We start from the raw sequence: 57,671 nt of genomic DNA, 5'->3' as shown, positions 1-57,671 counted from the left end.
AACCGAGGCGGGCAAAATTCTTTATGCTCATGCTCGTACTATTCTGCGCCAGTGCGAACAGGCGCAAACGGCCGTCATCAACGCGGGTCAGGCGTTAAATGGCCAGGTATCAATTGGTCTGGCACCGGGCACCGCCGCTTCTTCGCTGACAATGCCGCTGTTGCAAACGGTGCGTGAACAATTCCCGGATGTACTGGTGTATCTGCATGAGAACAGCGGCACCTCTTTAAATGAAAAAGTGATGAACGGCCAGTTAGATATGGCGGTGCTGTATGACCGTGCTCCGACAGCCGGCATTAACAGCATTCCATTAATGAAAGAAGAGTTGTATCTGGTCGGTGCGACCGCATGCCCGGGCGCTACCGTTGATCTCGCCGACGTGGCGCAGATGAATTTGTTCCTGCCGCGTGACTACAGCGCGGTGCGCAAACGTGTTGATGAAGCTTTCTCTCTGCGTCGTCTGAGCGCAAAAATCATCGGTGAAATCGAGTCAATCTCAACCCTGACCGCCGCAGTTTCCAGCGGCATGGGGGTGACCGTTCTGCCGGAATCAGCGGCTCGCGCCCTGGTGAGTTCAACTCACGCGTGGATGGCACGTATTAATAGCCCATCGCTGAATCTGCCGCTCTCACTGAATATCTCTGCGCGCCTGCCACTGTCACCTTCCGCGCAGGCAGTGAAAAACATCCTGCTGTCACTGCTGAATAAGCCGATGATGGAAGAACGCGAGTTGATGTTGGTCGGTTAATCCCTTCTTCTTTACCCCAGCTATCTACGGCTGGGGTAAACCCTTCACGGTTAAACATCCGCAAACGCGTCGGGATATCACACCCTCCTTATTACTATTCCGCATAACACACCGTTTTTTATTATTTCCTGCAATGACACCAACTTCATAACATGGACGAAACAGGGCAGGGTACAGGAGAAAAGGGTGTGAATTTCCAGCAACTTAAAATTATACGTGAAGCAGCACGTTGCGAATTCAACCTGACAGAAGTGGCGAACACGCTGTTTACCTCACAATCTGGGGTCAGCCGCCATATTCGCGATCTGGAAGATGAACTCGGCGTCGAGATCTTCATTCGTCGCGGCAAGCGATTGCTGGGCATGACTGAACCGGGCAAGGCGCTGTTAACCATTGCTGAACGCATTCTTGATGAAGCAGGCAAAGTACGTCGCCTGGCGGATGTGTTTACCAATGAAACCAGCGGCGTGCTGACGATTGCCACCACACATACGCAGGCCCGCTATAGTCTGCCGCGTGTGATCAAAGCATTCCGACAGCTCTATCCTAATGTTCGTCTTGAACTCAATCAGGGTTCGCCGCAGGAAATTGTGGCCATGCTGCTGGCGGGTGAAGCTGATATTGGTATTGCCTCCGAGCAACTGGTGAACAACAGCAGCCTCGCGGCATTCCCGTGGTTTAGCTGGCACCACTCGTTATTGGTGCCACACGACCATGAACTGTTACAGCATCAGCCGATCACGCTGGCTAGCCTGAGCCGCCATCCATTGATCACCTATCGTCAGGGGATCACGGGTCGCTCGCGTGTTGACCGCGCGTTCCAGGCGGCGGGCCTTAAGCCGGACATTGTGCTCAGTGCGCAGGATTCTGATGTCGTGAAAACCTATGTTGAGCTGGGTCTCGGCGTCGGCATTCTGGCTGATCAGGCATGTGACATCTATGAGGGTGAAGATTTGGTCAAAATTGACACTCACCATCTGTTTGATGCCAACACCGTATGGCTGGGATTGAAGCGCGGCCAGCTGCAACGCAATTACGTCTGGCAGTTTCTGGAACTGTGTAATGCCAATCTGTCGCTGGAAGAGATTAAGCGTCAGGCGCTCTCTTATGAAACGGAGTCTGAACCCGCTATCGATTTCCAGATTTAAGCCACAGGTCGCCATGAAGGGTGACCCAACATTCCCCGTAGGGTGCGCATTCATGCGCACCTGGCCACAAACCTCACCGTAAACGACGACGCATTCATGCGCACCTGGCCACAAACCGCACCGTAATTGATGACGCATTCGGTGCAGCATAAAATTTCTTTTGTCGCCCTAAAACGCATCCCAGCCCAGTTTCCACCCCGTAGAAAAACATCCTGCACTGCTGCGCCACGTTACAGTGAAATGAACAGGATAAAGGGGATGAAAATGTCGCGGATTCAATTAAAAGATGCAGAACTGTTGCGCCAACAGGCGCTGTTTGGTGGACGCTGGCAGGACGCCCATGCGGGCGCCACGCTGCCGGTCATCGATCCCTCCACTCAACAGCAGATTGCCACTATTCCTGCACTGGGTGCAGCCGAAACCGAGCAGGCGATAGATTATGCTGAGTCGGTGCGTGTCAGCTGGGGCAAAACCCCGAATGCATCGCGCGCCGCGCTGTTGGATAAGTGGCATCAGCTGATTCTTGATAATGCGGACGATCTGGCGATCATCATGACCGCCGAGCAGGGCAAGCCGCTGGCAGAAGCGAAAGGCGAGGTGTTATACGGCGCCAGCTTTGTGAAGTGGTTCGCTGAAGAGGCGCGCCGCATTTATGGCGATACCATTCCGGCGCCCAGCGAAGACCGCCGCGTTCTGGTTCTGAAACAGCCCGTTGGCGTGGCCGCCGCGATCACACCGTGGAATTTCCCGATTGCGATGATTACCCGCAAAGTGGCACCTGCACTGGCCGCCGGTTGCCCGATCATCGTGAAACCTTCTGAACTGACGCCCCTGTCGGCTCTGGCTCTGGCGGTACTCGCGGAACGTGCAGGGTTTCCCTCTGGCGTGCTCCAGGTGCTCACCGGATTGCCGACCGAGATCGGCAGCACACTGACCGCCAGCCGCACGGTACGAAAAATCTCCTTTACCGGATCCACACGTGTTGGCCAGTTGCTGATGCAACAAAGTGCCGACAGCATCAAGCGTCTGAGCCTTGAGCTGGGCGGCAATGCCCCTTTGATCGTGTTTGATGATGCCGATCTCGATGTCACCATTCCCGGTGTGATGGCGAGTAAATTCCGTAATGCCGGGCAGACTTGCGTCTGCGCCAACCGCATTTTGGTGCAACGCGGCATCTATGAGCGTTTTAGCGAGAAACTGCTTGAGGCAGTGGCAACCCTTAAAGTGGGGGATGGATTTGAACCCAGTAGCACGATTGGGCCACTGATTAACGATCGCGCTGTTGAGAAGGTGAACAGCCATATTGATGATGCGCTTAGCCAGGGCGCCACCTTACTGCGTGGCGGGATAAGTGCAGCGAATGGCACCTTTGTTGAGCCGACCGTGTTGGGTAATGTCACCAGCAGTATGCGTATTGCGCATGAAGAAACCTTCGGCCCGGTCGCACCGCTTTTTGTCTTCGATACGGAAGAGGAAGCGATACGCATGGCGAATGACACACCTTATGGATTGGGCGCTTATTTCTTTACGGAGAATATACGCCGAGCCTGGCGCGTGGCGGAATCATTAGAATTTGGCATGGTCGGTTTTAATACCGGTGCGATTTCATTAGATGCGGCCCCCTTTGGCGGAATTAAATTATCCGGATTAGGACGTGAAGGTTCTCGCTATGGAATTGAAGAGTATCTGGAGCAGAAAACGTTTCATATGGGCAGTATATAAATGCAGCAATGCGCGTTAAATCGTGCCGCTACAAATAGGTAGCCGTGCAATTTATTGCGAATAATGACTTTCATCATCAATTTCATAATCAGCGCCGGCGGCCTCAGGTTCCCGGCGCTGTTTTATTTTGTGCGTGCCGTCATACTTTTCCGGCTCATCACCGTTTTAGTGCAAATTTCGTGCGAGCTGCACCGTAGGGATGCACGAATTTTGTGAAGTAAATCATCTGTTTATTCCTTCGGCAATTCCGCAAATTTTCCCTCTTCAATACGGCAGAAAATTTTTCTGGGCTGTTTTTTACGCATTTTTATTTTTTACTGGGCTGGCATACTTTCTGCATTAGCTTATTAACGTGACAGATAAATGTAGTGCAAATCGTTAATTGGCGCACATGTGATGGGTGTAACAAATAAGGAATTTTCCATGTTAAGTTTCGACCCTGAAAAAGTTTCTCTCCCCATTGGCCATTATATTGGTGGCCAGCATGTCACCACCCAGGGCGCACGTTTCGCTGTAAAACGGCCGTCTGATGGCAAAGTCTATGCCGAGCTGAGCGAAGCCCAGGCCAGTGATGTTGATCGGGCTGTCACCCTGGCTCATGAAGCGCTAAAAACCAGTGGCTGGCGCAGCTGCCCACCACGGCAACGTGGCAAAGTGTTACGCCGCTGGGCGGATCTGATTGAAAGCGATCCGTTACTGGCTCAGCTCGAAGCGTTGGGGTCGACGCGGCCGATCAGCGATGTGGTACAGCATGAAATTCCGTTCACTGCAGAAGCTATCCGTTTCTATGCCGAGTGTGCAGACAAATACAGTGGCGATCTGTTCCCGACGCAAGAAAGCAGCCTCGGCATGCTGATTTCGGAGCCGTACGGCGTGATTGGCGCGATTACCCCGTGGAATTTCCCGCTATCGATGGCGTCGTGGAAATGCGGTCCAGCACTGGCAGCAGGTAATGCGGTGGTGCTGAAACCTTCGGAGCTGACACCTTTCTCTACGGTGCGCATGGCAGAACTGGCGGTACAGGCCGGTTTACCGGCGGGCATTCTGAATATTGTGCAGGGCAGTGGCGCAGTAACCGGCAGCGCCCTTGTCACCCATCCGCTGGTGCGCAAAGTCTCGTTTACCGGTTCCACTGTGACGGGCGCTCGCATCATGAGTGACGCAGCACAGCATGGCATGAAGCCTGTCACGCTGGAGTTAGGGGGTAAAAGCCCACAGTTGGTGTTCGATGATGCGGGCGATATCGATGTGCTGGCACAGCGCATCCTGCGCGGTTTCACCGCCAACGGAGGACAGGCATGCGTCGCGGGTACTCGCCTAATTGTACAACGTGGCATCGCTCAACCGCTGCTGGATCGCCTGGTGGCGCTGTGTCAGCAGCCGCAGCCAGGTGTCACCTGGCAAGACAGCAGCCGTTATGCGCCGCTGATCGATGAGCGCCAGGGCAACAAGGTGGCATCAGTGATTGCTGAAGCCAAAGCGCAGGGCGCGGAAGTGTTAGTGGGCGGTGAGCGTTTTGCCGACACCGATGGCGGGTGGTTCTGGCAACCGACCTTGCTGTGTGGTGTGGCGGCAGACAACCCAGCCGTGCAGCAAGAGATTTTTGGCCCGGTGCTGACCGTGCAGGAGTTCGACAGCGAAGAGGAAGGTCTGGCGCTGGCCGCGCATGAGACTTACGGATTGTGTGCGGGCGTACATACGCTGAGCCTGCCGCGTGCCATGCGAGCGATGCGTGCCATCGAATCTGGCACCGTATGGATCAACCGTTATGGCCGCTCCGGTGATTTTATTATTCCTACTGGAGGCTTCCTTGGCTCTGGTATTGGCAAGGATCTGGGACGTCAGGCATTTCAGGCCTGTCAGCGCCAGAAGAGTGTATTAATCGATTTTTAAATTCACGTATCAGACAACGACGAGGTCGCGTCATGGCACTGTTTAAACCGAAATTCATCACCTTTGATTGCTACGGCACCCTGATTAACTTTGACATGGCGGGAGCGGCTGAACGCTGCTTTAAGGATCGTGTATCCCCGCAGGAGATGCTCGCATTCACCACCGATTTCGCCATCTATCGCCGCGATGAGGTGCTGGGAGCGTGGAAGCCTTACTACGATGTGGTGAGTGATGCATTGCAGCGCACCTGCAAAAAATGGGGCGTGCAGTGGAGCCAGGCAGACAGTGATTTTATCTACACCGATTGCGCCACCTGGGGACCGCACCCCGATGTGCCGGCTGGGCTGGCAAAAGTGGCGAAAGAGTTTCCGCTGGTGCTGCTCACCAACTCTATGAACGATTTGATTCCGCACCATGTGCCGCGTCTCGGTGCACCGATCCACATGACCATCACCGCGGAAGAAGTGGGTGCGTATAAGCCACAGATGAAAGGCTTCGAGTACATGCTGGACAAGCTGAATTGTGGTCCGGAAGAGATCCTGCACGTTTCGTCGAGCCTGCGCTATGACCTGATGACCTGCTATGACATGGGCATCAAAAACAAAGTGTGGGTCAATCGCGGTCACGATCCGGCCAACCCAGCGTATGAATACACCGAGATTAAAGACATCGGCGGTCTGCCCGCTGTGGTTGGACTCTAAGCCCGGAGGCGGCGATGAAACTCGAATCATTCTGGCAAGCCACCGCACCGGAATTTACCGGCGCAGCGAGCGGCGCACTGCCGACGGTTGCGGATGTGGTGGTGATTGGCGGCGGATTTACCGGCATCTCAACCGCGCTGAATCTCGCACGACAGGGTATCAACGTAGTGGTGCTGGAAAGTGGCAACGTGATGAGTCAGGCCTCCGCGCGTAACGGTGGGCACTGCAATACCGGCGTGTCGCAAAACTTTGCTTCGTTGGTGGCCAGCCAGGGGATCGAACAAGCCAGTCGCTTCTACCGTGCTTTTGACGACGCCGTGAGTTATGTCCAGCAACTGGTGCGGGAAGAGCAGATTGATTGTGATTTTCGCCTGTGCGGCAAGCTCAAGCTCGCCAGCAAAGCGTCGCATTTCCCCGGGCTGCGCAGCGCATGGCAACTGATGCGTGACACCGTTGACCCGGAAATCGAGTTGATCAGTAAAGATGAGATTCGCCGTGAAGTGGGCAGCGATGCCTTTCACGGTGGCTTACTGCAAAAACGCGGTGGCCAGATGCATATGGGCAAGTTCGGCATGGGTCTCGCCAATGCGGCGGCCCGCGCGGGAGCGAAGATCTTTCCGCATCACGCGGTGACCGGCTTGACGCGTCTGGATGGCTACCGTCATCGCGTCACCACGGCCCAGGGCGAGATCATCGCGGAAAAAGTCATGATGGCCACCGGCGTATCGAATGAAGGGCCATTCCCATGGTTCCAGCGCCGCATCGTGCCGGTAGGCAGCTTTATCGTGGTGACTGAACCGCTGGGTGATGCGTTGATTGAACAAGTGCTGCCCAAAGATCGCACCTACGTCACCTCTCTGAACATCGGCAACTACTTCCGTACCACTGCCGATCGTCGCCTGGTGTTTGGGGGGCGTGCACGTTTTGCCGTCAGCAATCCGACCTCGGATACGCGCAGCGGCGAAGTGTTGCGCGCCGCGATGACCGCGCTGTTCCCGCAGCTGGGCAAATCGCGCATCGATTACTGCTGGGGCGGCATGGTGGATATGACGTCCGATCGCCTGCCGCATGCGGGTGAGCACGATGGCGTGTTCTATTCACTGGGTTACAGCGGCCATGGCACACAGATGTCGGTGTGGATGGGGCGGGTGATGGCGGATTTACTGGCAGAAAAACGTAACGAAAACCCCTGGCAGCGCGATGCATGGCCTGCGCTGCCAGGTTACCACGGGAAACCCTGGTTTTTGCCTCTCGCGGGGCTGTATTACAAGGCTAAGGATCGGCTCTCCTGATAGTGAGTCTGGTGCGCATCAATGTGCACTCTACGATGGGATTCTTCAGGTCGCTACTGATGCGCGCCGGGGGGACTCTCTCGAGGGGGCGCATAAATGCACATCCTAAGGTGTCATTGATTTGGCATTAATGCGGGCGCTATCCGGTTTGGTCGGGGGCCACATTAATGGCGATGTGATTGACGCTCGATTATCAAAACAAACAACTTTTCATATTGAGGGTGTGCAGATGAGTAAATTCGATAAAGAGTCTGACGCTGTAAATCCGGCCCTGACACGTATGCTGACTGAGGGATCTCTGTCACGTCGTGGCCTGATGAAGTTGTTGTCTGCTGGTGCAGTCATGAGCAGTGGCTTGATAGGTTTTCCGCAGATGAGCTTTGCGGCTGAAACCCCGGTGAAAGGCGGCAAGATGCGTGCAGCCATGTCCAACGCCTCCGCTACCGATACACTCGATCCTGCCAAAGGCAATAACAGCGGTGACTACACCCGCCAGTTTATGGTTTACAGCGGCCTGACCGAACTCGACCAAAAGTTGGCGATTCAACCGGGGCTGGCGGAATCCGTGGAGTCTTCGGATGGTGTCACCTGGCACATTAAATTGCGCAAAGGGGTCACGTTCCACGACGGTAAACCCTTCACCGCGAAAGACGTCATTTTCTCACTCAGCCGCCACAAAGATCCCGCCGTGGCTTCCAATGCTTTTAAGCTGGCCGATCAGTTCAAAACCTTCACGGCGGTGAACGATAACGAAGTCACACTGGAGCTGAGCAGCGCCAACTTTGATGTGCCTTATATGCTCGCCAGTGCCCCGTTCCTGATTGTGCAGGATGGCACCAAAGACTTCAGCAAAGGTATTGGCACGGGTCCGTTCAAATTGAAAGAGTTCACGCCGGGCGTACGCTCTGTTGGCGTGAAGAACCCGAACTACTACAAGCCCGGCCTGCCACATCTCGACGAAATCGAACTGCTGGGCGTCACCGACCAGGCGGCACGCGTCAATGCGTTAATGTCGGGTGACTTGCATATCGTATCGACCCTGAGCGCAGCCGACAGTAATCGTTTGAAAGCCACGCAAGACTTCGCGGTGCTGGAAAGTAAGGCGGGCATGTACACCAACCTGATCATCCGCACCGACATGAAGCCGGGTAGCAGTGAAGATTTCGTGCTGGCGATGAAGTATCTGCAGCCGCGTGAAATTGTGCTGAAAACCGTGTTACAGGGTTATGGCGATATCAGTAACGATACACCCGTGCCGCCGTGGCATCCGCTGTTTAACGCCGATCTCAAACCGCGTCCACTGGATGCCGAAAAAGCCAAATTCCACATCGAAAAAGCCGGCATGAAAGGGGCAACGGTGGAGATCATCACCACACCCAACATAGAAGGTGCGGTGGAAGGGGGCCAGTTAATCCAGCAAGTGGCACGTAACACCGGGCTGAACGTTAAGGTACGTCGCGTGCCGTATGACGGCTACTGGTCAACGCACTGGACCAAAGATCCGGTGGGCTATGGCTCGATCAACCCGCGTCCAACGCTGGATATGCTGTTCTCTCAGTTCTATATGTCGAGCGCGGCCAACAATGAATCTGGCTGGAAGAACGATCAGTTTGACCAGTTGGTCGTTGCCGCACGCGGTGAGCGCGATCAGGGCAAGCGCAAACAGATGTATGGCGATATGCAGAAGCTGATCTACGACCACTGCGGCACCATCATCCCCACCTTTATCAGTACCCTCGACGGGTACAGTAAAAAAGTGGGCGGCGTCGAAGCCTGGCCAAGCGGCATGATGATGGGTTACCGCTTCCATGAGTTCGCCTGGCTGAAAGCCTAATTCGTCATCCGTCAGAGGAGAACGCCGATGAATCGATACATGTTGTTTCTGATTGCCCGGCGCGCAGGTGCGGGCATCCTGACCTTGCTTATCGTCTCGGCGGTGGTGTTTTTTATCACCAGCCTGCTGCCTGGCGACGCCGCGCAGATGATCCTGGGGCAAAACGCCACGCCGGAAACGGTGGCGGCGTTACGCCAGCAGCTGGGTCTGGATCAGCCGTTGTTGATGCGTTACTTCAGCTGGCTTGGCGGAATGCTGCACGGTGATTTTGGTACCTCGTTTGCCAGCCATCTGCCGGTGACGCAACTGGTAGGACAGCGTATTCCTGCCACGCTGGAGCTGGCGGGCATCACCACGGTAATCTGCGTCCCGCTGGCGCTGGTGATCGGCATTCTGGCCGCCATGAATCGCGGTTCAGCACTGGATCGCTTTCTGGTGATCGCCACCATGGCGACGGTGGCGGTACCGGAGTTTCTGGTGGCCACCGTGGCAGTGTTGATCTTCGCGGTCAAACTGCATTGGGTCTCGGCGATGTCGTTTGGCAGCCCCGATATGGATCTCGTCAGTTATCTGAAAGCTTACGCACTGCCGGTGCTGACGTTGTGCTGCGTATTAGTGGCGCAGATGGCACGGATGACGCGTTCGGCGATCATTAATCAGCTCGACAGCCCGTATCTGGAGATGGCGTTGCTGAAAGGGGTCTCGCCGCTGCGTGCCGTGTTGCGTCATGCGCTGCCGAATGCGGTGGGACCGATTGCCAACGCCATTTCGCTCAGCCTGTCTTACCTGTTTGGTGGGGTGATCATTATTGAGTCGATCTTCAGCTACCCCGGTCTCGCCAGTGCGCTGGTGGATGCCGTGAGTAACCGCGATCTGCCGGTGGTGCAGCTGTGCGTGATGATGTTCGCCGCCTGTTATCTGGTGCTGCTGCTGATTGCTGACATCCTGACTATCGCCTTTAACCCAAAATGGAGGAGCTGATGAATAGCTTGCTGCTTCCTGTACGAATTTTTCAGTCGCTGTCGATCTCCGGTCGCATTGGCCTGGCGATCTCTCTGTTTTGGGTACTGATGGCGCTGTTCGGCAATCAACTGGCGCCGCATAGCGTAGAGGATATCGGTGGTGGCCCGATGCTAGGAGGGATGACCGCTGACAACCTGCTGGGCACCGATTATCTCGGTCGCGACATCCTCAGCCGCATCTTATACGGTGCGAAATTCTCCATCGGTCTGGCGTTGACCGCTGCGCTGGGTGCTAGCCTGATCGGCACCTTGCTGGCGCTGTTGGCCGCTGTGGCCGGACGCTGGCTCGAGGAGTTGCTGGGCCGCATTAACGATGCCATGTTGGTGCTGCCAGGCAAAGTGCTGTCGCTGATGATTGTCGCCGTGTTTGGTTCGTCGCTACCGATGCTGATTCTGACTGCCGTCTTCACCTACTGGCCCGGTGCGTTCCGTATCGCGTTCGCCATGGCCAGCAGTTTGCGCAATATGGATTACGTCCGTGCTTCACGACTGCGTGGCGAAAGCCGCTGGTATGTGGCCATCCATGACATTCTGCCGAATATGGTGCATCCGATGCTCACCGATTTTGGCCTGCGTTTTGTCTATATCGTGCTGTTACTCAGCGGCTTGAGCTTCCTGGGCTTAGGCGTGCAACCACCTTATGCTGATTGGGGCACGCTGGTACGTGAAAATCTGCAGGGCCTGTTTAACGGCTCACCTGCGGTATTGATGCCGGCAATGGCGATTGCCAGCTTAACCATCGGCGCCAACCTGTTTATTGACAGCCTGCAGCAGATGCGTCCGCTGACGCTGGCGAAGGAGGGAGCATGAACGTGACACCCCATACAGCCATGCCCGTGATCTCCGTTGAAAACCTGCGTGTCACCGCCGAGACGGATAAGGGCGAAGAGATCGATCTGGTTTCAGATATCCGTTTTACCGTACAAAAAGGCGAAGTGCTGGCGCTGATCGGCGAATCCGGTTCGGGTAAAACCACCATCGCCATGGCGCTGATGGGCTATGCGCGCCACGGCTGCCGCATCGCCGAGGGCAACATTCATCTGGCGGGCACCGACGTGCGTAGTCTGTCGCCCGGCCAGCTGCGCGAATTTCGCGGCAACAAAGTGGCCTACATCGCCCAAAGTGCGGCAGCTTCCTTCAACCCGGGGATGCGTATTCTCGACCAGGTTATCGAGCCGGTGGTGATCCACGGCACCATGAAACGCAAAGCCGCCAAAGAGAAGGCGATCACGCTGTTTCGTGAGCTGGCATTGCCGAATCCTGACACCATTGGCGACCGTTTCCCACATCAGGTCTCTGGCGGACAGCTGCAGCGTCTGATGACGGCCATGGCACTGATTGGCGATCCGGATGTGGTGATCCTCGATGAGCCGACCACGGCACTGGATGTCACCACTCAGGTTGAAGTACTGAAAGCGTTTCGCCGTGTGGTGGCACAGCGCGGTGTCACCGCAATTTACGTCAGTCACGATCTGGCGGTGGTGGCGCAGATGGCGGATCGCATTCTGGTGCTGCTGCGTGGAAAAATGGCCGAGTACGGCTCCACTGAGCGTTTGATTGGCGCACCGCAGGCTGAATATACCCAACTGTTAATGGATGCTGCACGCCAGAAAGAGCGAGAAAGCAGCTGGACCTGCGCAGAGGCTGATGCGCAGCCGCTGATGGAAGTGCGCGATCTCAGTGCCGGTTATGGCCCACGTGATAGTGAGGGCAAACCGAAAACGCTGATTCTGGAAGATATCAATCTCAAGCTGTGGAAAGGGCAAGCGATTGGCATTATCGGCGAGTCGGGTTCGGGTAAAACCACGTTGGCACATGCGATTGCCGGCCTTAATGCCCCGAGTCACGGTCATATTCTGTTTAATGGTCACTACATCAATGGCGACATGCATAAACGCCCGGATAACGAACTGCGGCGGATCCAGTATGTGTTCCAGATGGCGGATACCGCGCTGAACCCGGCACACAGCGTGGAACGTATTCTGACTCGCCCGCTCGTGCTGTTCCACGGTCTGAAAGGGGCCGATCTTGAGCGTCGTATGCATCAGTTACTGGACCTGGTCAAACTACCGCGCTCAGTCTTGTGGCGTCGCCCATGGGCGCTCTCCGGTGGGCAGAAGCAGCGTGTGAATCTGGCCCGTGCCCTTGCGGCGGAGCCGGATCTGATTCTGTGCGATGAAGTGACATCGGCATTAGATACGGTGGTCGCCGCTGCCGTACTGGATCTGATCAGCGAACTGCGTCGTGAGTTGGGGCTGTCGGTGCTGTTTATCAGTCATGATATGCATGCGGTCCGCGCCGTTTGCGATGATATCGTGGTGATGAAATCAGGCCGCATCGTCACGCAAATTTCCCGCGCTGATTATGATAAGCCGACCAGTGAGCTGTACTTCGAGCGTCTTAAACGGGCGGTGCCGGAGCTGCGCCAGGGTTGGCTGGATGAGCACGAAGAAGTGCTTAAAGCAGAATAAACATCACGGCATTCGTAGCGATGCGATAAATCGCACATCTCAATGGCGAAACCGCTCGCGCAGCAGATTGCGCCGCTACGTCGCGGGGGCGTTTTACAAGAAAGGAGCAGCAGATGATCACATTACGCGCCATGACGCAGGACGATATTGAACACGGCTATGCCATCACCCAACAGCTCAAGTGGCCGCATCGTCGTGAAGACTGGCAGCAGGCGTTGGCATTGGGTGAAGGCGTGGTCGCTGAAGAACAGGGCAAATTTGTCGGCAGCGCTTTTGGCTGGCGTTGGGGTGAACACGCCGCCACCATTGGTCTGGTGGTGGTGAATCCGACCTGCCAGGGGCGCGGCATTGGTAAGCAGCTGATGCTGGCCGTGATGGAAAAATTCCCGGACGCCGTGATTCGTTTACATGCGACGGAAATGGGGCAGGGGTTGTATGAGAAGCTCGGCTTCAAGGTGACGGGCAGCATCCAGCAGCACCAGACACGAGAGCTGGCAGCCGTGCCTGCGGTGAGTATCCCCACCGGTCTGACGCTGCGTAATGTTGAGGCGAATGACGTCGATCTACTTACCGAATTAGATCATCAGGCTCACGGTATGTGGCGTCCACAGTTGATGCAAACGCTGATCGCTGACCATCAAACGGTATTGCTGCAGGACGCGCATCAGCGGGTGCAAGGTTTTGCCAGCCTGCGCCGCTTTGGTCACGGCTGGGCAATTGGCCCGGTGATTGCGCGCGATATCGAGACGGCACAGGCGTTAATTGCCGCGCTGATGCAGGGTTTGCGCGGCGAGTTTGTGCGCATCGACACCGATGCGGCTTTGCCGCTGGCGAGCTGGCTGGAAACTCTGGGATTGGTCAAGGTTGATGCGCCCACCACCATGTATCTGGGAACGCCGTGGTCACCGCAAGCCGGTGAGATGCAGGCGTTTGGGTTGATGACCCAGGCGATGGCCTGATGCATATCGTTTATAAATCGGAGGCCACGCGCGGAGCCCACTGGCAGCGCTGGCTGGCTGAGCATGCACCGGATGTGCAGATGCATATCTGGCCGGATGTGGGTGACGCAGAACAGGTTGAACTGCTGGTGGCCTGGCAACCGCCGGAAGATGTCATGGCGACGTTCCCTAATCTCAAGGCGCTACTGTCGGTGGGCGCGGGGGCCGATCAGTTCGATCTAAGCCAACTGCCGCCCCATTTGCCAGTGGTGCGCATGATCGAACCCGGCCTGACGCAAGGCATGGTGGAGTACGTCACCTTTGCCGTGCTGGGGTTGCATCGTGATATGCCGCGCTATTTCCAACAGCAGCGCGCAGCAACGTGGCAAACGCACCCGATTCGTACCGCCCATCAGCGGCGGGTGGGGGTCATGGGCTTAGGCGAACTCGGCCAGGCATCTTTGCAGCAGCTGGTGTCATTAGGGTTTGACTGTGCGGGCTGGAGCCGAACACCGCGTGAACTCGAGGGCGTGCGCTGCTGGCATGGCGCCGAGCAACTGGCTGAGTTTCTGGCACACAGCGACATTCTGGTGTGTTTGCTGCCGTTGACTGATAGCACACGCGGTTTGCTCAACGCTGAACTGTTTGCGCAGTTACCTGCCGGAGCCGCACTGGTACTGGTGGGGCGTGGCCCGCAGTTGAATCATGACGATCTGCTCACGGCACTGGCCAGCGGACAAGTGAGCGCAGCCGTGCTCGATGTGACCGATCCCGAACCTTTACCGCCGGAACACCCTTTCTGGCAGCATCCTGCCATCTGGCTCACGCCGCATATTGCCAGCCAGACGCAAACCGATAGCGCAGTGGCGGCGCTGCTCGACAACCTGCGCCGCTACCAACGCGGCGAACCGATGGTCGGTCTTATCGATCGCAAACGGGGATACTGAGATGGAACTGGAACAATTAGTCGCTCTGCGACGGGATCTGCACGCCCATCCCGAGCTGGGGTATCAGGAAACACGCACCAGCGACATTGTGGCGCAGGTGCTGCAAGAACATGGAATTGAAGTGCACCGTGGCATGGGAAAAACCGGTGTTGTAGGCGTGCTGAAGCGTGGCAACGGCACGCGCATCATTGGCCTGCGCGCTGATATGGATGCGCTGCCGATGCAGGATAACGGCACCCAGGCGTGGAAAAGTGTGCATGCCAATGTCTGCCATGCCTGCGGTCACGATGGCCATACGGTGATGCTATTAGGTGCGGCTATCCAACTGGCGCAACAAAGTGATTTTGACGGCACGCTGGTATTTATCTTTCAGCCGGCAGAAGAGGGACTCGCCGGCGCGAAAGCGATGATCGATGACGGCCTGTTCCAGCGATTTCCTTGCGATGCAGTATTTGCCCTGCATAACTGGCCCGAACTGCCGCTGGGCGACGTGCAGACGCGACCGGGCGCCATCATGGCGGCGGCGGATCGCTTTGATATCACGGTAAAAGGTGGCGGCGGTCATGCCGCACAGCCGCACCTGACGCGCGACACGCTGCTGGCGACCAGCGAGCTGGTGGTGCAACTCAATACGCTGGTGGCGCGTGCACTTGATCCCTGCGAGCCGGGATTGCTCACGGTGACGCGCATGCAGGGCGGTTTCTCCCACAACATGATTCCAGCGGAAGCCAGTATCACCGGCACAGTGCGTACATTCAGCCCAGCGGCGCAGGACATCATTGAAAGTCGTTTGCGTGAAATGGCGCAACATGTCACGGCGGCGCACGGCCTGCAGGCAGAGGTGAGCTATCTGCGCTATTACCCGGCCACGGTCAATCATGTGGGGGCTGCACAAGTGGCGCTTGAGGCATTGCGCGAGGCGGGCATCCCTGCTGAACAAGCCAGGCAACCGGCACTGACGTCAGAAGATTTTGCCTTTATGTTGCAGGCAAAACCGGGCGCCTATCTGTGGATCGGGTCGGCACCCAGCCAGCCCTTGCACCATTCCTCTTACGACTTTAACGACGCACTGATCCCGCACGGTATTCAGACTTTGACGGCCATCGCCCGCCACGCGCTGCGTGCAGAATTTCCCTGCTGATTGGCAGAAGATTTTGAAACGAAATGCCGCTGCTTTGCTGATTACGGCAGCGTGAGAAACCAACGGGTTGCGATACTTGAGCCAACCGAACGTTACGTGGATGAGGATTTTGAAAATGCAGAATGTCATGGCGGAGCAGCAAGCGTATAGCGATAACGGCCTGTTACTGGATGCACGTGAGCAGAATGTGCCACGTGGTGTGGTCACCGCGCATCCGTTGGTGATTGAACGGGCAAAGGGCAGTGAAGTGTGGGATGTTGAGGGCAATCGCTATCTCGATTTTGTCGGCGGGATTGGGGTACTCAACGTGGGTCATAACCATCCGGCAGTGGTGAATGCGGTGACAAAACAGCTTGGGCTGGTGTCACACGCCTGTTTCCAGGTTGTTGCCTATCCGGGCTATATCGAACTGGCGCAGCGCCTGAATGCGCTGGTGGGTAAAGGTGAAGATTTCAAAAGCGTGTTCTTCACCAGCGGCGCGGAGGCGGTAGAAAATGCGGTGAAAATTGCCCGTGCGCACACCAATCGCAGCGGCATCATCGCGTTTGACGGTGCCTTCCATGGCCGTACCTTACTGGGCTGTACCCTGACGGGGATGAGCCAGCCGTATAAACAGAACTTCGGCCCGTTCGCCTCAGAAGTGTATCGCCTGCCTTATCCTAATGCCTTCCATGGCGTCAGTGATGATGACTGCCTGCAAGCACTGGAACAGTTGTTCGCCGTGCAGATCCTGCCGGAGCGAGTGGCGGCAATCATCATCGAGCCTGTTCAGGGTGACGGTGGCTTCCTGCCAGCGGGTGCGAACTTTATGCAAGCGCTGCGTCGCATTACCGAAAAACACGGCATCGTGCTGATTCTCGATGAAGTGCAGACCGGATTTGGTCGTACCGGTACGCTGTTTGCCTTCGAGCAACTGGGTATTACGCCGGATCTGGTGACAGTGGCGAAGAGTCTGGGTGGCGGTCTGCCGATTTCCGGCGTAGTCGGCAAAGCGGCCATCATGGATGCGCCATTACCTGGCGGTCTCGGCGGCACCTATGGCGGTAACGCTCTGGGCTGTGCGGCGGCGCTGGCGGTGCTGGACCTGCTGGAAAACGACAATCTGCTGGCGCGCAGCAATCAGCTGGGTGAACAGCTTAACGCGCGTCTGCAACAGCTGGCGGAGAAGTATGCCTGTATTGGCGAAGTGCGCGGTGTGGGCTTTATGCAGGCGGTGGAGATTATCGACTTCGAAACCAAACGCCCTGACGCAGCGATGACGCAGAAAATCCTCGACTGCGCCTGCCAGGAAGGTCTGTTGCTGATCAAATGCGGCCTGCATCGCAACGTGGTGCGCTTCCTCGCGCCACTGGTGACCACAGATTCTCAGTTGGAAGAAGCGTTACATATCTTTGATATTGCGCTGGCCCGCGCCAGTGGTCGCCTGGGATAAATCCGGCTTCCTCATTGATATCTCAGGAATTATTGACTCGACCAATGAATGACGTGACGTGCGGAAGTCGCTAGCGCCGTCACGTCAAAGCGTGATATACCATCGTATCAGCCTGCGCGATTGGTCAACAATGAGGGGTGCTATGAACGGCTTAATGAAACTCGACCGCATCGACATCAACATCCTGGTGCAACTACAAAAAGATGGCCGTATCAGCAACGTCAATCTCGCCGATGCCGTTGGACTTTCGCCCAGCCCTTGTTTGCAACGGGTGAAGCGCCTGGAGCAGGCTGGATTTATTACCGGATATGAAGCCCACATCAATCTGACCAAAATTACCGATTCCGTCACCGTGTTTACCGAAGTGACGCTCTCGGGCCATCGCCGCGAAGATTTTATGAAATTTGAAAATGCGGTACGCGATGTGGATGAGCTGATGGAGTGCCACTTGATTACCGGCGGCTACGACTATTTGCTGCGCTTTATTACCCGCAGCATTGAGCACTACCAGGAAGTGATTGAGAAGATGCTGGATGCGCAAATTGGCATCGATAAGTACTTCAGCTATATCGTGATCAAATCGCCGATTATGAAAAGTACTGTTCCACTGCGATCGCTGATTGCTAAGCATAACTCAGTTGATTTTAGTGTCTGATTTTCCCTCATGAGACCTTCTCCCGTTTTGGGAGGAGGGATCCACTAAGCCCCTGCATTGATGATACGGGAACATGATTCTCCCCTCCCTCAGATCTCATTTTTCGTTTCTGCTAACCCAGCCATTGTCATGTTGCCCGCCGGATCGATTGGCGCGGTTGCTCGCGGGTGGGAGAGAACGGTAACACGCGCGTTGACCCCGCAGCATAAAATTTCTTCTCTGCCGTAAATTCCCTTTATCTTTACTGTTCAGGTCGTGGCTTCACGCGCGCCCGGTGCCTGCATATTCGTACACTCAATTTATCGCTTTACAAGGAGTTGCCATGACCGCTCTAACCCTTGCCGATCATCAATGGCAGCGCGACGACTTCACCATCTCTACAGAACGTCAGCGCCTTGATATGGATTACATCCACCAGCAATTAACTGAGAAGTCTTACTGGGCCAGCGCGCAACCACGCGCGAAAACCGAGCGCGCGTTTGCCGGCTCGTTACCGTTCGGTGTTTACCATCTTCAGCAGCAGATTGGCTTCGCGCGGTTGGTCACGGATTACACCCGATTTGGCTGGCTGTGCGATGTGATGATTGATGAAAACTGGCGGGGTCATGGCCTGGGCAGCTGGCTGGCAACCTGTGTGCGTGCGCACCCGGAACTGGCCACGGTGCACCGCTGGATGCTTTCAACCAATGATGCCCATCAGCTGTATCAGCGCCTTGGCTGGCGCGTGGTGCAGGACCCACAAAAACTGATGGAATTTCCTCTCTCCTGATAACGGAGCTTGCTCACCATGGGTTACCGCGTTGGCGTTGATATTGGCGGATCCTTTACGGATTTTGCCGTGCTGAATGAACAAACTCATCAGATTCATACCTTGAAAGTTCTGTCGCGGCCGGATCAGCCCGGCAGCGAAATTCTCACCGGGCTGTCGCAGTTGCAGCAGCGTGACGGTATTGAACCCCAGCATATTGACTACTTTACCCACGGCACCACCGTGGGCATCAACGCGGTGATCCAGCGACGTGGCGTGCGGCTGGCGCTGTTTGCCACCGAGGGATTTTGCGATGTGCTGGAGCTGGCGCGTCTTAAAATCCCCCATATCCACGATCTCTTCTCGCGACGTCCGGCGCCGTTGATTACCCGCGACCGGGTATATGCCATCAAAGAACGCACTGACCGCCACGGAGAGGTGTTGCAGCCAGTCGACCGGCAAAGTGTGCTGGAGGCGATTGAACAGGCGCGTGCGGCGGGTTGTCAGGGCATTGTGGTGTCGCTATTGCACAGCTATCGCAATCGCCAGAACGAAGCGGCGGTCAAAGCGATCATCGAGGACGTGGCGCCTGAACTGCTTACCTCTTGCTCTGCCGACATCTGGCCGATTATTCGTGAATATGAACGGACCATCACCGCCACTATCAATGCTTACGTGCAGCCGATGGTGATTCATTACCTCGAATCGTTTGAACAGGCGTTACACACCATGGGCGTTAAGCCACCACCGCGTATCACTAAGTCCAACGGCGGCGTGATGGGTGTGGAGCAGGCAAAAAGTGAATGCGTGCAGATGGTGTTGTCAGGTACGGCTTCGGGAGTGATCGGTGCCAGCTTCCTCGCCAGCGCCTGCGGTTTCGACAAAATTCTCAGTCTGGATATCGGGGGTACCAGCGCGGACGTGGCGGTGATCGTCAATGGGCAAGTCGCGCAGGGCAACGGTGAAATCATCGGTGATTTCCCCATTTATATTCCGTCGGTGGCCGTTACGTCGGTGGGACAGGGGGGCGGATCGCTGGCGTGGATCGATAACCAGGGGGTACTGCAAATGGGTCCAGACAGCGCCGGATCGCTGCCGGGACCGGTGTGTTTCCAGCGCGGAGGGACGCAGCCAACAGCGACCGATGCTTTTGCAGCCTGTGGGATGATCGGTCATGGCGATCTGGGCTACAACGCGGTGAAAGTCGATGTCGCCGCCGCGCGTGCCGCCTGGCAGCCGCTGGCGGAGCAACTGGGCATTACGGTGGAAGAGACGGCGGAAACGGCTATCGAACTGGCGATCTCCAGTATGTACGGTGACACCAGCGGATTGCTGTCGCGTTTTGGGCTGGATCCGCGTGAATTCTGGTTCCTCGCCTTTGGTGGCGCGGGCCCGATGATGGGGTGTTTCCTCGCCCGCGAACTCAACATGAAAGGGGTGATCGTGCCACCTACGCCGGGGGTGCTGTCTGCGCTGGGAGGGCTGGTGGCGGACATCCGCAATGATTTTATCCGCACGCTCTACAGCGATCTGGACGCCAGCCTGGCGGATAAGCTGGCAACGGAAGCGGAAGCCCTGAGCCAACGTGCGCGTGGCTGGCTGCGCGAGCAACACGGCGCGGATATGCCGTTCACTTTGCATTACAGCGCCGATATGCGCTATCGCGGCCAATCGTTTGAGATAGAAGTCGCATTACAGCCGGAGTGGCTGGTGCAGGCCAACGTGGCGGCCTTACATGAGGCCTTTGACCGCCAGCATCAGCAACTGTTTGGTCACTGTGATGCCGATGCGCCGGTGCAGATTATCAATCTGCGGTTGGTGATTGCGTCTCCCACACCGAAACCCACGCTCAATCTGTTGCCTGCGGCCACTGATGCCGTCGAGGTCGCAAAACAGGTGCATGCCTGGATTGACGGTGCGTCGCATCCGGTCGATGTGGTGTTGCGTGCCACTCTGCGTGCCGGACACCATCTCAACGGACCTGTGATCATCGCACAGGATGACTGCACCACCTGCGTTCCACCGTTCATGCAGGTGGATGTCGATAGTTTTGGCAACTTGCTGATTACGCCTCTGGAGGCAAACTAACATGGCCATAAACGGACGTAACCTGCAAATTCTGGCGAACTATTGCGCGGCGGCGGCCGATGCGATGGCGTTTACGCTGATGCGCACCGCGCACTCCACTTTCGTCAAAGAGACCGAAGATTTTTCCTGTCAGATTGTCAGTCGTGACGGCATGGCGTTCGCCTCACCGCGCAGCTTTGGCGCGCCCTGGTATAGCGGCATCGATTACGGCCCGGTGCTGGCGTTAATCGACAGCTATCAGGAGGGCGATATCTGCATCACCAATGATTCGTATGCGGGCAATGTGGCAACGCACTCGCCGGATATCCATATCTGGAAGCCGGTGTTTCACAACGGTGCGATTGTCTGTTTTGTGGTAGGCCATATTCATAACACCGATGTGGGCGGCGCGGTGCCGGCTTCGTTGTCGCGATCGCTGACCGACATCGTGCAGGAGGGCATCCGCATTCCGCCACTCAAGATTGTGCGCAACGGTGAGTTGAATGTAGAAGTCGCCAGCATCATGCGCCTCAACGTGCGTGTACCAGAGCAAAACTGGGGGGATTTCAAGGCGCAGATTGCCTCGGTGAACGTGGGCGAGCGTAAGATCCATGACATCATCGCGCGTTTTGGTGTTGAGGATTTCCTGCAGGGTATCGAGGGTATTCTGGACTACGCCGAAGCGCAGGCGCGCAGCATTATTGCCACTATCCCGGACGGGGAGTACTTCTATGCTGACTTTGCCGATGAAGATGGTGAAGGCGGCTATCCGTGCCGCGTAGCCATCACGCTGCGCATTAGCGGCGACACGCTGGAACTGGATTACACCGGCAGCGATCCGCAGTTGGCCTCGTCGCTGAATATGCCTACGGGCGGCCGTGAACGCCACCCGCTGGCGCTGGTGGGTGTCACTTATGTGCTTTCCACGCTGGATCGCCATCTGCTGCTCAATGCGGGCACCTTACGCCCGACGCGCGCTATCCTGCCGCCCGGTACGGTGATGAACTGTGAAGCGCCTGCCGCGGTGGGCATGCGATCGCTGACCTGCGCGTTGTCGCAGATCGCCACCATTGGCGTCTTTTCCCAGGCGTTGCCCGATCGCTTACCGGCCAACTCACCCGGCGGCAACTCGATCATGAATATCCGTACCAGCGATAGCCAGAACCGCAGCGTGGTGGCTTCGCTAGGACCCGTCGGCGGTGGCGCGGGCGGTACACCACGTCATGATGGCCCGGATGGTTCTGGCGGGTTATCGGCGTTTCTGAAGAACACGCCTATTGAGATCAACGAGGCAGAAGTACCCATCCATTTCCATCGCTATGGGCTGGCAGCGGACAGTGCCGGTGCCGGGCGCTATCGTGGCGGCCTGGCCACGGAGATGGCGTTTGAAATTACCGCGCCCAACACCACGGTAACGGCGCGCAATCGCAACCGGTCAGTGTTCGCCTCGGCTGGCGTGCTGGGCGGTGAGTCAGGGGCATTGTCGCACTTCCGCACGTTGCGCAACGGCAAGGCCATTGAACACGGCAACACCGATGTCATTCGTTGCCAGCCGGGCGATATCGTTGAGGTGCGCGGTCCGGGCGCGGGAGGGTATGGCCTGCCAGTGGAACGTGACACGGCGGCAGTGCTGCAGGATGTGCGCTGCGGATTCGTCTCCCGCCAGATGGCGCGTGAGCGCTACGGCGTGGCGATCATCGATGATGAGGTGGATGCGATCACCACTGCGCGTTTACGCGCTGAGATGCAACACGAAGCCCGGCAGCATTTTGATCACGGCCCAGCCCGCACCGCATTTGAACAGCAGTGGACACCGGCGCGCTATGCGTTGCTCACCGCGTTTCTGGCACAAGCGCCGGTCAGCTGGCGCCACTTTCTCAAGCAGCAGGTGTTTGACGCCGTGGCAGTGGAGGCACAACCGGCAACACGTGAGGCGGTTGCAGCAGATCCACAACCGACAACGCTTGAGGCGCAGATGCAGGCCATCTTCCAGAATCTGCAACAACGCTATCCGGCGATGATGAACAGGTCGCACTAAGCGCTAATATTCAGCTTCAGGCTTTGCCATAGTCTTTTGTTGCCCGATGACGGTTCATCAGGCGCATTTAAGAGGATGTCACTATGGCTTCAGCAAACACGCCCGTTTGGTTTATTTCTGGTTGTTCAACCGGCTTTGGCCGGGAGCTGGCGCAGCAGACCATTGCGCGCGGCTTTCATACCGTGGTGACCGCGCGTGACCCGGCAAAAGTGCAGGATTTGGTGGCGGGGCATGACAATGCCCTTGCGGTGGCACTGGATGTGACCGATGCGCAAAGTATCGAGCAAGCCGTTCAGGCCGCACTGGACAAATTCGGTACGGTGGATGTGCTGGTGAACAATGCCGGCTATGGCTATCAGAGTTCAGTGGAAGAGGGCGATGAGCGTGAGATCCGTGCTCAGTTCGATGCCAACGTCTTTGGTCTTTTTGCCTTGACCCGCGCGATTTTGCCGGCGATGCGTAAACAGCGTCGCGGACACGTGATCAATATCACCTCGGTCGCCGGATTCATTGGCTTTGCCAGTTCAGGCTATTACTCGGCCAGCAAACACGCGGTGGAAGGCTGGTCTGATTCCCTGGCAGTGGAAGCGGCGCCTTTAGGCATTCATGTCACTTGTGTCGAGCCTGGCCCATTCCGCACGGATTGGGCGGGGCGTTCACTGCACCAGACGCCGAGCACCATACCGGAATATGCTGATACGGCGGCGGCGCGCATGAAAGCCACTTCCGAATACAGCGGCACCCAGGCGGGCGATCCGGCTCGTGCGGCCACGGCGATGATCGCCATCACGGAGCACGATAATCCTCCGCGCCATCTGGTGATGGGCGCATGGGGTTATGAGGCAGTGACCAGTAAGTTGAAAGAGAGACTGGCACAAATCGAAAACTGGAGGCAGACGTCGATTGATACGGATTTTCCGTTATAACCCTGATGCACGGTATATCGCGCCGCCACCGCTAACCGGGATTAAACGCGAGCGGCGCGGCATTGACGCCAATGCCCGCAGGGCGGAACACGCTCCTCCTGTCGGGCATTTATACCATCTTTTTAATCTCTTCAAACGGTACGGCCTGGCTGAACAGATATCCCTGCAGCTGATTACAGCCCGCATCGGCCAGCGCCACCTTTTGGCCTTCGGTTTCTACTCCTTCGGCGGTGACGGTTAAGCCCATGGCGTGACCCAGACGCACCACGGATTCAACGATTGCCGCAGAGTTTTGCGCGACGCCCAGCGATTGGGTGAAGGAGCGATCAATCTTGATTTTGTCGACCGGGAATGTGCTGAGATAGTTAAGGCTGGAGTAACCGGTGCCAAAATCATCCAGCGCAATGCGGAAACCGGCCTCACGCAACGCAATGATGTTATTGCGTGATTCGTGCTCATCCTCAATCAATACGCCTTCGGTGATCTCCAGTTCCATATGATGTGGATTGGCGCCTTCTTCACGCACAATTTCAACGATGCGCTCCACAAAGCCACTGGCGCGAAACTGCACGGGAGAAACGTTAACCGCCACAATCACCTGCGGCAGTCTCAGTGAGGTTTTGCAGGCTTCACGTAACACCCATTCGCCTAGTGGAATGATCATCCCGGTCTCTTCGGCGATGGCGATAAAGTCACCCGGCGAGACATCACCACGCACCGGATGCTGCCAGCGCACCAGGGCTTCTAATCCCACCACTCGCTGTCCGCTGATCTCCATCAGGGGTTGATACCACACGCGCAGACCATCGAAATTGACCAGCGCCTGACGTAAATCCGTCGCCATCTGCTGGCGGGTGCGCAGCGATTCATCCATCACTTTTTCGAACTGGCGATACTGGCCGCGACCACTGTTTTTTGCCTCATACAGCGCGATGTCCGCTTTACGCATCAGCTCCAGACGATCAATGCCATCTTTAGGGGCCAGCGCCAGCCCGATGCTGACCCCAACCCACACTTCGCTGCCTTGCAGCTCATAGGCTTCACTCAGCTCACTGATAATGCGTTTTGCCAACGTCTGCACCTGACCGATGTTATCGACGTCCGGCATCATCACAATAAATTCATCCCCGCCGATGCGCCCTACGGTATCGCTGGCACGCAAGATGTGCGTGAGGCGGCGCGCCACCTCAATGATCAACTCATCGCCCGCATGATGGCCATAGGTATCATTGATGTTTTTAAAGCGATCGAGATCAAGCAACAGCAGCGCCACACGTTGATCGTGCCGGGCGGATGCAGCCAGCGCCTGGGTCAGCCGATCTTCCATCAGTGCCCGATTCGGCAGTCCGGTAAGCACATCGTGAAAAGCCAGATGCTGCGCCTGCGCCTCACTGGCGCCGAGCTTAAGCAACGATTGCGACAGATTGAGAGAGGAGGTCCAGATGCGCCTGACCATAAACAGGCAGAGCAAGGTAATCAGCACCACGGATAACAGTGTTGAAGGGCCGAGCATGCGCAGCATCTGCGCGCCGGGTTTATCTGGTAGCCAGCTCAGGTAACCCACTGCATCGCCTTGCTGTGAATTCAGTTGGTAGAGTGCATCTGTTCCAGGCTGCGGTGCGCCATCGCTGAAATGCAGCTGTTGCAATTGGCTGCGATCCGCCAGATTACGTAAATAGCCATCATCGAGGAATTTGATACTCACTAATCGATAGCGGCCTGCTTCACGTGTACTGCTGATATCGCCCACAGCGAGGGCGGCGGCACGTTGCCCAATGCGCACGAAATCGGCACGATCGCTGGGACCCGCCACCTCATCACTGCTCACCACGAGCGGACTGGCCAGCATGTCTTTTAGGTATTGCCCCACGCTGTCACTGGGCACGCGTTTACCCTCACGCCAGATCGCCAGCGGCTGATTGTTACGATCCATCAGCAGAATCAACTGGTGGTCAAACATGTCATAAAGCCAGCCACCGATATTTTGATCTAACCAGCTCTGATCCGGCACGCCCAATGCCAATTGGTCCGCGAGAGGCGACCAGCGAGTCAAACTGCGCAGCTGACGCAAATGTTCATTCAAACTTTGGCTAAAGGAGGCCTCAATCATGCGTTGCTGTTGATCGCGAGCCTGTTCATTGCTCAGCGAGGTGCCCCAGAACAAGCCAACACCTGCTCCGGCAAAGGTTAAAACTAAAATCGCCACCAACGGCAAAATAACTTCCCGTACAAAATTGCGGCGAAAACCGTCGGACAGTTTGATTGTGTTAATCATTATAGGGTTCGCGTAACAAGGAGGGCTCATTTATAACGTTAGCAGAATTTACGCAAGCTGCATCCTATAAGGGAAGCGATAAAGCGTTGAAAATAAGCGATAATTTTTTGAACGCTGTCACAAAGGTAACAGTTAAAAATTTTTTATTAAAACCACAGCCGTTTCGCTTCGATCCTGCTGCCCTAAAGCAAATTCATCCTCACGTCATTGAGCCGTCACGGCGCTGTCATCTGGCTCGCGCACTGTAGTCGCCATCTCGCAGCACTTGTCGCTGCGCTCCTCAACCCATAGCGAATGAGGTATTGAACGTGATGGAGATATCCAGACATCCGACCACTGTGTATCAGGCGGTCGCCGCCCAACTGGAGCAGGCACTGCAAGAGCGTTATCGCTGTGGTGACTATCTGCCTTCTGAACAACAGTTAGCCGATCACTATGAAGTCAACCGCCATACGTTGCGCCGCGCGGTGGACGAACTGGTGAACAAAGGGCTGCTGCAACGCCGTCACGGCGTCGGCATTTTGGTGCTGATGCGTCCCTATGATTACCCCTTGCATGCGCAGGCGCGCTTTAGCCAAAACCTGCTGGAGCAGGGCAGCCACCCCACCAGTGAGCGACTGCTGGCGGTGCTGCGTCCCGCCAGTGGCGATGTGGCCAGTGCGCTCGCCATTAATGAAGGCGACAACGTGATTCATCTGCGCACGCTGCGCCGCGTGAATGGCGTGCCGGTGTGTGTCATCAATCACTTCCTGCCGGAACTGAGCTGGTGGCCGACGATACAGCAGTTCCAGAACGGCTCGCTGCATGACTTTATGCAGCAGCACCTTGGCCTCGATTTAACGCGTTCGCAAACCCGAATCAGCACCCGCCGCGCCCAGGCTAAAGAGTGTAAACAGCTGGAGATTGCCCTGCAGTCACCGCTGCTGTGCGTGCGCACCCTGAATAAACACCGTGACGGTCAGGTAGCGGAATACTCCGTTAGCCTAACGCGTGGCGACATGATTGAACTGACTCTGGAGCATGAATGAAACAGCAAACCGCTCGCCAGCATTGGCTATCGGTACTCGCGCACAGCGAAGCCAGCCAGCTAAATGCCCACTGGCAGTCGCTGCACCTCAATGCGCAATTTGAAGCGATTCGTCCCGCCGAAACCGGTTTAACCCGTTTGCAGGCGCGCATGGGCGGTAGCGGCAAACGCTTCGTGATGGGCGATGCCACCGTCACCCGTGCCGTAGTGAAACTGCATGATGGCACCCTCGGTTTCAGTTATGTGCTGGGCCGCGATAAAGCCCATGCCGAACGCTGCGCCGTGATTGATGCGCTACTGCAACAGCCAGAAACCCATGCGCTGTTGCAGGAAAAATTAATTGCCCCGCTGGCGGCCCTGCGTGAAGAGCAGCGTCAGTTGCGCGCACGTGAAATCGCCAGCTCTAAAGTGGACTTCTTTACGCTGGTACGCGGAGATAACTCATGACATTACTCGCCAGTTTTAACCATCCGGTTGCCGATTCACAGCGTGCCTTCCGCCGCATTCTTAAAGCGATGAGCGAGCCAGGCGTGATGGTCTCTCTGCCACTGGAACAGGGCTGGGGCGACCTGTCGCCTGCCGCAACGGCGGTACTGCTGACGCTGGTGGATCAGGAGAGTGCGTTGTGGCTGGATGGTCGCGTTGATAGCGAAATCGTGCGTAACAACCTGCGTTTTCACACCGGTGTGCCGATTGTGGAAGAGCGCCATGCACCCTTTGCCCTGACGCATGCGGCCTCCAATCCGGATCCCGCGCAGTTTGCGCCGGGCGACAATATGTCACCGGAAAAAAGCACCACGCTGATCATTGAAGTGCCATCACTGAACGGCGGCTTAACCCTGCGCCTGTCTGGTCCTGGCCTGCGTGAGTCACGCGCCATCGCCCCGCAGCTTCCCGAAGCCATTCTGACCTATTTGCGCGAGCGTCCGCACCCGTTCCCACTGGGCGTGGATCTGATTTTCACCTGCGGTGAAGCGATGATGGCCTTGCCACGCACTACCGACGTGGAGGTGTGCTGATGTACGTTGCGGTGAAAGGGGGCGAGAAGGCGATAGCCAGTGCTCATGAGCTACAGGCTGATTTGCGCCGTGGCGACCGCGATATCGCAGAACTCGGCTGCGATCAGGTCGCACAGCAGCTGGGATTAGCGGTGGATCGCGTGATGACCGAAGGCGGTATCTACGATCCCCAGCTGGCGGCACTCGCCATTAAACAAGCCAGCGGCGATTTGGTGGAAGCGATCTTTCTGCTGCGTGCCTATCGCACGACGCTGCCACGTCTGGCTGACAGCCTGGCGCTGGACACCGATGAGATGCGCATCGAACGTCGTATCTCGGCGGTGTACAAAGATTTGCCGGGCGGTCAGGTGCTCGGTCCCACCTACGATTACAGCCATCGCCTGCTCGATTTCACCTTGCTGGCCAATGGTGAAACTCCGGCGGCACCGCGTGACGATCAGGCGCTGCCAGAGCACTGCCCGCATGTGTTCAGCATGATGACCAGAGAGGGCCTGGCAGCGCGCGAAGAGGATGATGGCAGCGAGCCTTGTGATATCACGCGTGAACCGCCTGGCTATCCGGCCACGCGCGCGGCACGTCTGCAACAGTTGGTGCGCGGCGACGAAGGTTTCTTGCTGGCGCTCGGCTACTCGACGCAGCGCGGTTATGGCCGCAACCACCCGTTTGCTGGCGAAATCCGTACCGGCTATCTCAGCGTGTCGATCTGCCCGGAAGAACTGGGCTTTGAGATTGATATCGGTGAAATCCTGCTGACCGAGTGTGAAATGGTCAACGGCTTCACCACACAAACCGAAGGTGCGCCGCACTTCACGCGCGGCTACGGGCTGGTGTTTGGCCGTTCAGAGCGCAAGGCGATGGCGATGGCACTGGTGGATCGTGCCCTGCAAGCACCCGATTACAACGAACGTATTGCCGGCCCGGCGCAGGACGAAGAGTTCGTGCTGTCGCATGCCGACAACGTGGAAGCGGCGGGCTTTGTTTCGCATCTGAAACTGCCGCACTACGTCGATTTCCAGGCGGAGCTGGAGTTGCTGAAACGGCTGCGTGAACAGGTTCAGGAGCAAAACGATGAGTGAGTTAACCGGCTATAACAACGGCTATCTGGATGAGCAGACCAAGCGCACCCTTCGTCGCGCGATCCTCAAAGCGGTAGCGATTCCGGGTTATCAGGTGCCGTTTGCCGGACGTGAAATGCCGATGCCTTACGGCTGGGGCACCGGCGGGATCCAGATCACCGCCAGCATCATTGGCGACAGCGACGTGCTGAAGGTGATTGACCAGGGCGCGGATGACACCACCAACGCCGTGTCGATCCGTCGCTTCTTCCAGCGTGTCAGCGGGGCAGCCACCACCGAAGCCACCAAGGACGCCACGCTGATCCAGACGCGTCACCGCATTCCGGAGACGCCATTGCAGGAAGATCAGGTGCTGATTTTCCAGGTGCCGATTCCTGAGCCGCTGCGCTTCATCGAGCCGCGCGAAACGGAAACCCGCACCATGCACGCACTGGAAGAGTACGGCATCATGCAGGTCAAACTGTATGAAGATATCGCCCGCTACGGCCATATTGCCACCACTTATGCCTATCCGGTGAAGGTCAACGATCGCTACGTGATGGACCCTTCGCCGATCCCGAAATTCGATAACCCGAAAATGCACATGATGCCTGCGCTGCAACTGTTTGGCGCCGGGCGTGAAAAGCGCATTTATGCCTTGCCGCCTTATACCAAAGTGGAAAGCCTCGACTTCGACGACCACCCATTCACCGTACAAAGCTGGGATGAACCCTGTGCCCTGTGCGGTTCACGCCACAGCTACCTCGATGAGGTGGTCATGGATGATGCCGGTACGCGCATGTTTGTCTGCTCCGATACCGATTTTTGCCACCAGCAGCAGGAACAACAACATGCACAGTGAACAGCCGCTGCTTGCGGTCAACAATCTGACGCACCTTTATGCGCCAGGCAAAGGTTTTGAAGACGTCAGCTTTGAACTCTATCCAGGGGAAGTCTTGGGCATTGTGGGTGAGTCGGGTTCCGGCAAAACCACCTTGCTGCGCAGCCTGTCTGCGCGTTTAGCGCCGCAGCAGGGCAACATTCTTTATCGTGCTCAGGATCTTTATCAACTGAGTGAGAGCGACCGCCGCCGCTTGTTGCGTACCGAATGGGGCGTGGTGCATCAGCATCCGCTGGACGGATTGCGCCCGCAGGTCACGGCGGGCGGCAATATCGGCGAGCGCTTGATGGCCGTCGGCCAGCGTCATTACGGTGACATCCGTAAAGAGGCGATGCGCTGGTTGCAGGACGTCGAAATCCCCGCCAACCGCATCGACGATTTGCCGACCACCTTCTCCGGCGGTATGCAGCAGCGTTTGCAGATTGCACGCAACCTGGTGACGCAACCCACACTGGTGTTTATGGATGAGCCGACCGGTGGTCTGGATGTGTCGGTGCAGGCACGACTGCTGGATCTGCTGCGTACGCTGGTGCGCGAGCTCAATCTGGCGGTGGTGATCGTTACCCACGATCTCGGTGTCGCGCGCTTGCTGGCGCACCGCCTGCTGGTGATGAAGCAGGGCAAGGTGGTGGAGAGCGGTCTGACCGACCGGGTGCTGGACGATCCGCACCATCCTTACACGCAACTGCTGGTCTCATCGGTGCTGGCTTAACTTCATCAGGACATCAACATGCAACCTTTATTGCGCGTAGAGAAACTTAGCAAAACCTTCGTGCTGCACAACCAGAGCAGTGCTGAACTGCCGGTGCTGCAGGATGCCAATCTTGAGGTCGGCGCCGGTGAATGTGTGGTGCTGCACGGTCGTTCCGGCAGCGGTAAATCCACGCTGCTGCGCGCGCTGTACGGCAACTATCAGGCCAACAGCGGCCATATCTGGCTGCAACATCAGGGCGCATGGATCGACATGGCACAGGCACCCGCGCGGCAGATTTTGGCGATTCGTCGCGAAACCGTTGGCTGGGTCAGCCAGTTCTTGCGCGTTATTCCCCGTGTGCCCACGTTGGAAATCGTCATGCAACCTCTGCTCGAACGCGGCGTGGATCGTGCTTTTTGCGAGAAGCGAGCCAAAGACCTGCTGACCAGGCTGAATGTGCCTGAACGTTTGTGGTCACTCGCGCCGTCCACGTTCTCGGGCGGTGAACAGCAGCGCGTGAACATCGCACGGGGTTTTATCGCGGATTATCCGGTACTACTGCTGGATGAACCCACCGCCTCACTCGACAGTGCGAATAGCGCAGCGGTGGTGGAATTGATTGAACAGGCGCGCACCCGTGGCGCCGCCATTGTGGGTATTTTCCATGACGAAGCGGTGCGCGCACGCGTGGCCGATCGCCTGCACGTCATGCAGCCGGTTAAAACAGGAGCAGAAGCATGATCGTCAATAATGTCCGTCTGGTGCTGGAAAATGAGGTTGTCGCCGGTTCGCTGGAGATCCGCGACGGTCGCATCGCCAGTTTCAGCGACAGCACCAGCCAATTGCCTGGTGCGTTGGATGGCGAAAACGCCTTCCTGTTACCAGGACTGGTTGAGCTGCATACCGACAACCTCGACAAATTCTTCACGCCGCGTCCAAAAGTGGATTGGCCCGCGCACTCGGCAATGAGCAGCCACGATGCGCTGATGGTTGCCAGCGGCATTACCACGGTGCTGGATGCGATTGGCGTCGGCGATGTGCGTGATGGCGGTCATCGCCTCGAGAACCTGAGCAAAATGATCAACGCCATTCAGGACAGCAACCGCAAAGGTATCAACCGGGTCGACCACCATCTGCATCTGCGCTGTGAGTTGCCACACAACACCACGCTGCCGCTGTTTGAAAAGTTGATGAGCACGCCTGAGCTGTCACTGGTATCGCTGATGGACCATTCGCCAGGCCAACGTCAATACGCCTCGCTGGAGATGTATCGCACCTATTACCAGGGCAAATACTCGTTGAATGATGAGCAGATGGATCAGTTCGAACGTGAGCAACTGGCACTGGCTGCCGAGTTCTCGACGCCGAACCGTAACGCCATCTCCAGCCTGTGCCGTTCACGGGGGATCCCGATTGCCAGTCACGATGATGCTACTGCCGCACATGTGGCCGAATCGCATGAGGTGGGCAGCACCATTGCGGAGTTTCCCACCACCATCGAGGCTGCACGCGCCTCGCGTGAGTGCGGTATGCAGGTGTTAATGGGCGCGCCGAATATCGTGCGTGGTGGATCGCACTCGGGCAACGTGGCAGCCTGGGAGCTGGCCAGCCATGGGCTGCTGGATATTCTGTCATCAGATTACTACCCAGCGAGCCTGCTGGACGCGGTGTTCCGCTTAGTGGCAGATGAACGCAACAGCCTGACGTTGCCACAGGCCGCCGCGTTGGTGACACGTCATCCCGCGCGTGCCATTGGCTTGCACGATCGCGGTGTGATTGGCGAAGGCATGCGTGCCGACCTGGTACTGGCGCATACCGAACATGGGCATCCACACATTCGCCACGTCTGGTCGCAGGGCAGGCTGGTGTTCTGATGGCGCGCCTGATCTGGCTCACCGGGCCTTCGGGCTCGGGTAAAGACAGTTTGTTGAATGCGTTACGCGAAGCGCCGCCAGATAACCTGGTGATCGCCCATCGCTACATTACGCGCCCGGCTGATGCCGGGGGCGAAAATCATGTGGCGCTGAGCGAGGCTGAGTTTCGGCGTCGTCAAGCCATGGGATTGTTTGCCATCAGCTGGCAGGCACACGGCCTCTACTACGGGCTGGGAGAAGAGATCGACCACTGGCTGGCGCGCGGGTTGAATGTGCTGGTCAACGGTTCGCGTCTGCATCTGCCGATTGTCGAGCAACATTACGGCACACAACTGTTGCCGCTGGTGCTGCACGTTTCGCCGGCGGTGCTGGAAATGCGCTTACGGCAGCGCGGACGTGAAAGTGAAGGGGAGATTCGTCAACGGCTGGCGCGCGCATCAGAACCGCTGCCTGCGCACTGCCATCCGCTCAATAACGATGGCGCACTCAGCGATACGCTCAACGGGTTGCGTCAATTGCTGGAGCATCCACCATGAAACTCACTTTTCTCGGTACGGGTGGCGTGCAGTCTGCGCCGCTGTTTGGCTGTGATTGCCACGCTTGCGAACGTGCGCGTCTTGAGCCAAGGCGCGCGCGTGCCGCGACCAGTGCACTCATTGACACGGGCAGCGAGCGTATATTGCTGGATGCCGGACGCCACGACCTGCATCAGCGCTTTCGACCCGGTGAACTGAGCCGTATTTTGCTCACCCATTTTCATATGGACCATGTGGCAGGACTGTTCAGTTTACGTTGGGGATTAGGTCAACCGATTCCGGTGTGGGCACCGCCGGATGAGAAGGGCTGTGATGACCTGTTTAAACATCCTGGTTTGCTGGATTTCCGTTCTGCCCTCACGCCTTTCGTCCCTCATCGCTTTGGTGCGTTGCAGGTGACACCTCTACCGCTGCAGCACTCAAAACTCACTTATGGTTACCTGTTCGACTGGCAGGGTACGCGCCTCGCCTGGCTTTGTGATACCTGTGGATTGCCGCCTGACACTGCAGATTTTCTTCATGGTCAACCGCTGGATCAACTGGTGATTGACTGCAATGACCCGCCACGAGAAAGCGTACGCAATCATAACGATGTGACGCGCGCATTGCAGATTATTGAACAGCTGGCACCGCGCCAGGCGTGGCTTATCCACCTCAGTCATGAGATGGATGGCTGGTTACTTAATAATCGCTTACCTGACAATGTGCTGGCGGCCACCGACGGCCAGACGATTACGGTCGGCTCCGCACTCAGTGTCACTGTTTAATCATTTAACTGTCATTAAGTCTTCATCGGATTTGCCCGTAATAACGGGCAATCAAGACCTCAGAGAGATGGAGTGCAACATGGCACAGGCATTACTGAAAACCGTTATCGACAATCCTTATGTTCCGCACGCCGGGCAAGGCAACAAGGTGCTGTCGGTGCAGGGACTGTGCAAGGCGTACGGCGAAAACCGCGTACTGGATAATGTCAGCTTCGATCTGCATGCGGGCGAGCTGGTGGCCGTGATTGGTCGCTCAGGCGCAGGCAAATCGACACTGTTACACATGCTGAACGGCACCATCAGTGCTTCGCAGGGTGCGATTCTCAGTCATCGTCAGGGTGAAGCCGATCGTGATGTGGTGACGCTCAATAGCCGCCAGATGCGCGAATGGCGCAGCGAATGCGGCATGATTTTCCAGGATTTCTGTCTGGTGCCGCGTCTGGATGTACTGACCAACGTACTGCTGGGGCGCCTGAGCCAGACTTCAACACTGAAATCCTTCTTCAGAGTGTTCTCCGAAGCGGACCGCGCGCAGGCGATTGAGCTGCTGCAGTGGATGAACATGCTGCCGCAGGCGCTGCAGCGTGCGGAGAACCTGTCAGGTGGGCAGATGCAGCGCGTGGCGATTTGCCGTGCGCTGATGCAAAACCCGCGCATTCTGCTGGCAGATGAGCCGGTGGCCTCACTCGATCCGAAAAACACGAAACGCATCATGGATGTGCTGCGTCAGGTGAGTGAGCAGGGCATCAGCGTCATGGTGAACCTGCACTCGATTGAACTGGTGAAGCAGTACTGCACCCGTGTTATCGGCATTCAGCGCGGCAAAGTGCTGTTTGACGGACATCCTTCTCAGTTGACCGATGGCTTGCTGCATGAGCTGTACGGCGACGAAATTAACCAGCTCCACTAACTTCCACGGCAAGAGAAAAAACACGAATGAAACTGACCTCTTTAGCTTTATTGACTGTTGCAATGACTTTTGGTGTTAACGCAGCGGATGCACCAAAAGAATTGAACCTCGGGATTTTGGGTGGACAGAACGCCACTCAGCAGATCGGCGATAACCAGTGCGTGAAAGATTTCTTCGACAAAGAGCTGAACGTCGATACCAAAATGCGCAACTCGTCTGACTACTCAGGCGTGATTCAGGGCCTACTGGGTAACAAAATTGATATGGTGCTGAGCATGTCTCCAGCATCTTATGCGTCGGTTTATCTGCAGAACCCGAAAGCGGTTGACGTGGTCGGCATCGTGGTGGATGACAAAGACGGATCTCAGGGTTATCACTCAGTAGTGATCGTGAAAGCAGACAGCCCGTACAAAAAGCTGGAAGACCTGAAAGGCAAATCCTTTGGTATGGCCGATCCGGATTCAACTTCTGGCTTCCTGATGCCAAACCAGGCGTTCAAGAAAGAGTTTGGTGGCACGGTTGACGACAAGTACAACAACACCTTCTCCAGCGTGACCTTCTCTGGCGGCCACGAGCAGGACATCCTGGGTGTGCTGAATGGTCAGTTTGAAGGTGCTGTGACCTGGACTTCAATGATCGGCGATTATGACAAGGGTTATACCTCTGGTGCCTTTGGCCGCATGATGCGTATGGACCAGCCTGACCTGATGAAGAAAATCCGCATCATCTGGCAGTCTCCGCTGATCCCGAACGGTCCAATCCTGGTGAGCAACAACTTGCCCGCTGACTTCAAACAGAAGCTGGTGGCTGCGATCAAGAAGCTGGATAAAGAAGACCACAGTTGCTTTGTTAAAGCGGTGGGCGGTGCTCAGCACATCGGCCCGGCAACCGTTGCCGATTATCAGAACATCATCGATATGAAACGTGATTTGATGAAAGGTTCACGCGGTTAATGAACCTGCGGGGCAGGTGTGCTGGCAAAGCATACCTGCCTGATGCGCTTGCAGAAAACCGTAGCGGCGCGATGAATCGCGCGGTTTTCACTCGCAGATGAGCGGGTATCAGTGCGCAATGAATCGTGCCGCTACACCGTTGTGCCACGCAATATTACCTCCAATACAGGACATCCCCCTTGACCGATTTCGAACACTACTACCAACGCATCCGTCGTCAGCAAAAACGCGACACTGTGCTCTGGTCGCTTCTGTTGGTGGCGCTCTACCTCGCTGCGGGCAAGATGGCGGAATTCAATCTGGTCACCGTCTGGCAATCACTGCCACACTTTTTTGATTACATCGGCGAAACCGTGCCGGTGTTGCATTGGTCGGTGTTGTTCGCGGATGTCAAAACCGAAGGCTCGCTGGCCTACTGGGGCTACCGCCTGCATTTTCAGCTGCCGCTGATTTGGGAAACTTTGCAGCTGGCGCTGTCGTCGACCATCGTTGCCGTGATGATCGCTGGGGTACTGGCGTTTTTCGCCGCCGACAACACCCAAACGCCGCGCAGCGTCCGCTTTGCGATCCGTGCCTTTGTCGCTTTCCTGCGCACCATGCCTGAACTGGCGTGGGCGGTGATGTTCGTCATGGCGTTTGGCATTGGGGCGATTCCCGGCTTCCTCGCACTGGCGCTGCACACCGTGGGAAGCCTGACCAAACTGTTTTATGAATCGATTGAGAGCGCTTCGGACAAACCGGTGCGCGGCCTCGCGGCCTGCGGCGCCACCAAATTACAGCGCATGCGCTTCGCCTTCTGGCCACAGGTGAAACCGACGTTTCTCTCCTACAGCTTTATGCGCCTTGAAGTGAACTTCCGTTCTTCCACCATCCTCGGATTGGTCGGTGCGGGCGGTATCGGCCAGGAGCTGATGACTAACATCAAGCTGGACCGTTACGATCAGGTCAGTATTACGCTGCTGCTGATCATTGTGGTGGTGTCGCTGCTGGATACGATATCCGGCTGGTTGCGCCGTCGCGTGGTGGAAGGGGATATCAAATGATCGCATTAGCACCGGATGTAGCGAAACTGAAGCAGGAACATCCTGCACTGTTCGCCGCCCAAAACCGTTATCTGCGCCGGGTGGCTGGCATTGCACTTGCCATCGCGCTCTATTACCTGTTCTTCTTTGAGTTCTTTGGCATTGAGTGGAGCCGAGTCATTATCGGTTGCGAGCAACTAGGGCGTTACTTCCTGCGCATGTTCGTTTGGCAAGACTTTATGAACTGGCCATTTGGCTATTATTTCTCGCAGATTGGCATAACGCTGGCGATTGTATTTGCCGGGACATTGACTGCATCGCTGATCGCGTTGCCAGTGTCGTTCCTTGCAGCGCGTAACGTGATGCACGATCCCATTGCCCGTCCGATCTCCTTAGTGGTGCGCCGTTTGCTCGACATCCTGCGCGGTGTCGATATGGCCATCTGGGGCCTGATCTTCGTGCGTGCGGTTGGCATGGGGCCGTTGGCGGGCGTGCTGGCGATTGTGGTTCAGGATGTGGGCTTGCTGGGTAAACTGTATGCGGAAGGGCATGAAGCGGTTGAACGTTCGCCAAGCCGTGGTTTAGGTGCGGTGGGGGCCAATAGTCTGCAGAAACATCGCTTTGGCATCTTTACCCAATCCTTCCCGACCTTCCTGGCGTTGAGCCTGTACCAGATTGAATCCAATACCCGTTCGGCGGCGGTACTTGGCTTTGTCGGGGCAGGTGGCGTCGGCCTGGTGTATGCCGAGAACATGCGTCTGTGGAACTGGGATGTGGTGATGTTCCTGACCATCCTTCTGGTCGGCGTGGTGATGATTATGGATGTCATCTCCAGCAAATTGCGTAAACGCTACATCACGGGGAAACCGTTGCCGCTGTGGCAGCCTGCCGTGCGCGATTAAGCCGTTCACTGCGTTGCCAGGCGCGCTCCAGCGCCTGCGCCAACTGCACCTGTTGCCAGGGTTTTGCCAACCGTTCACACAGCGGCAAAGTGACCTGACTTTGACGCAAATCCTGACCGCTAATCAGCAGCGTGGCCAGTTCCGGCCACTGCTGTTGTGCCTGACGAATCACATCCGCGCCGTTTAACGCCCCGGGTAACATCAAATCACTGATCAGTAACTCAATGTCCGGCGTCTGCCGCAGCAGCGTTAACGCGGATTCGCCATCGTCACACTCTAATGTGAGATAGCCGAGCTGATGCAAGTGCTCACACAATGTCTGCCTGACGGCGGGTTCATCATCCAGGACTAACACCAGACGGTCGCTGCTGGCAACTGGCGTGAATTCCGGCAGCGCCGGTGCAGACTGGGCCGCTTCCGGTGCACGCGGCAGTAACAGGCGCACGGTGGTGCCCTGGCCGGGGGCGGTTTCCACCTCGATCTGTCCGCCAGATTGACGCACAAATCCATACACCATCGACAACCCAAGTCCGCTGCCGCTGCCGGTCTCTTTGGTGGTGAAAAATGGCTCAAACACCTGTTCTCGCACCTCGGCTGACATGCCGCAGCCGTGATCGATAACTTCAATGGTCACGCGATCGCGTTTGCCATCCGCTTCCTGCATTCGCTGATTCCAGATGCGCAGGCGAATTTCCCCGCTTTGTTTCTCCATGGCATCGCGCGCATTGACCACCAGATTCATCAGCGCATTTTCCAGTTGCCCGGCATCGATCCACGCTGGCCAGCCGGGGCGTTGCGCATCTACCACTAATTGCTGACCGGGCAACAGTGAATGCTGCAACAGTGAGTGAAGATTATCGACCAGCTCAATCACTGATACCGCACGCGGATATAGCGACTGTTTACGTGAGAAGGCCAGCAGCCGCTGGGTAAGCTGTGCCGCGCGGTCGGCCGCCAGCCGCGCACGATCGATTCGACTGGCCAGCGAACCAGAGGGGAGTTGGCCCACGGTGAGCGCCAGACTGCCAATAATCACGGCCAGCAGGTTGTTGAAGTCATGAGCGATGCCGCCGGTGAGTTGGCCCACCGCTTTCATTTTTTGGCTGTGTAGCAGCGCTTCTTCCAGCGCCTTGCGCGTGGTGCGCTCCAGTACGGTATTGACCATGCCACGGCGTGGCACCGGGCTAAAGCGCAGTTCCAGCGTGCGGCCGTCGGGCAGGCGAACTTCCTGCGCATCGTGCAGGCTGGTGAGTTGCACATCCATCCGCTCTAGCAGACGTTGATAATGCAGGCCGCGATGCAGGTCGCGCGCCGGAATGCCGAGCAACTCGGCATATTGTGCGTTCCAGACCACCAGTTGCCCGCTGTTATCGAACAGCGCAAAGCCATCGCGCATCGCGAGGAAAGTGGATTCCAGTTGATTACTTTTCTCTTTTAACAGGCGCGAAGTATGGGCCAGTGAAGCGGTATTGCGCGCAAAGACGTTAAAGGCGCGAGCCAGATCGCCAAGCTCATCACGGCGGGCCAGTCCCGGAACATTGACGCTTTTCTCGCCCTGGGCCAGACGCGTCATGGCGTGGGCGATAGCGGTCAGGCTCGAACCGAGATTACGATAGATGTAGTAACCCGCGTAACCGGTGATCAACAGTGCCAGCAGCATAAACAGGCCAATAAACCCGATGATGGAGTCCAGCTCCTGATGCGTCACCGTGCTGCGTGCATCGCTCTGCTGCGCGACCAGTTGCACATAATGGGTGATGTCACCATTCAGCATCGCGACCAGTGCTTTGATGCGATAGGTCGCGTAGGCAATGGCGATATCGCTCTGCTCAAGCTGTTGAGCGACGGGTTGTAAGCTGCGCGTGGTGTCGACCAAGCGGTCACGCTGCATCGCCAGCGCATCCTGTAGCGGCAGGGCGGACCAAATGGGCAGTACCTGTTGTAATTGCTGTTCAGCAGCTTGCGGTGCCGTGGACTGGATCGCCACCTTTAACAGGGCATCCGTTTGCTGGCGCAGCGGCAAAAAAGCGCCGTCGCTGGCGAGTACATCAATGCGATTCAGCAGCAATTGCGCCTGCCACAGACCACTCAGCATCACGTTGCGTTGTAAGTGGCGTTGATGACCAACACGCAGCAGCTGATTGATGCTCTGTTCAAGCATCTGGCTGCGTTCACGAATGCGCGCCAGCAGTGCGGGTTGCTGTGCGGCCAATGGCGCGTTCGCCAGCAGGGATAAAGACTGCTGCAAGGCTTGCTGCGTCTGTTGCAGACGTGCCGACTCGCTCTGGTACTCCAGCGCACCCACCACCTGCGCCAATCGTACGGCGGCGGTGGCCACATTGGCCGTATCCCGCGCCAGCGCCAGGCTGCCGTTCATATCCGCTAGCGTTTGCGCCTGTGCCTGCTCCTGAATGTGACCCGCGTGGCGAAATCCAAAAATAGCCACCAGGCTCACCGCCAGCGTCACGCTCACCACTAACAGGTTAAACAGCAGCAAGCGACCCCGTGCGCCAGCGTGCCAGTGCAGACTCTGACTCATTTGCGGACACTCCTTACCTCTCAACTCCCGGCGAGTATAAAAGCGTGAACGGGGTGCAATATGACAAATATGAATGGCCGCTGACATTTTCCATTTATCTGGCGTTGCAACACTCGGCGACAACTTCACACAGCAGGAGCCTGGCGATGGCGGCGACACCGATATTAGAAATGCGCGAAATCACCCGACGCTTCGGCAGCTTCTACGCCTTAAAAGGCGTGGATCTGACCGTGTGGCCGGGTGAAGTCCATGCACTGATGGGCGAAAACGGTGCCGGAAAAAGTACGCTGATGAAGATTCTGGCCGGTGCATATATCGCCAGCAGCGGGGAAATTCTTATTGATGGTCAGCCCTACGCCATTAAAGGCCCGAAAGAGGCGCTGGCAGCGGGCATCACACTGATTTATCAGGAAATCAATCTGGCGCCCAATCTCACGGTGGCAGAGAACATTTTTCTCGGCAGCGAGATCACGCGTGGCGGGCTGGTGAAACGTCGGCAGATGGCAGAAGAAGCACAGCAGGTGATTAATCGTTTGGGTGCGCAATTCAGTGCAACCGATCTGGTGAGCAGGCTGAGCATCGCCGAGCAGCAGCAGGTGGAAATCGCCCGCGCGCTGCATCGCAACAGCCGCATTCTGGTGATGGATGAACCCACGGCTGCGCTCTCCAACCGTGAAACTGAGCAGCTTTTTGCGCTGATTAAACGCCTGCGCAGCGAAGGCATGGCGATCATTTATATCAGTCATCGCATGGCGGAAGTGTATGAGCTCTCCGATCGCGTCAGCGTGCTGCGCGATGGGCAGTATGTCGGCAGCCTGACGCGTGACCAACTGAATGCCAGCGAACTGGTGCGCATGATGGTCGGGCGTCCACTCAGCGATCTGTTTAATAAAGACCGCAATATTCCCTTCGGTGAGGTGCGCCTGGCCGTTAATCATCTCACCGATAACCGTAAAGTGCATCCCAGCAGTCTCTCGGTGCGCGCCGGGGAAATTGTTGGGCTGGCAGGTTTGGTCGGCGCCGGGCGCAGTGAGCTGGCACAGCTGATTTTTGGCGTGCACCAGCCGAAAGGTGGCGAGATCTGGATCGATGGGGAGAAGGTGAAAATTCACTCCCCGCGGGATGCCATAGCACGTGGCATTGGTTTCCTGACCGAGAACCGTAAAGAGCAAGGGCTGTTTCTGGAACTGGCCGCGCAGGAAAACATCGTGATGGCCACGCTGGAGCGCGATGCCAGCTACGGTCTGCTCAATCGGCGCAAAGGGCAAAAGATCGCTGGTGATGCCATCGAATCACTCAATATTCGTGTGCCGCACGCCCAGGTGCGGGCAGGTGGACTATCGGGCGGTAACCAACAGAAGCTGCTGATTTCACGCTGGGTGGCAATTGCACCGCGCATCCTGCTGCTGGACGAACCCACGCGCGGCGTGGATGTCGGCGCCAAAAGCGAAATCTACCGCATGATGAATCAGATGGCGCAACAGGGCGTGGCGATATTGATGATCTCCAGCGAGCTGCCGGAGGTGGTCGGGATGAGTGACCGCGTCTACGTGATGCGCGAAGGCAGCATTGCGGGCGAGTTGAGCGGCGCAGAGATCAGCCAGGAAAACATCATGACACTGGCCACCGGCGCACAGCCGGTTCAGGCCTGAGGAGACCGAAATGACCAGTGAAACCGCACGCGTAAAAAGTCCTACGCTCAAACGCGCCTTAATGAGCGATCTGCTGCAAACGGTAGGCATTCTGCCGATTTTGATTCTGATTGTGGCGGTATTTGGCTTTGTCGCACCGAACTTCTTTACCGAAGCCAACCTGCTGAATATCACCCGCCAGGCCTCGATCAATATCGTGCTGGCGGCAGGCATGACCTTTGTCATCCTCACTGGCGGGATAGATTTATCCGTCGGTTCGATGCTCGGCACCACGGCGGTGGTGGCGATGGTGGTGTCACTCGATCCCGCCTTTGCCGGGCTGACGATACCGGCGGCGCTCGGCGCAGGGCTGATTATGGGGCTTTTCAACGGCATTTTAGTGGCTTGGGCCGGTTTACCGCCCTTTATCGTCACGCTCGGCACCTATACCGCCTTGCGCGGCGCGGCTTATTTGCTGGCGAACGGCACCACCGTCATCAACTCTGATATCAATTTTGAGTGGATAGGCAACGGTTATCTCGGGCCGATCCCATGGCTGATCATCATTGCCTTTGCCGTCATCGCGCTGTGCTGGTTCATTCTGCGCCGCACCACCCTGGGCGTGCACATCTACGCTGTGGGCGGCAACATGCAGGCGGCTCGTCTTACCGGCATTAAGGTCGGCATGGTGTTGGTGTTTGTCTATGCCATGAGCGGCATGTTGTCGGGATTGGGCGGATTGATGAGTGCATCGCGCCTTTACAGTGCCAACGGCAATCTGGGGGTGGGATACGAGTTGGATGCGATAGCGGCGGTGATCCTGGGCGGTACCAGTTTTGTCGGCGGCATCGGCACCATCACCGGCACGCTAATTGGTGCGCTGATTATCGCCACGTTGAACAACGGCATGACGCTGATGGGCGTGTCTTACTTCTGGCAACTGGTGATCAAGGGCGGAGTGATCATTATTGCCGTGCTGATCGATAAGTACCGTACGCGTCATCACGTGGGTTAAGGGCTATTTGCAACAGGTTGTCACACAACGGCGATCTGCTGGTCGCCAATATAATCAAAAAAGCAGGAGAACATCGACTATGCGTTTTAATCCGATTATTACCGGACTGCTGGCGGCGACGTTGTTGAGTGCGCCACTGGTGCAGGCAAAAGAACTCAAATCCATTGGTGTCACGGTCGGCGATCTCGCCAACCCGTTCTTCGTGCAGATCACCAAAGGCGCAGAGCTCAAGGCGCGCGAACTGGCGGGCGACAAGGTCAATGTGACGCTGGTCTCCAGCGGTTACGATCTCGGTCAGCAGGTGGCGCAGATTGATAACTTCATCGCCGCTAAAGTGGACATGATTATCCTGAACGCCGCCGACTCCAAAGGCATCGCGCCTGCGGTAAAACGTGCGCGTGACGCCGGAATTGTGGTGGTGGCGGTGGACGTGGCCGCAGACGGTGCTAACGCCACCATTACCTCCGATAACACCCAGGCTGGGGCGATGGCGTGTAAATACATCTCTGATCGCCTGAAAGACAAAGGTAACGTGGTGATCATCAACGGACCGCCTGTATCAGCGGTGCAAAACCGGGTTGAAGGCTGCATGAACGAGCTGAAAACCCATCCGGATATCAAACTGCTTTCCTACAACCAGAATGCCAAGGGCAGCCGTGATGGTGGCCTGGAAGTGATGACTGGACTGCTGTCAGCCAATCCGAAGATCGATGCGGTATTTGCGATCAACGATCCAACGGCGATAGGTGCGGATCTGGCGGCTAAACAGGCACAGCGCAGTGAGTTCTTTATTGTCGGCGTCGATGGATCGCCTGATGGTGAAGAGGCGCTGAAACGTAAAGGTTCGCTGTTTGTCGCAACGCCAGCACAGGACCCACAGGTGATGGCGGCCAAAGCGGTGGAGATTGGCTACGACATCCTGCAGGGCAAACCCGCGCCTGACAAACCGGTGCTGATCCCAGTCACCATGATCGATCGCAATACCGTCAGCAGCTACAAAGGCTGGACAGTGAAATAACGTTGACCACTTGAGGCGGTCTCTGGGCCGCCCGCATTGGGAGAGGAGTTATGCATCGATCCGAAGTGAACGCCATTCTGCAACTCACCCGAGAATTCTTTATGCGTCAGGACGTGCATCTGCCGCCGTGGGCCGATTATGGCCTCAGCCAATGGCGTGCGCTGGATAAACGCAGCGCAGAAGAGCTGCTGGCGCTGCATCTGGGCTGGGATGTCACCAGTTTTGGTGCTGATGATTTTTCTCAGACCGGCTTAACCTTGTTTACTCTGCGTAACGGATCGCGCGGCGGCCAGCCGTGGGGCAAACCCTATGCCGAAAAGATCATGCACGTGCGGGAAGGGCAGGTGACGCCCATGCACTACCATCCGCAAAAAATGGAAGACATCATCAATCGCGGCGGCGGAAATCTGATCGTGACACTGCATAACCGCGCGGGCGACCGGCTTGATGATTCGCCGGTGAACGTCACGTTGGATGGCATCCGCCAGACTCACGCGGCGGGATCGCAACTGCGCCTGTCACCGGGTGAGAGCGTAACCCTGCAGCCCGGAATCTGGCACAGCTTCTGGGGCGAAGAGGGCTATGGCGATGTGCTGGTTGGCGAAGTCTCGATGCCCAACGATGACGAGCATGACAATGTCTTTCTCACGCCGCTGGCACGCTTCAACCCGATTGATGAGGATGAAGATCCGCGCTGGCTGTTGTGCAACGAATATCACCGCTGGCTGGCATAAAGGAGTTCACGATGGCACTGATTTCTCTGGCGCAGGGTCTGGCCCACGCGCAACAGCACCAATACGCACTCGGCGCATTTAACGTGCTCGATACTCACTTTCTGCGCGCCCTGTTTCAGGCGGCTGAGCAACAGCGATCGCCGTTTATCATCAATATCGCGGAAGTGCACTTTAAGTATGTCAGTCTCGCGCCTCTGATTGCGGCTATTCGCACCGAAGCGGCGCTGCATGATATCCCGGTAGTGCTCAATCTCGACCACGGTTTGCACTTTGAAGCGGTGATGCAGGCGATTCGCCTCGGTTTTACTTCGGTGATGTTTGATGGCTCAACCCTCAGCTATGAGGAGAATGTGCGCCAGACGCGCGAAGTGGTGAAAATGTGCCACGCCATTGGCGTTTCGGTTGAAGCGGAACTCGGCGCGGTAGGCGGCGATGAAGGTGGGGCGCTGTTTGGCGAGGCTGACAGCAACAAGTTTACCGATCCTGCTTTGGCGGCGGAGTTTGTCCAGTCGACCGGGATCGATTGTCTGGCCGTGGCGATTGGCAATGCGCACGGCAAATACAAAGGCGAACCGAAACTTGATTTTGACCGTCTGGCGGCCATCCGCGCGGCCGCAGGCATTCCTCTGGTGCTGCATGGCGGCTCAGGGATCAGTGACGCCGATTTCCGCCACGCCATCAGCCTGGGCATCCATAAAATCAATTTCTACACGGGCATGTCGCAAGCCGCACTCGGTGCAATTGAAAAGCAAATTACCCAGCGTGATGCCCGCTACGACGCCTTTGCTGAACTGCTGATGGCGGTAGAACACGATATTGCCAATGTGGTGGCGCAGCAGATGCAGGTGTTTGGCAGCGCCGGGAGGGCCTGACATGGTGCAACGCAACGGTATTCTCGGTGCGGGCAGTATGTTGGTGGATCATGTGCAACGCATCACGCATTGGCCGGAACAAGGCTGGTTAGCCGAGATTACCCACAGCGAGAAGTGCAGCGGAGGCGCTGCACTGAATGTGCTGTTCACCCTGGCGCGCATGCAGGTCAAATTGCCGCTGGCGGGTGTCGGCATGGTGGGCGGGGACAGCGACGGCGATTACATCGTGCAGTTACTGGACGAGCATCAGATTGATCGTCAGTTTGTGCAACGTACGCGCAGTGTCAGCACGGCGATGACCCAAGTGATGACCACGCCCGATGGTCAACGTACGTTTTTTCATGCGCGCGGGGCCAATGCCGAGCTGGATTTGCCCCATTTTGCTGAAGTTGCCACGTCACACCGTATTTTTCATCTCGGCTATTTGCTGCTGCTGGATAGTCTCGACCAGCCTGATGAGGTGTTTGGTACGCGCAGTGCGCATCTGCTGGCACAAATGCAGCAACGCGGTTACCTCACGTCGCTGGATTTGGTGTCGCGAACCGGGGAGTATCGCCCGTTGGTGGTGCCGGCGTTACGCTGGCTCGACTATCTGGTGGTTAATGAACTGGAAGCGCAATCACTCACCGGAGTGACGCTGCGCAGCGCTTCGGGGCTGGCAGCACCCAGCGCGTTTGCCGAGGCCGCCGCCTGGTTAATGGAACAGGGCGTGCGCCAACGCGTGGTGATCCATGCCCCTGAAGGTGCGTGGGGACAAGAGAGAATGGGTGAGAAAGGGTGGCAGCCGGCGTGGTGCCTGAAACCAGAGGAGATTGTGGGCAGTGTTGGCGCGGGAGATGCATTTTGCGCTGGGGTGTTATTTGCCAGCCATGAAGGTTGGCCCCTGCTGGAGACCTTGAAGTTGGCACACACCTGCGCCTGTTTCAATTTGCATGCAGCAAACGCGCTGGACGGCACGCGGCCATTGGCCGAGATGCAGCGCTGGATGGATCAGGCAATCTGTGTTTCACGTGCGGCTGAAGCCGGACGCAATACATCAGCGGAAAATACGTAACCGAGGCCACGGATGGTGCGGATCAGGCTGGGTTGGTGTGGATTGGCTTCGATTTTCCGCCGCAGTCGCATAATGAGCACGTCTATAGTACGGTCGAACACCTCAAGACTTTCATTGTGGGTCAGTTCCAGCAGCTGGTCGCGCGTCAGCACTTTGCGTGCGTGACCTACAAGGGCGCGCAACAGGGTATATTCGCCTTGGGTGAGGGCGACACTTTCGCGCTGAGGATTAAACAGCTGACAACGCGCATCATCCAGCCGCCAGCCATTGAATTGCCATCCTTCATCCTGCTGCGCATCAGCTTGTGCCAGACGCCCACAGCGGCGCAGTGCCGCACGTGCACGCGCGACAACCACCCGAGGATTAAAGGGTTTGGCGATGTAATCATCAGCACCCATCTCTAATCCCACCACCATATCCGCTTCCGACCCCATTCCGGTCAGCATGATGACCAACAGGTCCGGCCGCTGTCGCTGCATCTGTTGCAGCACCAGTAAGCCGTTGGTGTCCGGTAGCATCATGTCCAGCATCACCAGGGAGATCTCCGGATGCAAGCTGAGCAGCGCAAGGGCATCTTTGCCCTGATGGCAGCTGTAGACGGTAAACACATGTTCACTCAAAACATCGTGCAGCAATTCACACACGGCACGATCATCATCAACGACCAAAATCGCGGGCTTCATTGCACTGTCTCTTATGTTTCGAAAGGGTTAAAAAGCAGTGTAACCCGATGTTTTTAAGCTGCTGCCCTATGCTGCAGAAACGTGAGCGCCATCGCTGAGCAGTGTGCGAAAGCGTGCGGTGCCGCAATCTTTTTTCTCCTGAGAGCAGTAGAAGGGAAAACGATTGCGCAGCGATGGTGCAATGCACCATAATCGCGCCCTGATCGGGTTCAGAATTATCCTAACCGTAACCGCATTTTGAAACGTAAACGATTGCGTACGGTGATGGCATAGCTATTGCTATGTGGACAGGGGAAAGCGGAAGGTGTGTCTGCCTTGGGTCCAGCGTGTGTCGCTTTCATCAATACAATAATTAGTTTGTTAACCACATTGGCAAGAGAGAACGTGCACCCGTGCCGTCTCCGCTCATGAGAGATGATGATGTTAGAAAAACTCTTCAAACTTAAAGCGCACAACACCACCGTGCGCACCGAAATCATTGCGGGTATCACTACCTTCCTGGCCATGGCCTACATTCTGTTTGTTAACCCGAGCATTCTCGGTACGACCGGCATGGATAAGGGTGCGGTCTTTGTGGCGACCTGCTTAGCGGCGGCAATTGGCTGTGTGCTGATGGGGCTGATCGCCAACTATCCCATCGCGCTGGCACCGGGCATGGGGCTCAATGCTTTCTTCACTTATACCGTTGTGCTGCACATGGGTTACACCTGGCAGATCGCACTCGGTGCGGTGTTCCTGTCAGCGGTGATCTTCTTTGCGCTGTCAATTTTCAAAATTCGTGAGTGGATTATTGCCAGTATCCCGCTTCCCTTGCGCGCGGGTATCGCTGCGGGTATCGGCTTGTTCCTGGCATTGATCGCGCTGGAAGGCGCGGGCATCGTGGTGGATAACCCGGCAACACTGGTTGGCCTGGGCGATCTGACCAAACCGGGTCCGCTGCTGGCACTGTTAGGGTTCTTCATCATTGTGGCACTGGAAGCGCGTCGCGTAACCGGCGCGGTGCTGATTGGCATCCTGATTGTCACCTTTATCTCGATGGGGATTGGCCTGACGCCATTTGGTGGCGTGTTCTCCGCACCACCGTCAATTGCACCGACCTTCATGCAGTTGGATATCGCGGGTGCGTTTAACGTGGGTCTGGTGAGCGTCATCTTCGCCTTCCTGTTTGTGGATGTGTTTGATAACACCGGCACGTTGCTGGGTGTGACCAAGCGTGCCGGTCTGGCTGATGAGCAAGGCAATGTGCCGAAAATGGGTCGTGCGCTGATCGCTGACAGTGCGGCGGCGCTGTTTGGTTCATTACTGGGCACCTCAACCACCACCAGCTATGTGGAATCGGCTGCGGGTGTCAGTGCTGGTGGTCGTACCGGTTTGACGGCGATTGTGGTTGCGGTGTTGTTCCTGCTAAGCCTGTTCTTCTCACCGCTAGCCGGAAGCGTTCCGGTATACGCTACCGCACCGGCATTGCTGTTTGTGGCGGTGTTAATGGCTTCTGGTCTGGCCGAAATCGACTGGAAAGATATCACCACGGCTGCGCCAGTGACCGTGACCGCGCTGACCATGCCTTTGACTTACTCAATCGCTAACGGTATCGCCTTCGGTTTCATTACCTGGACCGTAGTCAAACTGCTGAGTGGCCGTACGAAAGAGATCAATGCCGCACTGGTGATTCTCTCGATTCTGTTCGTTATCAAACTGGGCTGGCTGAGCGCTTAAGTTTTGGTTTCCGGAAGCCCGCTCGGGCTTCCGTGTTTTCTGTTCCATCCCCCGCAAATATTTCCTGTGCGATTTCTCGCAATCCTTTGCTGTGGCGGCTTTTGTTATTTCTCTGCCAGTTTTAGCCTGTGCGGCGTATTGATGCCTGCCTGATTTTTTTTGCCGTGTATGGCGGGTTCGTGGAATGTTTAATCGGCTCGAATCTGTTTCACTACTCTGCAAGGTGAAGAGGTAGCCGGGACGCTCTGGAGGTTTGTAATGGAATACGCCATGCGTACTGCCCCGTTTCTTCCGCCACTTATTTACGTCGTCAGGAATATCGGAGGTTCAAAAATGGAAGAGCTCACTCAACGAGTCGGGTTGTTGGAAAAGACCACCCATCAAATTCAACAGGATGTTGCCGTCCTGACCGCGCGATCGGAGAATTTTGCGACCAGAGCTGATATCTGCACGCTGCGTAGCGAACTGCTGGGTGAAATGGGACAGTCGGAAAAGCGTAGCGATGGCAAGTTTGACAAGATGGCGCTGAATTTCGACGACAAGCTTGGAAAAATGGCGTTGCACTTTGACGATAAATTGGAAAAGTTAGAAGTGCGTATCGACGGCAAGCTGGACAAAATGGCGCTGCACTTTGACGATAAACTGGAAAAGTTAGAAGTGCGTATCGACGACAAGCTGGACAAAATGGAACTGCGCATCGACGACAAGCTGGACAAAATGGAACAACGCATCGATGTGAAGTTTGAACGCATGGATGAAAAATTCGAGAAGAAATTTGTCAGGATCGATGAGAAGTTTGAAAAGCTGAATGTGAAATTTGAAAAGCTGAATGATCGACTAACCTGGTCAATTATGGTGCCCGCTATTCTGGCTGTGCTGGCCTGGTTTGTGAAAGACCTGTTGGTGAAAGTTTGACCTGCAATCCAATGTCATTCCGGCCCCAGTGGGACCGGAATGAAGCATTTACCTGAACGGTGGTTCATTAAAGGTGCGCAGTTTCCTTGAATGCAACTTATCGCCCTCAGCACGCAGCAGCTCAACCGCGCAGATGCCGATCTGCAGATGCTCAGAAATCGCCCCTTCATAGAAGCGATTCGCCTGGCCCGGCAGCTTAATTTCGCCGTGCAGTGGCTTATCCGACACGCACAGCAAGGTGCCATAGGGAACGCGGAAGCGATAACCCTGTGCCGCGATAGTGGCGCTCTCCATGTCTACCGCGACCGCGCGGCTCAGGTTGAAACGCAGCGCAGAAGCAGAGTAACGCAGCTCCCAGTTGCGATCGTCCGTTGTTACCACCGTACCCGTGCGCAGCCGCTGTTTCACCTCTTCTCCCGGCATGCCGCTCACGGCCTTGGTGGCGTCATACAGCGCTCGCTGCACTTCAGCAATGCTTGGAATAGGAATGTCCGGCGGCAGCACGCTATCCAGCACATGGTCGTCTCGCAAATAAGCATGCGCCAGCACGTAATCACCGATGGTCTGGCTTTCGCGTAGGCCGCCGCAGTGACCAATCATCAACCAGGCGTGTGGACGTATCACTGCGAGATGGTCGCAGATGGTTTTGGCATTGGACGGACCCACACCAATGTTCACCAGTGTGATGCCACGACGATTTGGTGACGTAAGGTGCCAGGCGGGCATCTGGTGTTTTTTCCACGCCAGATCAGACATCATTGCAGTGGGATCCTGGGTGTCAGCGGTGATTACCACATCGCCAGCACAAGCAAGGCTGTCATAAGGTGTGGAAGGATCCTGAACCTGTTCAATGGCCCAACGCACAAACTCATCAACATAGCGCGTATAATTGGTAAACAGCACAAACGGCTGGAAGTGCTCCACAGCGGTGCCGGTGTAATGGCGTAAACGCGCCAGAGAGAAGTCGGTGCGCAGCGCATCGAAATGTGACAGCGGGAAAATCGCGTTGGCATGGAAGAGGCCGTCTGCGGTTTCATCGCCAATCTGTGACAGTTCAGTAGTGGGGAAATGACGGGCAATGCTGGCGCTCATCGAGCGATCCAGTGTCAGGCCATCGATCACGTAGGGGTACGGGATCTCCTGCTGGGAAGGCACCACTTCAACCAGGACGTCGTACTCTTTCTCCAGCATCTGCAACTGCTCACTCAGATAGTGGCGCAACAGTGCCGGGCGGGTAATGGTGGTGCTATAACTGCCGGTGTGGGTAAAACGTCCCCATGCACGAGTGCGGTTTTGCTGTGGGCCTTCACCCAGCCAGGTGATGCGCAGTTCCGGATAAACAAACAGGCCTTTCTGTCGCGCATCCTCATCCGGTAGCGTGCCCTGTGTCGTGAAATCGCGAATCGCATTACGCAGTGCTTCCACCGCACTGTCATACAGGCGCTCCAGCTCATCCAGTGCTTGCTGGCTACTCAATCCGTTCCGTTGCGTATTCATAGATTCTCCTTCAGGAAACGTGGACCGATTTGACCAGAGCATAGCGGATAAATACCCCAGCACGATGAATAATCTGTGATCGACCGCATTCTGCACCATCACGGTGCTGGTATGCGGCTTAACTCTGGCTATGTTTATGATTAGCAGGGATGTCAGCTCGCGCCTTATCTGCCCTGGCGCGATGTCACTGCAAAAAGCTGCCACCGACCGTCTTCTTTGGCGAGTTTCTTGCTTATTTCATAACCGTGGCCCTACCAGCCACACTATGCGCTGCAAAAGTTTCAGAAATTGATTTCTCCCAGGCCGTGGTATGGCTCCGTTCCTGACCCGTTGAGGATTGAAAGCATGTCTTTGAAATTCATGAAACACCCAGTGAAGGTGGTACTTGCAGGTTGCCTGAGCATGGCATTTTACGCTCAGGCGGATATCAAGATTGGTGTGGCAGGCCCGTTCTCTGGCCCGAATGCGACCTACGGGGCGCAATATTGGAAGGGCGCAAGTCAGGCAGCCGATGATATCAATGCCGCTGGTGGTATTAACGGCGAAAAAATTGTGCTGGTGCAGGGCGATGATGCCTGTGAACCCAAGCAGGCGGTGTCGGTAGCAAACCGACTCGTCGATCAGGACAAAGTGATGGCGGTGGTGGGGCACTTCTGCTCCTCCTCCACCATGCCCGCGTCAGAGGTGTATGACGAAGCTGGCGTGCTGGCGATTACTCCCGGATCAACCAACCCGCAAATTACCGAGCGCGGCATGAAAACCATGTTCCGTATGTGTGGCCGTGACGATCAGCAAGGCGCGATTGCAGCAGACTTCATTATCGACAAACTGAAAGCGAAGAAGGTGGCGGTCATCCATGACAAAGACACTTACGGTCAGGGGCTGGCCGATGCCACCAAAGCTGCGCTGGAAAAACGCGGAGTAAAAGAGGTGCTATATGAAGGGCTTTCTCGCGGTGAGAAGGACTTCAATGCGCTGGTCACCAAGATTGGCGCGGTGAAACCCGACGTGGTCTATTTTGGTGGCTGTCACCCGGAAGCCGGTCCTCTGGTGCGCCAGATGCGTGAGCAAGGCGTGAATGCCGCCTTCTTCTCCGGGGACTGCATCGTGACGGAAGAGATGGTGACAGCGGCAGGCGGCCCTCAGTACACCAAAGGGGTATACATGACCTTTGGCAATGACCCGCGCACCATCCCGGATGGCAAAGCGGTGATTGAGAAGTTCCGTGCCAGCGGTTTCGAACCGGAAGGTTACACCCTGTACGCTTACGCCTCTGTGCAGGCCATTGCGGCGGCTTACAAAGCGGCGGGTAAAGACAACGCGAAAGCCAGCGATTGGTTGAAAGCGAATAGCGTTGACACCGTCATGGGTAAAAAAGCCTGGGATGGTAAAGGCGATCTGAAAGTCTCGGATTATGTGGTTTATCAGTGGGATGACAAAGGCAAATATCACCAACTGTAATTCGATACGCGGCCCCGTATCACGGGGCCTTTCGCCATTGGGCGCGAGGTATGCGCTCCCTTTACGCGCGGGATGGATTTATGGACGCCTTCTTCTTACAGCAGTTGATCAACGGCCTGACGCTGGGCGCAGTGTATGGGTTGATCGCCATCGGTTACACCATGGTTTACGGCATTATCGGCATGATCAACTTCGCGCATGGCGAGGTGTATATGATCTCCGCCTATTTGTGCGCGATAGGCTTAGCACTCCTGAGCTTCTTCGGTATTCACTCCTTCCCGTTGCTGATTTTTGGCACTTTGCTGTTCACCATTATTGTCACGGCGGCTTATGGCTGGGCCATCGAGCGTATTGCTTATCGACCCCTGCGTAACTCGACACGTCTTGCACCGTTGATTTCCGCCATCGGCATGTCGCTGATTCTGCAAAACTACGTGCAGCTCAGCCAGGGCCCCAACCAGCAGGGCATTCCGACGCTGCTCACGGGGGTGTTGCGCATGGAAGTGGATGGCGGCATTGTGCAAATCACCTGGACCAAGGTCTTTATCCTGATTGCCGCGTTCTGCGGTATGGCGCTGCTCACCTGGATTATTCAGTACACCAAACTTGGGCGCATCTGCCGGGCTGTTCAGCAGGATCGGCGCATGGCATCCATTCTTGGCATTAACACCGATCGCGTGATTTCGCTGGTGTTTGTCATCGGCGCAGCCATGGCCGGACTGGCGGGTGTGCTGGTGACCATGAACTATGGCACGTTTGATTTTTATGCGGGATTCATTATTGGTATCAAAGCCTTCACGGCGGCGGTGCTGGGCGGTATCGGTTCTCTACCTGGTGCCATGCTCGGTGGACTACTACTTGGGGTAGCGGAAGCGCAGTTTGCGGGGCTGGTTAACTCTGACTACAAAGATGTGTTCTCGTTTTCGCTGCTGGTGGTGATTTTAATCTTCCGTCCGCAGGGACTGCTGGGTCGTCCGCTGGTCGCGAAAGTGTGAGGAAGCCACGATGAATGCAATGACGCAAAAAGCGGGCGTGCGTGAAGCATTGCTCGACACGCTGCTGGCGGGAGTCATTTCGCTGGTGGTGTTTGGTCCGATTGTGGGTGTGGTGCTGGATGGTTACAGCTTCAAACTGTCGCCGCAACGTGTAGCGCTGTTGGTGGGACTGGTGATGGCAGGGCGCTTAATGCTCAGCCTGTTCACCAGTACGCTTTATGGTCAACGCTTTACACGCAAGTTTGAAGGCAATGATGATGGCGTATATGTCCGCGAGCCGGGTTATCGCTCGCGGATGCGCTGGATATTGCCGCTGATACTGATTGCTGCGCTGGCCTTTCCTTTTCTCTCCAGTAAATACCTGCTAACGGTCGCTATTCTGGGGCTGATTTATGTGCTGCTGGGGCTAGGGCTCAATATTGTGGTGGGGTTGGCCGGATTACTCGATTTGGGTTATGTCGCATTTTATGCCATCGGCGCTTATGGCCTGGCACTGGGCTACGAGTACCTCGGCCTGGGGTTCTGGAGTATGTTGCCGATCGCGGCATTAATGGCGGCGTTTGCCGGAGCGTTGCTGGGGTTTCCGGTGCTGCGCATGCATGGTGACTATCTGGCGATTGTGACCCTCGGCTTTGGTGAAATCATCCGTCTGGTCTTAACCAACTGGTTGTCATTTACCGGCGGCCCCAATGGCGTATCGGTGCCTTCACCGACATTTTTTGGCCTCGAATTTGCTCGCCGGGCGCGGGACGGGGGCGTGCCTTATCACGAGTTTCTGCACCTCGATTACAACCCCAATATGAAATTCATCTTCATTTATGTGGTGCTGGTACTCGTGGTGCTGCTGGTGCTGTTGATCAAGCATCGGTTAACGCGCATGCCCATTGGCCGCGCCTGGGAAGCCTTGCGGGAAGATGAAATTGCCTGCCGCGCCATGGGGCTTAATCATGTACTGGTCAAACTCTCCGCCTTTATGTTGGGTGCCTCGACGGCCGGGATTGCCGGGGTGTTTTTCGCCAGCTATCAGGGGTTCGTCAATCCCACTTCCTTTACTTTTTTCGAATCGGCATTAATCCTGGCGATTGTGGTTCTGGGGGGGATGGGCTCGACACTCGGCGTGGTGCTTGCCGCCTTTGTGCTGACGGTCGCGCCGGAACTGCTGCGTAGTTTTGCCGAATATCGCGTGCTGCTGTTTGGCATGCTGATGGTGTTAATGATGATTTGGCGACCACGCGGATTGGTTCGTACCGCGCGGGTGGGTGTTCCGCTGCGGAAAGGAGTGCGCCATGAGTGATGCCATTCTACAAGTTGATCACTTAATGATGCGCTTTGGCGGCATCAAAGCCCTGAACGATGTCAGCCTTTCTGTGGCGCGCGGTTCGGTTACCTCATTAATCGGTCCGAACGGGGCGGGAAAAACCACAGTGTTCAACTGCCTGACCGGGTTTTATCGTGCCACCGGCGGGCGCATCATACTCAATGCCCACCAGCGCAGTACCGACGTGATTCAGGTACTGGGGCAAAAAATTCATCCGCAGGACTGGCTTCATCCGGCACGGCTGGGATCGCGTGTTTGGTACAAAATGTTTGGCGGCGCGCACCTGGTTAACCGTGCTGGACTGGCGCGGACGTTCCAGAACATCCGCTTGTTTCGGGAGATGTCGGTGGTAGAGAACCTGCTGGTGGCGCAGCACATGCAGGTCAATCGTCAACTGCTGGCCGGTGTATTGAATACCCGTGGTTATCGCGAAGCGGAAAACCGCGCGTTAGACCGCGCGTTCTACTGGCTGGAAAATGTGGATTTGGTCTCCAGCGCCAATCGGCTGGCTGGCACGCTCTCGTATGGTCAGCAGCGCCGACTGGAGATTGCGCGCGCCATGTGCACGCGACCGGAACTCATTTGCCTGGACGAGCCCGCAGCGGGACTCAATCCCGTTGAAACCGATGCGCTGAGTCAGATATTGCATCGCTTACGCGCCGATCACCGTATCAGCGTGTTGTTGATTGAGCACGACATGCCGATGGTCATGCGCATCTCCGATCACATTGTGGTGCTGGATCATGGCGATGTCATTGCACAGGGGACGCCGCAGCAAATTCGCCACGATCCCAACGTTATCGCCGCTTATCTCGGCGCAGATGAGGAGAGCGACCATGACTGAACCAATGTTAAGTTTTGAACAGGTGGACGTGTTTTATGGTCCGGTTCAGGCGCTCAGACAGGTTTCCCTGACGGTGAACCAGGGGGAAACGGTGGCGCTGATCGGTGCTAACGGCGCGGGAAAATCTACGCTGCTGATGTCGATTTTTGGCCAGCCGCGCATTGCCAGTGGTGACATTCGCTTACGTGGCGAGTCGATCAGCCATCGCAGCACCCATTTTATCGCCGCCAGCGGCATTGCGCAGGCGCCCGAAGGCCGCCGCATCTTTCCCGATATGACGGTGGAGGAGAACCTGCTGATGGGCACGATTGCGGTGGGCGACCGCTTTGTGAAAGAGGACAAGGCGCGGATGTACCAGCTGTTCCCACGTCTGCTTGAACGCCGCAAACAGCGTGCGATGACGCTTTCCGGGGGTGAGCAGCAGATGCTGGCGATTGCGCGTGCCCTGATGAGCCGCCCTAAATTGTTACTGCTGGATGAACCGAGTCTCGGGCTGGCGCCGATTGTGGTGAAGCAGATCTTCAACATCCTTCGCGAACTCACCCAGCAGGGCATGACGCTGTTCCTGGTAGAACAAAATGCCCGTCATGCGCTGCGACTGGCCGATCGCGGCTATGTGATGGTCAACGGAGAGATAAAACTGAGCGGCAGTGGGGAAGAACTCCTAAATAACGATGAGGTGCGCAGCGCTTATCTCGGTGGTGCAGCGGATCCTGCGGTGGTGGCGACAAAAAGTTTGTAATAATGATTAAATGGTGATGGGAAACACTTTGCATATTTCTCAGTGGCCTATCATCATTATTACTCTTCTTCCTCTCCAAAGTGATTTGGTACTCCCTTGCAAAATCCTGGCGTAGCAGTGATGCGGGCGGTCAGAAATACGGCGTGGTATCCGAAACGTCGCTCTTATCGCACGCTGTTGTGGCGTGAAATTACCCCGTTAGCCGTGCCCATCTTTATTGAAAACCTGTGCGTGATGCTGATGGGCGTCCTGAGTACTTTCCTCGTGAGCTGGCTGGGGAAAGAGGCGATGGCGGGCGTGGGTCTGGCCGACAGCTTCAACATGGTGATTATCTCCTTCTTTGCGGCGATTGATCTCGGCACCACGGTGGTGGTGGCCTTTAGCCTTGCCAAGCGCAACGGCAAACGCGCGCGCGCAGCTACGCGGCAGTCGCTAGGCTTGATGACGGTGCTGGCATTCGTGCTGGTGATTGTGATTGAGATCTGGGGGCATCTGATTATCGATGTTATCGCGGGCAGCGCGGAACCCAAGGTGAAGGAACTGGCGCTGAGCTACCTGCAAACGTCGGCGTGGAGCTATCCGGCCGCGGCGATCGCCCTGATCGGTAGCGGCTCGCTGCGCGGAGCGGGAAACACCAAAATTCCGATGCTGATTAATGGCGGCATGAATATCCTTAACATCGTGATCAGTAGCGTACTGATTTATGGTGCGATGGGGTGGGAAGGGATGGGCTTTGTCGGGGCCGGGTTGGGATTAACCATCTCACGCTATATCGGCGCGGCGGCTGCCATTTATGTGCTGTATCGTGGCATTACGCCGGCATTAAGAATCAGTATCGCCAGCTATTTCCGTCGCTGGGATCGCAACATCCTGATGGAAGTGTTGGGGATCGGGGTGCCGGCCAGTATTGAGTCGGTGCTGTTTAACGGCGGTAAATTGCTGACGCAGATTTTTGTGGCAGGTATGGGCACCAATGAAA

General features: G+C 56.5%; 51 protein-coding genes (1 of these 51 running past the window's edge). 47 read left to right on the top strand and 4 right to left on the bottom strand.

Translation table 11 applies throughout. The features are described from left to right. The 19 genes from nac to VH86_RS06165 form a co-directional block, all read left to right on the top strand. A protein-coding gene (nac, locus tag VH86_RS06255) for a nitrogen assimilation transcriptional regulator NAC (protein ID WP_045832270.1) crosses the window boundary here: on the top strand, positions 1 to 748 show its 3' portion. 170 nt of this gene lie to the left of the window's left edge; 748 of the gene's 918 nt are visible here — the last part of the coding sequence; its start codon lies off the left edge, out of view; it ends in the stop codon at positions 746 to 748. A gap of 188 nt (positions 749 to 936) precedes the next feature. Next, positions 937 to 1,896, top strand: a complete 960-nt coding sequence (gene cbl, locus VH86_RS06250; protein ID WP_045832269.1) for an HTH-type transcriptional regulator Cbl — start codon at positions 937 to 939, stop codon at positions 1,894 to 1,896. 264 nt (positions 1,897 to 2,160) lie between these two features. Beyond that, complete coding sequence (locus VH86_RS06245; protein WP_045832342.1) at positions 2,161 to 3,618, top strand: NAD-dependent succinate-semialdehyde dehydrogenase; 1,458 nt, start codon at positions 2,161 to 2,163, stop codon at positions 3,616 to 3,618. Between the two features lie 423 nt (positions 3,619 to 4,041). Then, complete coding sequence (locus tag VH86_RS06240; RefSeq protein WP_045832268.1) at positions 4,042 to 5,511, top strand: aldehyde dehydrogenase; 1,470 nt, start codon at positions 4,042 to 4,044, stop codon at positions 5,509 to 5,511. 32 nt (positions 5,512 to 5,543) lie between these two features. Beyond that, positions 5,544 to 6,212: a haloacid dehalogenase type II gene (locus VH86_RS06235; RefSeq protein WP_038646202.1), complete on the top strand. Its 669-nt coding sequence runs from the start codon at positions 5,544 to 5,546 to the stop codon at positions 6,210 to 6,212. A gap of 14 nt (positions 6,213 to 6,226) precedes the next feature. Beyond that, the gene (locus tag VH86_RS06230; protein WP_045832267.1) at positions 6,227 to 7,504 is read left to right on the top strand and encodes an FAD-binding oxidoreductase; all 1,278 of its coding nucleotides are present in this window, start codon (positions 6,227 to 6,229) and stop codon (positions 7,502 to 7,504) included. A gap of 229 nt (positions 7,505 to 7,733) precedes the next feature. After that, positions 7,734 to 9,338, top strand: coding sequence for an ABC transporter substrate-binding protein (locus tag VH86_RS06225; RefSeq protein ID WP_045832341.1), 1,605 nt, complete (start codon positions 7,734 to 7,736; stop codon positions 9,336 to 9,338). A gap of 27 nt (positions 9,339 to 9,365) precedes the next feature. Continuing rightward, positions 9,366 to 10,319, top strand: a complete 954-nt coding sequence (locus VH86_RS06220) for an ABC transporter permease (RefSeq protein ID WP_038646208.1) — start codon at positions 9,366 to 9,368, stop codon at positions 10,317 to 10,319. Further along, positions 10,319 to 11,170 (top strand): ABC transporter permease, encoded by an 852-nt coding sequence (locus VH86_RS06215; RefSeq protein ID WP_045832266.1) that lies wholly within the window; start codon positions 10,319 to 10,321, stop codon positions 11,168 to 11,170. Before VH86_RS06220 ends, VH86_RS06215 begins: the two co-directional genes overlap by 1 nt. Then, positions 11,167 to 12,831: an ABC transporter ATP-binding protein gene (locus VH86_RS06210; protein WP_045832265.1), complete on the top strand. Its 1,665-nt coding sequence runs from the start codon at positions 11,167 to 11,169 to the stop codon at positions 12,829 to 12,831. Before VH86_RS06215 ends, VH86_RS06210 begins: the two co-directional genes overlap by 4 nt. Before the next feature lie 113 nt (positions 12,832 to 12,944). Continuing rightward, complete coding sequence (locus VH86_RS06205; RefSeq protein WP_045832264.1) at positions 12,945 to 13,790, top strand: GNAT family N-acetyltransferase; 846 nt, start codon at positions 12,945 to 12,947, stop codon at positions 13,788 to 13,790. Continuing rightward, positions 13,790 to 14,716 (top strand): glyoxylate/hydroxypyruvate reductase A, encoded by a 927-nt coding sequence (locus VH86_RS06200; RefSeq protein ID WP_045832263.1) that lies wholly within the window; start codon positions 13,790 to 13,792, stop codon positions 14,714 to 14,716. The genes VH86_RS06205 and VH86_RS06200 overlap by 1 nt, the downstream gene beginning before the upstream one ends. A gap of 7 nt (positions 14,717 to 14,723) precedes the next feature. Next, positions 14,724 to 15,857, top strand: coding sequence for a M20 aminoacylase family protein (locus VH86_RS06195; RefSeq protein WP_197080198.1), 1,134 nt, complete (start codon positions 14,724 to 14,726; stop codon positions 15,855 to 15,857). A 115-nt stretch (positions 15,858 to 15,972) separates the two neighbouring features. Beyond that, positions 15,973 to 17,289, top strand: a complete 1,317-nt coding sequence (gene gabT / locus VH86_RS06190; RefSeq protein WP_038646221.1) for a 4-aminobutyrate--2-oxoglutarate transaminase — start codon at positions 15,973 to 15,975, stop codon at positions 17,287 to 17,289. Between the two features lie 142 nt (positions 17,290 to 17,431). Then, entirely contained in the window at positions 17,432 to 17,944 is a 513-nt protein-coding gene (locus tag VH86_RS06185; protein WP_045815175.1) for an Lrp/AsnC family transcriptional regulator, read from the top strand. 322 nt (positions 17,945 to 18,266) lie between these two features. Beyond that, a complete protein-coding gene (locus VH86_RS06180; protein WP_045832261.1) occupies positions 18,267 to 18,713 on the top strand; it encodes a GNAT family N-acetyltransferase in 447 nt (148 codons plus the stop codon). Between the two features lie 18 nt (positions 18,714 to 18,731). Continuing rightward, entirely contained in the window at positions 18,732 to 20,780 is a 2,049-nt protein-coding gene (locus VH86_RS06175; protein WP_045832260.1) for a hydantoinase/oxoprolinase family protein, read from the top strand. Between the two features lies 1 nt (position 20,781). After that, the gene (locus VH86_RS06170) at positions 20,782 to 22,797 is read left to right on the top strand and encodes a hydantoinase B/oxoprolinase family protein (RefSeq protein WP_045832259.1); all 2,016 of its coding nucleotides are present in this window, start codon (positions 20,782 to 20,784) and stop codon (positions 22,795 to 22,797) included. A gap of 83 nt (positions 22,798 to 22,880) precedes the next feature. After that, positions 22,881 to 23,723 carry an oxidoreductase gene (locus VH86_RS06165; protein WP_045832258.1) on the top strand — a complete coding sequence of 281 codons (843 nt, stop codon included), beginning with the start codon at positions 22,881 to 22,883 and terminating at the stop codon, positions 23,721 to 23,723. Between the two features lie 109 nt (positions 23,724 to 23,832). Here the strand turns inward: VH86_RS06165 and VH86_RS06160 are convergent, their stop codons facing one another. Next, a complete protein-coding gene (locus VH86_RS06160; protein WP_045832257.1) occupies positions 23,833 to 25,998 on the bottom strand; it encodes a bifunctional diguanylate cyclase/phosphodiesterase in 2,166 nt (721 codons plus the stop codon). A gap of 311 nt (positions 25,999 to 26,309) precedes the next feature. Between VH86_RS06160 and phnF the strand changes: the two genes are divergently transcribed. The 14 genes from phnF (at position 26,310) to phnE (VH86_RS06090) (ending at position 37,658) form a co-directional block, all read left to right on the top strand. Then, a complete protein-coding gene (gene phnF / locus VH86_RS06155) occupies positions 26,310 to 27,026 on the top strand; it encodes a phosphonate metabolism transcriptional regulator PhnF (protein WP_045832256.1) in 717 nt (238 codons plus the stop codon). Continuing rightward, positions 27,023 to 27,472 carry a phosphonate C-P lyase system protein PhnG gene (phnG, locus tag VH86_RS06150; protein ID WP_045832255.1) on the top strand — a complete coding sequence of 150 codons (450 nt, stop codon included), beginning with the start codon at positions 27,023 to 27,025 and terminating at the stop codon, positions 27,470 to 27,472. Before phnF ends, phnG begins: the two co-directional genes overlap by 4 nt. Beyond that, complete coding sequence (gene phnH / locus VH86_RS06145; RefSeq protein WP_038646239.1) at positions 27,469 to 28,044, top strand: phosphonate C-P lyase system protein PhnH; 576 nt, start codon at positions 27,469 to 27,471, stop codon at positions 28,042 to 28,044. Before phnG ends, phnH begins: the two co-directional genes overlap by 4 nt. After that, the gene (locus tag VH86_RS06140; protein WP_038646242.1) at positions 28,044 to 29,120 is read left to right on the top strand and encodes a carbon-phosphorus lyase complex subunit PhnI; all 1,077 of its coding nucleotides are present in this window, start codon (positions 28,044 to 28,046) and stop codon (positions 29,118 to 29,120) included. The genes phnH and VH86_RS06140 overlap by 1 nt, the downstream gene beginning before the upstream one ends. Continuing rightward, positions 29,113 to 29,961: an alpha-D-ribose 1-methylphosphonate 5-phosphate C-P-lyase PhnJ gene (locus VH86_RS06135; protein WP_038646244.1), complete on the top strand. Its 849-nt coding sequence runs from the start codon at positions 29,113 to 29,115 to the stop codon at positions 29,959 to 29,961. The genes VH86_RS06140 and VH86_RS06135 overlap by 8 nt, the downstream gene beginning before the upstream one ends. Beyond that, the gene (phnK, locus tag VH86_RS06130; protein ID WP_038646247.1) at positions 29,951 to 30,712 is read left to right on the top strand and encodes a phosphonate C-P lyase system protein PhnK; all 762 of its coding nucleotides are present in this window, start codon (positions 29,951 to 29,953) and stop codon (positions 30,710 to 30,712) included. The genes VH86_RS06135 and phnK overlap by 11 nt, the downstream gene beginning before the upstream one ends. A gap of 18 nt (positions 30,713 to 30,730) precedes the next feature. Further along, positions 30,731 to 31,435 carry a phosphonate C-P lyase system protein PhnL gene (gene phnL / locus VH86_RS06125; protein WP_045815166.1) on the top strand — a complete coding sequence of 235 codons (705 nt, stop codon included), beginning with the start codon at positions 30,731 to 30,733 and terminating at the stop codon, positions 31,433 to 31,435. Beyond that, complete coding sequence (gene phnM / locus VH86_RS06120) at positions 31,432 to 32,568, top strand: alpha-D-ribose 1-methylphosphonate 5-triphosphate diphosphatase (protein WP_038646252.1); 1,137 nt, start codon at positions 31,432 to 31,434, stop codon at positions 32,566 to 32,568. Before phnL ends, phnM begins: the two co-directional genes overlap by 4 nt. Continuing rightward, entirely contained in the window at positions 32,568 to 33,104 is a 537-nt protein-coding gene (phnN, locus tag VH86_RS06115; protein WP_045815164.1) for a ribose 1,5-bisphosphokinase, read from the top strand. Before phnM ends, phnN begins: the two co-directional genes overlap by 1 nt. Then, on the top strand, positions 33,101 to 33,871 hold the full coding sequence (gene phnP / locus VH86_RS06110; protein WP_045815163.1) for a phosphonate metabolism protein PhnP: 771 nt from the start codon (positions 33,101 to 33,103) through the stop codon (positions 33,869 to 33,871). Before phnN ends, phnP begins: the two co-directional genes overlap by 4 nt. A 79-nt stretch (positions 33,872 to 33,950) precedes the next feature. After that, complete coding sequence (phnC, locus tag VH86_RS06105) at positions 33,951 to 34,781, top strand: phosphonate ABC transporter ATP-binding protein (RefSeq protein WP_045832254.1); 831 nt, start codon at positions 33,951 to 33,953, stop codon at positions 34,779 to 34,781. Positions 34,782 to 34,807: 26 nt separating this feature from the next. Beyond that, on the top strand, positions 34,808 to 35,734 hold the full coding sequence (gene phnD / locus VH86_RS06100; RefSeq protein ID WP_034824564.1) for a phosphonate ABC transporter substrate-binding protein: 927 nt from the start codon (positions 34,808 to 34,810) through the stop codon (positions 35,732 to 35,734). Between the two features lie 179 nt (positions 35,735 to 35,913). Next, complete coding sequence (phnE, locus tag VH86_RS06095; protein WP_045815161.1) at positions 35,914 to 36,777, top strand: phosphonate ABC transporter, permease protein PhnE; 864 nt, start codon at positions 35,914 to 35,916, stop codon at positions 36,775 to 36,777. Beyond that, the gene (gene phnE, locus VH86_RS06090) at positions 36,774 to 37,658 is read left to right on the top strand and encodes a phosphonate ABC transporter, permease protein PhnE (protein WP_045832253.1); all 885 of its coding nucleotides are present in this window, start codon (positions 36,774 to 36,776) and stop codon (positions 37,656 to 37,658) included. Before phnE (VH86_RS06095) ends, phnE (VH86_RS06090) begins: the two co-directional genes overlap by 4 nt. On the opposite strand, the gene VH86_RS06085 is transcribed toward phnE (VH86_RS06090), so the two are convergent. Then, a complete protein-coding gene (locus tag VH86_RS06085) occupies positions 37,612 to 40,197 on the bottom strand; it encodes an ATP-binding protein (RefSeq protein ID WP_045832252.1) in 2,586 nt (861 codons plus the stop codon). The genes phnE (VH86_RS06090) and VH86_RS06085 overlap by 47 nt on opposite strands. Before the next feature lie 146 nt (positions 40,198 to 40,343). Between VH86_RS06085 and VH86_RS06080 the strand changes: the two genes are divergently transcribed. The 6 genes from VH86_RS06080 to VH86_RS06055 all read left to right on the top strand — a co-directional run bounded on the left by VH86_RS06080 (position 40,344) and on the right by VH86_RS06055 (position 46,521). Next, on the top strand, positions 40,344 to 41,849 hold the full coding sequence (locus tag VH86_RS06080) for a sugar ABC transporter ATP-binding protein (protein ID WP_045832251.1): 1,506 nt from the start codon (positions 40,344 to 40,346) through the stop codon (positions 41,847 to 41,849). 10 nt (positions 41,850 to 41,859) lie between these two features. Then, the gene (locus VH86_RS06075) at positions 41,860 to 42,843 is read left to right on the top strand and encodes a ribose ABC transporter permease (RefSeq protein WP_038646270.1); all 984 of its coding nucleotides are present in this window, start codon (positions 41,860 to 41,862) and stop codon (positions 42,841 to 42,843) included. A 79-nt stretch (positions 42,844 to 42,922) separates the two neighbouring features. Then, the gene (locus VH86_RS06070) at positions 42,923 to 43,861 is read left to right on the top strand and encodes an ABC transporter substrate-binding protein (protein ID WP_038646272.1); all 939 of its coding nucleotides are present in this window, start codon (positions 42,923 to 42,925) and stop codon (positions 43,859 to 43,861) included. Between the two features lie 50 nt (positions 43,862 to 43,911). Further along, positions 43,912 to 44,595, top strand: a complete 684-nt coding sequence (locus VH86_RS06065; RefSeq protein ID WP_038646274.1) for a D-lyxose/D-mannose family sugar isomerase — start codon at positions 43,912 to 43,914, stop codon at positions 44,593 to 44,595. 11 nt (positions 44,596 to 44,606) lie between these two features. Further along, entirely contained in the window at positions 44,607 to 45,467 is an 861-nt protein-coding gene (locus VH86_RS06060) for a ketose 1,6-bisphosphate aldolase (RefSeq protein WP_038646276.1), read from the top strand. Between the two features lies 1 nt (position 45,468). Then, a complete protein-coding gene (locus VH86_RS06055) occupies positions 45,469 to 46,521 on the top strand; it encodes a carbohydrate kinase family protein (protein ID WP_045832250.1) in 1,053 nt (350 codons plus the stop codon). On the opposite strand, the gene VH86_RS06050 is transcribed toward VH86_RS06055, so the two are convergent. Continuing rightward, a complete protein-coding gene (locus tag VH86_RS06050) occupies positions 46,458 to 47,204 on the bottom strand; it encodes a response regulator (protein WP_038646280.1) in 747 nt (248 codons plus the stop codon). The genes VH86_RS06055 and VH86_RS06050 overlap by 64 nt on opposite strands. A gap of 417 nt (positions 47,205 to 47,621) precedes the next feature. Between VH86_RS06050 and VH86_RS06045 the strand changes: the two genes are divergently transcribed. Beyond that, positions 47,622 to 48,920, top strand: a complete 1,299-nt coding sequence (locus tag VH86_RS06045) for an NCS2 family permease (RefSeq protein ID WP_231647154.1) — start codon at positions 47,622 to 47,624, stop codon at positions 48,918 to 48,920. A gap of 258 nt (positions 48,921 to 49,178) precedes the next feature. Beyond that, on the top strand, positions 49,179 to 49,835 hold the full coding sequence (locus tag VH86_RS24670) for a hypothetical protein (RefSeq protein ID WP_156150566.1): 657 nt from the start codon (positions 49,179 to 49,181) through the stop codon (positions 49,833 to 49,835). A 48-nt stretch (positions 49,836 to 49,883) separates the two neighbouring features. Here VH86_RS24670 and VH86_RS06035 read toward each other — a convergent pair whose 3' ends face one another. Beyond that, the gene (locus tag VH86_RS06035) at positions 49,884 to 51,332 is read right to left on the bottom strand and encodes an AMP nucleosidase (RefSeq protein ID WP_038646283.1); all 1,449 of its coding nucleotides are present in this window, start codon (positions 51,330 to 51,332) and stop codon (positions 49,884 to 49,886) included. A 402-nt stretch (positions 51,333 to 51,734) separates the two neighbouring features. Between VH86_RS06035 and VH86_RS06030 the strand changes: the two genes are divergently transcribed. The 6 genes from VH86_RS06030 to VH86_RS06005 all read left to right on the top strand — a co-directional run. Beyond that, entirely contained in the window at positions 51,735 to 52,793 is a 1,059-nt protein-coding gene (locus tag VH86_RS06030; protein ID WP_160868152.1) for a branched-chain amino acid ABC transporter substrate-binding protein, read from the top strand. Between the two features lie 80 nt (positions 52,794 to 52,873). Beyond that, positions 52,874 to 53,788, top strand: coding sequence for a branched-chain amino acid ABC transporter permease (locus VH86_RS06025; protein ID WP_045832249.1), 915 nt, complete (start codon positions 52,874 to 52,876; stop codon positions 53,786 to 53,788). 10 nt (positions 53,789 to 53,798) lie between these two features. Continuing rightward, on the top strand, positions 53,799 to 55,082 hold the full coding sequence (gene livM, locus VH86_RS06020; protein ID WP_045832248.1) for a high-affinity branched-chain amino acid ABC transporter permease LivM: 1,284 nt from the start codon (positions 53,799 to 53,801) through the stop codon (positions 55,080 to 55,082). Further along, positions 55,075 to 55,950 carry an ATP-binding cassette domain-containing protein gene (locus tag VH86_RS06015; protein WP_045832247.1) on the top strand — a complete coding sequence of 292 codons (876 nt, stop codon included), beginning with the start codon at positions 55,075 to 55,077 and terminating at the stop codon, positions 55,948 to 55,950. Before livM ends, VH86_RS06015 begins: the two co-directional genes overlap by 8 nt. Continuing rightward, positions 55,943 to 56,692, top strand: coding sequence for an ABC transporter ATP-binding protein (locus VH86_RS06010; RefSeq protein WP_045832246.1), 750 nt, complete (start codon positions 55,943 to 55,945; stop codon positions 56,690 to 56,692). Before VH86_RS06015 ends, VH86_RS06010 begins: the two co-directional genes overlap by 8 nt. A 120-nt stretch (positions 56,693 to 56,812) precedes the next feature. Next, a partial coding sequence (locus VH86_RS06005; RefSeq protein ID WP_045832245.1) for an EmmdR/YeeO family multidrug/toxin efflux MATE transporter occupies positions 56,813 to 57,671 on the top strand: 859 nt, incomplete at its 3' end.

The organism is Pantoea sp. BL1 (assembly GCF_000963985.1).
GTDB lineage: Bacteria > Pseudomonadota > Gammaproteobacteria > Enterobacterales > Enterobacteriaceae > Pantoea > Pantoea rwandensis_B.
The sequence above is the reverse complement of the archived record's forward strand: the minus strand, read 5'-3'. Positions and strand labels throughout refer to the sequence as shown.

Excerpts from the sequence above, each read along its gene's own strand:
- VH86_RS06035 (WP_038646283.1), bottom strand. The coding sequence starts at position 51,332 with ATGAATACGCAACGGAACGGATTGAGTAGCCAGCAAGCACTGGATGAG.
- phnP (WP_045815163.1), top strand. The coding sequence starts at position 33,101 with ATGAAACTCACTTTTCTCGGTACGGGTGGCGTGCAGTCTGCGCCGCTG.
- VH86_RS06230 (WP_045832267.1), top strand. The coding sequence starts at position 6,227 with ATGAAACTCGAATCATTCTGGCAAGCCACCGCACCGGAATTTACCGGC.
- VH86_RS06030 (WP_160868152.1), top strand. The coding sequence starts at position 51,735 with ATGGCATTTTACGCTCAGGCGGATATCAAGATTGGTGTGGCAGGCCCG.
- VH86_RS06010 (WP_045832246.1), top strand. The coding sequence starts at position 55,943 with ATGACTGAACCAATGTTAAGTTTTGAACAGGTGGACGTGTTTTATGGT.
- VH86_RS06205 (WP_045832264.1), top strand. The coding sequence starts at position 12,945 with ATGATCACATTACGCGCCATGACGCAGGACGATATTGAACACGGCTAT.
- phnD (WP_034824564.1), top strand. The coding sequence starts at position 34,808 with ATGAAACTGACCTCTTTAGCTTTATTGACTGTTGCAATGACTTTTGGT.
- VH86_RS06015 (WP_045832247.1), top strand. The coding sequence starts at position 55,075 with ATGAGTGATGCCATTCTACAAGTTGATCACTTAATGATGCGCTTTGGC.
- VH86_RS06085 (WP_045832252.1), bottom strand. The coding sequence starts at position 40,197 with ATGAGTCAGAGTCTGCACTGGCACGCTGGCGCACGGGGTCGCTTGCTG.
- livM (WP_045832248.1), top strand. The coding sequence starts at position 53,799 with ATGAATGCAATGACGCAAAAAGCGGGCGTGCGTGAAGCATTGCTCGAC.
- VH86_RS06075 (WP_038646270.1), top strand. The coding sequence starts at position 41,860 with ATGACCAGTGAAACCGCACGCGTAAAAAGTCCTACGCTCAAACGCGCC.
- VH86_RS06200 (WP_045832263.1), top strand. The coding sequence starts at position 13,790 with ATGCATATCGTTTATAAATCGGAGGCCACGCGCGGAGCCCACTGGCAG.
- VH86_RS06185 (WP_045815175.1), top strand. The coding sequence starts at position 17,432 with ATGAACGGCTTAATGAAACTCGACCGCATCGACATCAACATCCTGGTG.
- VH86_RS06170 (WP_045832259.1), top strand. The coding sequence starts at position 20,782 with ATGGCCATAAACGGACGTAACCTGCAAATTCTGGCGAACTATTGCGCG.
- VH86_RS06210 (WP_045832265.1), top strand. The coding sequence starts at position 11,167 with ATGAACGTGACACCCCATACAGCCATGCCCGTGATCTCCGTTGAAAAC.
- phnL (WP_045815166.1), top strand. The coding sequence starts at position 30,731 with ATGCAACCTTTATTGCGCGTAGAGAAACTTAGCAAAACCTTCGTGCTG.
- VH86_RS06240 (WP_045832268.1), top strand. The coding sequence starts at position 4,042 with ATGTTAAGTTTCGACCCTGAAAAAGTTTCTCTCCCCATTGGCCATTAT.
- phnM (WP_038646252.1), top strand. The coding sequence starts at position 31,432 with ATGATCGTCAATAATGTCCGTCTGGTGCTGGAAAATGAGGTTGTCGCC.
- gabT (WP_038646221.1), top strand. The coding sequence starts at position 15,973 with ATGCAGAATGTCATGGCGGAGCAGCAAGCGTATAGCGATAACGGCCTG.
- VH86_RS06175 (WP_045832260.1), top strand. The coding sequence starts at position 18,732 with ATGGGTTACCGCGTTGGCGTTGATATTGGCGGATCCTTTACGGATTTT.
- VH86_RS06220 (WP_038646208.1), top strand. The coding sequence starts at position 9,366 with ATGAATCGATACATGTTGTTTCTGATTGCCCGGCGCGCAGGTGCGGGC.
- VH86_RS24670 (WP_156150566.1), top strand. The coding sequence starts at position 49,179 with ATGGAATACGCCATGCGTACTGCCCCGTTTCTTCCGCCACTTATTTAC.
- VH86_RS06140 (WP_038646242.1), top strand. The coding sequence starts at position 28,044 with ATGTACGTTGCGGTGAAAGGGGGCGAGAAGGCGATAGCCAGTGCTCAT.
- VH86_RS06135 (WP_038646244.1), top strand. The coding sequence starts at position 29,113 with ATGAGTGAGTTAACCGGCTATAACAACGGCTATCTGGATGAGCAGACC.
- VH86_RS06215 (WP_045832266.1), top strand. The coding sequence starts at position 10,319 with ATGAATAGCTTGCTGCTTCCTGTACGAATTTTTCAGTCGCTGTCGATC.
- VH86_RS06070 (WP_038646272.1), top strand. The coding sequence starts at position 42,923 with ATGCGTTTTAATCCGATTATTACCGGACTGCTGGCGGCGACGTTGTTG.
- VH86_RS06245 (WP_045832342.1), top strand. The coding sequence starts at position 2,161 with ATGTCGCGGATTCAATTAAAAGATGCAGAACTGTTGCGCCAACAGGCG.
- VH86_RS06160 (WP_045832257.1), bottom strand. The coding sequence starts at position 25,998 with ATGATTAACACAATCAAACTGTCCGACGGTTTTCGCCGCAATTTTGTA.
- VH86_RS06065 (WP_038646274.1), top strand. The coding sequence starts at position 43,912 with ATGCATCGATCCGAAGTGAACGCCATTCTGCAACTCACCCGAGAATTC.
- VH86_RS06060 (WP_038646276.1), top strand. The coding sequence starts at position 44,607 with ATGGCACTGATTTCTCTGGCGCAGGGTCTGGCCCACGCGCAACAGCAC.
- VH86_RS06055 (WP_045832250.1), top strand. The coding sequence starts at position 45,469 with ATGGTGCAACGCAACGGTATTCTCGGTGCGGGCAGTATGTTGGTGGAT.
- phnC (WP_045832254.1), top strand. The coding sequence starts at position 33,951 with ATGGCACAGGCATTACTGAAAACCGTTATCGACAATCCTTATGTTCCG.
- phnN (WP_045815164.1), top strand. The coding sequence starts at position 32,568 with ATGGCGCGCCTGATCTGGCTCACCGGGCCTTCGGGCTCGGGTAAAGAC.
- phnG (WP_045832255.1), top strand. The coding sequence starts at position 27,023 with ATGAAACAGCAAACCGCTCGCCAGCATTGGCTATCGGTACTCGCGCAC.
- VH86_RS06235 (WP_038646202.1), top strand. The coding sequence starts at position 5,544 with ATGGCACTGTTTAAACCGAAATTCATCACCTTTGATTGCTACGGCACC.
- phnH (WP_038646239.1), top strand. The coding sequence starts at position 27,469 with ATGACATTACTCGCCAGTTTTAACCATCCGGTTGCCGATTCACAGCGT.
- VH86_RS06045 (WP_231647154.1), top strand. The coding sequence starts at position 47,622 with ATGATGTTAGAAAAACTCTTCAAACTTAAAGCGCACAACACCACCGTG.
- phnK (WP_038646247.1), top strand. The coding sequence starts at position 29,951 with ATGCACAGTGAACAGCCGCTGCTTGCGGTCAACAATCTGACGCACCTT.
- phnE (WP_045832253.1), top strand. The coding sequence starts at position 36,774 with ATGATCGCATTAGCACCGGATGTAGCGAAACTGAAGCAGGAACATCCT.
- phnF (WP_045832256.1), top strand. The coding sequence starts at position 26,310 with ATGGAGATATCCAGACATCCGACCACTGTGTATCAGGCGGTCGCCGCC.
- VH86_RS06080 (WP_045832251.1), top strand. The coding sequence starts at position 40,344 with ATGGCGGCGACACCGATATTAGAAATGCGCGAAATCACCCGACGCTTC.
- VH86_RS06165 (WP_045832258.1), top strand. The coding sequence starts at position 22,881 with ATGGCTTCAGCAAACACGCCCGTTTGGTTTATTTCTGGTTGTTCAACC.
- VH86_RS06025 (WP_045832249.1), top strand. The coding sequence starts at position 52,874 with ATGGACGCCTTCTTCTTACAGCAGTTGATCAACGGCCTGACGCTGGGC.
- VH86_RS06225 (WP_045832341.1), top strand. The coding sequence starts at position 7,734 with ATGAGTAAATTCGATAAAGAGTCTGACGCTGTAAATCCGGCCCTGACA.
- VH86_RS06050 (WP_038646280.1), bottom strand. The coding sequence starts at position 47,204 with ATGAAGCCCGCGATTTTGGTCGTTGATGATGATCGTGCCGTGTGTGAA.
- VH86_RS06180 (WP_045832261.1), top strand. The coding sequence starts at position 18,267 with ATGACCGCTCTAACCCTTGCCGATCATCAATGGCAGCGCGACGACTTC.